This window comes from Haemophilus parainfluenzae (assembly GCF_014931275.1).
Taxonomy (GTDB): Bacteria; Pseudomonadota; Gammaproteobacteria; order Enterobacterales; family Pasteurellaceae; genus Haemophilus_D.
The window spans coordinates 681,730-739,400 of sequence record NZ_CP063110.1 but is presented as its reverse complement, the minus strand read 5'-3'; the positions used below and the strand labels follow the sequence as shown (position 1 = coordinate 739,400).

The window sequence follows — 57,671 nt, the reverse complement described above, 5'->3', positions numbered from 1 at the left end:
TTTATTACGCAAAAAGGCCTACGCCGTTTTGTGATTATGCCAATTTTACTTAACGTCGTTCTACTTACAGGCTTATTCTGGCTATTCGTTTCACAAATCTCCACGATGATTGACTGGGTGATGAGCTTTATTCCAGATTGGCTAAGCTTTTTAAGCGTGATTTTGCTTGTGTTGTCTATTGGCTCAATTCTCTTATTTTTCTATTTTGCCTTTACAACACTTTCAGGCTTTATTGCCGCACCGTTTAATGGATTGTTAGCAGAAAAAGTTGAAAAAATGCTGACTGGAGAAGCCGTTAACGATGATGGTTTTGCCGAAATTATGAAAGATGTGCCACGTATGCTAAATCGTGAATGGCAAAAACTATGGTACAGCTTACCGAAATTTGTAGGCTTGTTCTTATTAAGTTTTATCCCTGTTATCGGACAAACCATTATTCCTGTGCTGACATTCTTATTTACCTGTTGGATGATGGCAATTCAATATTGTGACTATCCGTTTGATAACCACAAGATTTCCTTTGGCATCATGAAAAATGCATTAGGCGAAAGACGCACACAAAGCCTGACATTTGGAGCATTAATCACCCTTTGTACCGCATTACCGATTGTGAATTTAGTCGTTATTCCCGTTGCAGTCTGTGGTGCGACCGTAATGTGGGTGGAAAATTATCGCTCACAATTAAAATTTGATATGAATTTTGACCGCACTTCAGGTTCAACACAAATTGTGACACGCTCCACAAGTACGGAAATTAAGCCTTCGGGAAACAGCATCGTGAATAAATAGCATTTAGTTATAAAATATAGCTATTAACTATTTTTTGAATTTAAAAGCTGGTGTTATAACTATTGCATCAAATAATTCCCAAATATAAAAGGACAGTAAGATGACAATTTATGCAGATAACTCATACTCAATCGGTAATACGCCATTAGTTCGTTTAAAACATTTCGGACACAATGGTAACGTTGTTGTAAAAATTGAAGGTCGTAACCCAAGCTTTAGCGTGAAATGCCGTATTGGTGCCAACATGATTTGGCAAGCGGAAAAAGACGGTATTTTAACAGCGGGTAAAGAAATTGTAGATGCAACCAGCGGTAACACCGGTATTGCTTTAGCTTATGTAGCAGCTGCGCGCGGTTACAAAATCACCTTAACCATGCCTGAAACCATGAGTCTTGAACGTAAACGTTTATTACGTGGTTTAGGCGTGAATCTTGTGCTCACTGAAGGCTCAAAAGGGATGAAAGGTGCGATCGCTAAAGCAGAAGAAATTGTGGCGTCTAATCCAAATCATTATGTGATGCTAAAACAATTTGAAAACCCGGCTAACCCAGACATCCACCGTCAAACTACCGGTGAAGAAATCTGGAAAGATACGGAAGGTAAAGTCGATGTGGTGGTTGCAGGTGTGGGTACCGGCGGTACAATTACCGGTATTTCTCGTGCAATCAAATTAGATCACGGTAAAAAAATTACTTCTGTAGCGGTTGAACCCACAGAATCGCCTGTTATCAGTCAAACCCTTGCTGGCCAAGAAGTGAAACCAGGTCCACACAAAATTCAAGGTATCGGTGCTGGCTTCATTCCGAAAAACTTAGATTTATCATTAATTGATCGCGTGGAAACTGTAGATAGCGATACTGCAATTGCGACCGCTCGTCGCTTAATGGCTGAAGAAGGTATTCTTGCGGGTATTTCTTCTGGTGCGGCTGTGGCAGCGGCTGACCGCTTAGCAAAACTACCAGAATTCCAAGATAAATTAATCGTCGTGATCTTACCTTCTGCATCAGAACGTTATTTAAGTACGGCGTTATTTGAAGGAATTGAGGCTTAGTGATTAAGCCTCGCTATTTCACTTTTAGATGTAAATAAAGGAACACTTATGAAAAAATCATTTTTTAGTACCGCACTTTTAGCAGCAGGATTAGCCCTTTCTACTTTTGCTAACGCCGGTGAAATTGCTGATCGCGTTGAACAAACTAAAACCTTATTAGTCGGTACTGAGGGCACTTACGCACCATTTACTTTCCACGACAAAGATGGCAAGTTAACTGGTTTTGATGTGGAAATTATCGAAAAAGTTGCGCAAAAATTAGGTTGGAAAGTCGAATTTAAAGAAACCGCTTGGGATGGCATGTATGCAGGTTTGAACGCTAAACGCTTTGATGTTATTGCGAACCAAACTAATCCAAGCCCAGAACGTTTAAAAAAATATGATTACAGTGCACCTTATAACTACTCTGCTGGCGTAATCGTGACTAAAGCCGATAACGATAGCATTAAATCATTCCCAGATTTAAAAGGTAAAAAATCAGCACAATCTGCAACTAGTAACTGGAGCAAAGATGCGCGTGATAATGGTGCAATCATCGTGACTGTAGATAGCTTGGCTCAAAACCTTGAGGCGGTAAAACAAGGTCGTGTTGATGCAACAGTAAACGATAAGCTTGCAGTATTAGATTACTTCAAAAAACAACCTAACTCAGGCTTAAAAATTGCTGTAGAAAGTGATAAAAAAATCCCAACTGGTTTTGCTTTCTTGAAAGGTGAAGAACCGCTTATTGCAAAAGTGAACCAAGCACTTGAAGAACTACGCAAAGACGGAACTTTAAAACAAATTTCAATCAAATGGTTTGGTGATGACATTACTCAATAATTGGTTAGCAAGCCTTCCATTTATGACCACAGAACGAGCTGATTATGTAATCAGCTCGTTTTGGCCTATGATGGAAGGGGCAATTTTATATACGATTCCCCTGGCGGTCATTTCCTTCTTTTGCGGTTTATTCATTGCGGTTATCGTGGCTGTGATTTGCACACTACCGCATCCCAATTTAATGACCAAAATTCTGCAGGGCATTTGCCGCACTTATATTTCAATTATTCGTGGCACGCCAATGTTGGTGCAGATCTTCATTATTTTCTACGGTTTACCTGAAGTTGGCATCAAACTGGAGCCTTTCCCAACTGCAATTATTGCATTCTCCATTAATATTGGTGCTTATGCAGCAGAAACAGTGAGAGCCTCTATTCTTGCTATTCCTAAAGGTCAATGGGAAGCCTCTTATGCAATAGGCATGAATTACACACAAGCTTTCGTGCGTACCATTATGCCGCAAGCTTTACGTATTTCCGTCCCTTCGCTATCAAACACATTCATTAGCACAGTGAAAGATACGTCTCTTGCTTCACTCGTTTGGATCGCTGAATTATTCCGTGTGGCGCAAAACATCACAGCTGAAAACTACGAATTTATTTTAATTTATAGTGAAGCGGCTCTCATTTATTGGGTATTCTGTTTTGTGCTGTCGATGGGACAAACCCGTCTAGAAAAACACCTTTCTCGCCATTTATAAGGACTGGTTATGTTAAAAGTCACGAATATTCAGAAAAGTTTTAATGGCCACCATGTATTAAAAGGCATTGATTTTGAAATTAATAAAGGTGAAGTTGTTGCCATTCTAGGTCCGTCAGGTTCAGGCAAAACGACCTTTTTACGCTGTTTAAATTTACTCGAACGCCCGGAAAAAGGGGTATTAGCATTTACTGATGGAAGCTTAACTATTGATTTCGGCAAAAAGATCAGTAAATCCGATGAACTAAAATTGCGTCGACGTTCCTCAATGGTGTTCCAACAATACAATCTATTTCCCCATCGCACTGCACTCGAAAATGTGATGGAGGGCATGGTGGTTGTGCAAAAACAACCGAAAGAGACTGCACGTGAAAAAGCCTTAGCATTATTGGAAAAAGTTGGTTTAAAAGCAAAAGCGGATTTATATCCCTCTCAACTGTCTGGTGGTCAACAGCAACGTGTCGGGATCGCCCGAGCTTTAGCTGTTAAACCCGATATTATCTTGTTAGATGAGCCCACTTCTGCTCTCGACCCAGAACTTGTTGGTGAAGTGTTACAGGCACTCAAAATGCTCGCACAAGAAGGTTGGACTATGATTATCGTCACCCATGAGTTGAACTTTGCCAAAGACGTAGCAGATCGCGTGATTCTTATGGAAAATGGTCAAGTTGTTGAACAAAATACAGCGGCAAACTTCTTCAGCCGCCCTCAACAAGAACGTACAAAGCAGTTCTTATTGCAAGCTAAAATGCCTGCAGGATTAAACGATTATTGTATTTAATCCCGGATTAAATATAAAAAGAGCAGTCAAAAAATATCATGAATTTTGACTGCTCTTTCTATTTGAATAAATTACATAATAGCATTATAGAATACTGCTGCTAAAGCCGCACCGATGAATGGCCCCACAACTGGAACCCAACTGTATCCCCAGTCAGCTTTAGTTTTTAATGTACCACCAAGGAAGAGACCTAAGGTTAAGCGTGGACCAAGATCTCGAGCTGGGTTGATCGCATAACCGGTTGTGCCACCTAAGCTCAAACCAATTGCCCAAACTAGAATCGCTACTGGTAATGCTCCGATAGAGCCTAAACCAATTGGCGTGCTCTCTGCCGTGCCAGGTAAAGTGATGTTTGCCCCTGCAAGATAGAAAATTACGAAGACAAGTACGAAGGTGCCAACGATTTCGTTCACTAAGTTGATTGGATAGTTACGAATTGCTGGTTCAGTACAGAAACAAGCGCGTTTTAAGCCCTCTTCTTCGGTCGCTGCAAAGTGATCTTTATACATAATGTAAACCAACAACGCACCTACCATGCCGCCCACTACTTGTGCCGCGATGTAGCCTGGTACCAATTCCCAAGCAAATGCGCCTTTCATTGCCACACCAAGTGTTACCGCAGGATTTAAGTGTGCCCCACTGTAAGGACCTGTCACAACAACGGCCACATACACCGCAAATGCCCACGCGGTAGTAATCACAATCCAACCAGAACTTTGCCCTTTCGTTTTATTTAAACATACGTTGGCTACCACACCGTTACCTAACAGGATTAAGAGTGCTGTGCCAAAAAATTCTGCAAAATAGACATTCATAAGAGAATCTCCAAATAATGATTAACTTAATGATTTCATTAAAGAAATCTTGATTTGCAATTCGTTTCGTTGTTTGATCAAATATTGAGATACTCAAAGTGAGTGGCGCCATTATCTAGTTTTAACCAATTAATTCAATAGATAAAATCGATCTATTTTCTAAAAATGCGACAAAGATCACATTATTTTGTGCGTTAACGCAATCGTTTACATATTTTAATAAAAAAATCTGTGACCCCCATCACAAAACCAAACATTGCTTATTCCAATTAAGTTCGAATTCAATTAAGTTAGGCTCGCAATTTGTTCGTTTAAGCTCAAAATTTCTTCATTCATTTAATGAGAGTGCCAAGCACTCTAAGGAATAGAACCATGACAGACAAAAAATACATCATCGCTTTGGACCAAGGTACCACAAGTTCTCGTGCAGTATTATTAGATCACAATGCGAATGTTGTCGAAATCGCCCAACGTGAATTTACACAAATTTATCCACGCGCAGGCTGGGTGGAACATAATCCAATGGAAATTTGGGCAACACAAAGTTCAACATTAAACGAAGTCGTTGCAAAAGCAGGCATTACCTCTGACGAAATCGCGGCAATTGGTATTACTAACCAACGTGAAACCACCATTGTGTGGGAAAAAGAAACCGGCACACCGGTTTATAACGCGATTGTGTGGCAATGTCGTCGTACTGCAGATATTACAGACAAACTTAAAGCGGATGGTCATGAAGACTATATCCGCAACACCACAGGTTTAGTGGTGGACCCCTATTTCTCGGGTACAAAAGTGAAATGGATTTTAGACAATGTAGAAGGCGCGCGTGAAAAAGCGGAACGCGGTGAACTTCTATTTGGTACCGTAGATACCTGGCTTGTATGGAAATTAACCCAAGGCCGTGTGCACGTAACGGATTACACCAACGCATCCCGTACCATGTTATTTAACATCCATACGAAAAAATGGGATGACAAAATGTTGGAATTATTAAATATTCCACGCTCTATGCTACCTGAAGTACGCAATTCGTCCGAAGTGTATGGTCAAACCAACATCGGGGGTAAAGGCGGCGTACGTATTCCTGTTGCGGGTATTGCGGGTGACCAACAAGCGGCACTTTACGGCCATCTATGCACACGCGCAGGCCAAGCGAAAAATACCTATGGTACAGGTTGCTTTATGTTGCTTCACACCGGTGATAAAGCCATTACCTCTAAAAATGGTCTATTAACCACCATCGCTTGTAACGCTAAAGGCGAACCTGAATATGCCCTTGAAGGTTCTGTATTTATTGCTGGCGCTTCAATCCAATGGTTACGTGATGAACTCAAAATCGTTCATGATAGCCACGACTCTGAATACTTCGCACAAAAAGTCTCTGATAGCAACGGGGTATATGTTGTTCCTGCCTTTACCGGTTTAGGTGCTCCATATTGGGATCCGTATGCACGCGGTGCAATTTTCGGTCTTTCCCGTGGCTCTAACCGTAACCACATCGTACGTGCAACCCTTGAATCCATTGCTTACCAAACTCGTGATGTATTAGAAGCAATGCAATCTGACTCAGGTCAACGTTTACAATATTTACGTGTCGATGGTGGCGCAACCAACAATAACTTCTTAATGCAATTCCAAGCAGATATTTTAGATGTGAACGTAGAACGTCCAGTGGTGAAAGAAGTGACTGCACTTGGTGCGGCTTATCTTGCTGGTCTTGCCGTTGGTTTCTGGAAAGATTTAGATGAGCTTCACGACAAAGCCCGTGTAGAACGTACCTTCACACCAGATAATGATGAAGAAAAACGTGAACGTCGTTATAAAGGTTGGAAAAAAGCGGTTAAACGCTCATTAGAATGGGCAAAAGAAGACGCGGAATAATCCCTTCTAGCCAATAATAAAGTGCGGTCAAAATCGCTTGTGTTTTTGACTGCACTTTAATGCTTATTCCCGACTTATCTACCAAACAGCGAAGCCCAAAATCCTTTTTTATTTTTAACTTTCTTTTGCTTCGCTTCTTCCATTCTTTGTTTGACATAATTTACCCAAACTTGATGGGGCGCATCAAAATCAAATGATTTCATAAAATCATAAGGAATTTTATATTCTGCTAATGGATTTATATCAATCAATTCTTTTGGCGCTATAGGACTATCAATACCCAAATCAAAACCGTGGATTGCTGCGATTTTGGCATACATTAAAACTTGCGGTTGCAAGTAAAAATCAAAATGTAAAAGTGTGTCTTTTGCTGCTCGTTTAGCAAGCTTAAGTTCGAGTAATTTATCTAAAGCCTCTTTCATTCCTTTTATATTTTTATCTGCTAATGCCACATAAAATTCATGATCAGGAATGCGCTTTAAATCGCTACGGGCTTTTTTCTCATCATTTAAGAACGTGAGTGCGCGCTCTTTTAATAATTGCCAATCGCCACTTAACGCCAATAAAGTGTTCGCATTAAAAAAAGGTCTGGTATCTGTTCGTTTATAGGGAACTGAAATATCGACAATTTCATCACGATGTTTAATTAAATAATCAATTAACTTTTGATTATCTGAAAGCAAACTCATAAAAAAGAAATTTGTATTAATTCCGTTGTACGCCCATTGAAAATCATATTTAGACAGAATCCCCAAGAAACCAGCAATAGAAGCATTTTCTTTAAATCCTGAAATATTATTTTCTAATAAATACTTAGAGGCTAATGCACGATGGAAATCATTTAAATAATGAATTAAAGAAAAAACATTACCTGTAAAATTATCTATAGGAGCTAACGTTGAAAACAATTCTTTATGATTAAATTCAGTATATTCATCTACTCTAGCCAGAGTAAAATTCTTAGCTTCATCATAGGTTTTAGCAATCTCACTACCTAAAAACACTTTATATTTTTCCATCAAAACCTACTTAATTTTTATAGCTAATGCAGAAGGAACAACAGGTCCACACGCATAAATAAAAATATAAAAACATGTGTGGATTTTCAAATCTGTATACGCCGATCTTGCTTAAATATCAACCGCACTTTTATTTTATCAATTAGCTATACTGCTGCCGATACTTCTCTAAATTATCTTGAAAATGCTGAATGTAGTATTCGATATCTTTTTCTCGGTAGCCAAGAATTCGTCCGATTTCACGTTCCACTTTTGGATCAAAACCATTAACAGTGCTTGCAGGAAGTAACACTTCCATTTGTTCAGCGAGTGCAAGAGATTGAGGTAAATAGACAATAAAATCAGTTAAGCAGACATCATTAATATGACGTTGCACTGTTTTTGAATGAAGCATTCCTTGCTCAAGATAAGGGAGAAAGGCGTCAGGAATACCAAGCTCCTGATTGAATAATGCCACTTGCTTTTCGCCCCTTAACATTAATTCCAGCTCCTTGCCTTCATGCGGCCCAAGAATACCTTTTTCCATAAGAATATTCCTTTCGTTGAAATAAAAAAGGGGATTGGATGATTGACCAAATCCCCTTCATTGTACGCCTATTTGGCCACAATGTTCATCTAAATGACGAAATTATTTTTTCCAATTTTTCAACGCATCGGCAAAGGCATTACCCATCGCACTATTTCCTTTTGGATGACGATCTTGGCGAGGTGCATTACTTCTTGGTTTTGCACTTAAAGTGCGGTCAGATTTGCCGTCATTTTTGACCGCACTTTCATCTAATCGCATCGTCAACGCAATACGTTTACGCGGCACATCCACTTCCAACACTTTCACTTTCACGATATCGCCGGTTTTCACTACTTGATGTGGATCTTCTACGAATTTATCGCTTAATGATGAAATATGTACTAAACCATCTTGGTGAACACCAATATCCACAAATGCACCGAAGTTAGTCACATTGGTGACGGTACCTTCTAAAATCATACCTGGTTTTAAATCGGTAATTTCTTCCACGCCTTCTGCGAATACTGCAGTTTTAAACTCACCACGCGGATCGCGCCCTGGTTTTTCCAACTCTTTGAAAATATCTTGAACGGTTGGTAAACCAAATTGCTCATCAATAAATTGCTTAGCATCAAGTTGGCGCACCACACCCGCATTCCCCATTAAATCTTGGATAGATTGCGCGGTAGCTTGCAAGATTTTTTCGACCACAGGATAAGCTTCTGGGTGAACACCTGAAGCATCAAGTGGATTTTTCCCATCTGCAATACGCATAAAGCCTGCACATTGCTCAAAGGCTTTTGGCCCTAAACGAGGCACTTTTTTCAATTCGCTGCGGCTTTCAAAACGACCATTTTCATCACGATATTCCACAATGTTTTGCGCTAAAGTTTTCGTCATTCCAGCCACACGAGCTAATAATGGTGCAGATGCGGTATTTAAATCTACGCCTACCGCGTTTACGCAGTCTTCCACCACCGCATCAAGTTTACGCGCAAGTTGGGTTTGGTTTACATCGTGTTGATATTGCCCAACACCAATGGCTTTCGGTTCAATTTTCACTAATTCCGCCAATGGATCTTGTAAACGACGGGCGATAGAGACTGCACCACGTAAAGACACATCTAAATTCGGGAATTCATTTGCCGCAAATTCAGAAGCAGAATAAACCGATGCGCCCGCTTCACTCACCACAACAGTTTGTGGTTTATTTTCTTTGATTTCTTTAATCACCTCTTTCGCAAAACGTTCGGTTTCACGAGAAGCCGTACCGTTACCAATGGCAATTAACTCTACGTTATGTTTGCGGATTAAGCTGAAAATCGCCACTTGCGCTTCAGCTTCACGCCCCGTGTGTGGATAAATGGTGGTGGTATCTAATAATTTACCTGTGTTATCTACCACCGCGACTTTAACCCCCGTACGCAAGCCAGGGTCCAAGCCCATGGTACTTTTCGCACCAGCGGGTGCTGCCATTAAAAGTGCGGTCAGATTTCGGGCAAAAACATCAATGGCCTCTTCTTCCGCTTTTTCACGTAAACTTGCCATTAATTCCGTTTCTAAATGCAACGAAACTTTGATTTTCCATGTCCACGCAATCACTTGCTCACGCCATTTATCCGCAGGCTGACCAGTAAAACGTACATCCAAATAATCACGAATAATTTCTTCGCAATAACTTTGGCGACTTCCCTCTTCCGCATCAGGATCAGCATTTAAGTTTAATTGTAAAATACCCTCATTACGTCCGCGGAACATGGCCAATGCACGGTGAGAAGGCACATTTTTCAATAATTCTTGATGGTCGAAATAATCTTGGAATTTTGCCCCTTCCGTTTCTTTACCTTCGATCACTTTAGATACAATAACGGCATTTTTTGCTAAATAATCACGGACTTTCGCTAATAAACCCGCATCTTCAGCAAAACGCTCCATTAAAATATAGCGTGCGCCATCAAGGGCTACCTTAGTATCTGTTACGCCTTTATCAGCGTTCACAAATTCCGCGGCAGCCGTTTCAGGATCATTTTTCGGCTCATTCCAAAGTAAATCAGCCAATGGCTCAAGACCAGCTTCAATCGCAATTTGCCCTTTTGTACGACGTTTTGGTTTGTATGGCAAATACAAATCTTCTAATTCGGTTTTACTTTGTGTCGCATGGATTTTATCACGCAATTCGTCGGTCAATTTCCCTTGCTCTTCAATAGATTTCAAAATGGTTTGACGACGATCTTCTAATTCACGTAAATAAATTAAACGGGTTTCAAAATGACGAAGTTGGGTGTCATCTAAACCACCTGTGGCTTCTTTACGATAACGAGCAATAAATGGAATGGTGTTGCCATCGTCTAATAATTGAATGGCGGCGAGGATTTGTTGGGGTTGAACGGTTAATTCTGCCGCAATAATTTGGCTAATTTGTTGATTTAACATTGTCATACTTCTTTGTTATTAAAGGATTCAATAAAAACGGGAATAGAATACTGGTTTTAGACAACAGGCTCAAATATAATTCAAAAAAATTTCTTTTATTTTTATTATGGCAAAATCAAATTACATTACCCGTCAAGGCTGGCTTGCGCTTGACCAAGAACTTAAGTTTTTATGGAAAGAAGAACGCCCCAAAATTACCCAAGCGGTTTCAGATGCCGCGGCGCTTGGTGACCGCAGTGAAAACGCGGAATATATTTACGGCAAACGTCGCTTACGTGAAATTGATCGCCGCGTGCGTTTTCTTTCCAAACGATTAGAAGTGCTACAAATCGTGGATTACCATCCGAAACAAGAAGGTAAAGTATTTTTCGGTGCATGGGTTGAGCTAGAAGATGAAGAGGGAGAGGTGAAGCAATATCGCCTTGTCGGCTGCGATGAATTCGATCCTGCTAAAAACTGGATCTCCATTGATTCTCCCGTCGCGCGCGCTTTAATCGGGAAAGGCGTTGATGATGAAATCCATGTGGAAACACCCTCTGGCAAAGTGGTGCTCTATGTAAACCGAATTTGGTATGAGAAATAGTTAATCTCAAAAACAAAAGAGCGGTCAAATTGACCGCTCTTTTTATTCTATCAATCAGACAGATTATGCTTTATCACCAATTAATACAGACTCTAACGCAATTTCAATCATATCATTGAAGGTTAATTGACGTTCTTCTGCTGTAGTTTGTTCGTGTGTACGAATATGGTCTGAAACGGTACAGATACAAAGTGCTTTTGCACCATATTCTGCTGCTACACCATAGATACCCGCAGCTTCCATTTCTACGCCTAAGATGCCGTATTTTTCCATCACATCAAACATTTCGAAATCTGGCGTGTAGAATAGGTCTGCAGAGAAAATATTCCCTACGCGAACTTGCTTACCTTTTTCTTTCGCAGCTTGAACCGCTGCTTGTGCCATATCAAAATCAGCAATTGCAGCAAAATCGTTATCTTTGAAACGGATACGGTTTACTTTTGAATCAGTACATGCGCCAAGACCGATGATAACATCACGTACTTTAACGTCCATACGTACGGCACCACAAGAACCAACACGGATGATTTTTTTCACGCCGTATTCAGTAATTAATTCTTTCGCATAAATTGAGCAAGATGGGATACCCATACCGTGACCCATAATAGAGATACGACGACCTTTATAAGTACCGGTATAACCCAACATATTGCGAACATTGGTCACTTCTTTCGCATCTTCTAAGAATGTCTCTGCAATGTATTTTGCACGAAGCGGATCGCCTGGCATTAATACAACATCTGCAAATGCGCCTTCAGGAGCGTTAATATGTGGAGTCATTGTTTTTTCCTCTTGTTGATAAATAAAAAGTCATTTAAGCAAACGTTTTCGCTTGCTTTAAAGTACAACACCACGAATGATTCGTGGTGTTGAGAGATAAAGTGCGGTCAAAATTCACCACATTTTAATTACATTGCTACGCCGCTTAACTCGATGAATAAACCTGCGATAGTCGCACTCATTAAGTTAGCTAATGTACCCGCTACAACTGCTTTTAAACCTAAACGAGCCACATCACCACGACGATTTGGTGCCATACCACCGATACCGCCGATTAAGATTGCGATAGAGCTGAAGTTAGCAAAACCACATAATGCGAAAGTAATGATGGCTTTAGTTTTTTCACTTAATACAACTGCTGTATCTGGTTGTAAGTATTTCGCGAACTCTAAGTAACCTACGAATTCATTTACGGCTAATTTCATACCAATCATTTGACCGGCGATGGCAGATTCATCCCAAGATACACCGATTAAGTACGCTAATGGTTTGAAGATCCAACCAAAGATTGATTGTAATGTTAAATCACCGTAACCGAACCAGCCGCCTACACCACCTAAAATACCATTAACTAAAGCAATTAAACCCACGAAAGCGAGTAACATCGCACCTACGTTTAACGCTAATTGCATACCTGCACTCGCACCACCTGCCATTGCTTCAAGCACGTTGGTTGGTTTTTCGCTATCATCCGTTTCAGGTTGTTTATCGTTAAATTGTTCAGTTTGTGGGAATAAAATTTTCGCAAATAATAAACCTGCTGGTGCAGCCATGAAAGATGCTGCGATTAAGTAAGTCAACGGCACGCCCATTCCTGCATAACCTGCCATGACTGAGCCCGCGATAGAAGCTGTACCACCCGCCATAATAGCGAACAATTCAGATTGGGTCATATTTTTAATGTAAGGACGAACTACTAAAGGTGCTTCAGTTTGACCAACGAAGATATTCGCTGCCGCAGACATTGATTCTGCTTTAGATGTACCTAATGCCGCTTGCAATGCACCACCGATCACTTTGATGACCACTTGCATGATGCCTAAATAGTAAAGCACCGAAATTAAACCAGAGAAAAAGACGATGATTGGTAACACTTTCACCGCAAAGATAAAGCCGGCATTTGAAGGATCTGCTAAGCCACCAAAGACGAAGTTAATCCCTTCATTACCATAAGCGATAACATTTGATACACCATTTGCTGTCGCTTGCAATGCATCACGACCAAACGGCACATACAAAATAAGGGCCGCAAATCCGATTTGGATCGCCAAAGCCCCTAATACAGTACGTAAATTAATCGCCTTACGATTATTTGAAAATAATACGGCAATGATCAGTAATACGACAATGCCTAAAACGCTACCTAAAATACCCATTTTTTTCCCCTAGGTTGGTTAGATAAGTAAGTGAATAAAATTGTCCTATTCTACTTGTTTTTCGGTAAAAAGTCGGAATATTTTTGCTACTTTTCGGTATGTTTGCTTATAAAATGGTCACAATTTTGGTCAGACCACAAGATTTCGCATAGTTTTCAAGCGCTTGAGTCTGCTCAACGGTTGGAACATAAGGGGTGAGTCCTTCGGTATCTCGTGCACCTTTTGTGTGCATTCGAATAATTTTCAACAACACATCCGGATAGTCTTTCAATAAGGACGCAACCTTTTCCACCAACTTTTCTGCATCAAAAAAATTTGCCACATAAACTAACCGCACTTCTTCCACTTTATTTAATGGTAATAATTTCGCCAAGTTCTTCAAATTGCGATCTAAGTTTTCTTGCTTGATATGTTGGTGAGTGGGGATGATGTTTTTCGGGACAATGCCTTGGCGATTTTGTCTATCAAAGCACAAACTCTGTAAGCCAACTCCTTCTCCTTTCAAATCAAAGAGAAATTTGTCCGTGACATCAATTAAAGGACGAATTACTTCAAATTCAAAGAAACCACTGCTATCTAAATAGCAAGTTAGCCCTTCCTCACGTAGTTTTTGAAACAATGGAACGAGCTTTTTATGATGAATGGTGGGTTCACCGCCAGAAACTGTTACACCACGAATGAAAGGTACTGCATCCATTACTTGCTCATACAAATACTGCAGACTGACTTGATGAGCCCCTTCTGCATAACGAGGAATGGTTTCTGGATTATGGCAATAAAGGCAGTTTAACTTACAACCTTGTAAGAAAATACTGGTACGATTCCCCTGCCCTTCTACATTAGAAAAAGGAATAATACGATGCAGGGGAACATAGATATCAGAAAGTGCGGTCACAAAAACGCTGTTTTCTAGAGTAAGTTATCACTTACACAAGCTTCATTTGGAAAATCACTAATTCCGCTTGGCAGCAAAATGTGAAAACCGCTTTAAGTACATATCCCTCTTCAACCTGTTGAATTTCAGACTGAATTTGACAAGGTTCACTTTCTACATCACGTGCTTTTAACGTGAAATATTCCAATGCGCCTTCTGCATCTTGACGAGTGGCGTAAAACTGCTCGATAGGTAAACTACAATCGCTGTTATCAAACAATGATTTCATATCGAAAGTATTACAACCTACACATTCAATTGGTTTTTCAGTTTGAATGGCCATCTTTTTCTCCTTATCTAAAAAAGCCGTGATATAACACGGCTTATTAAGTTTAAAATTATTTTGCAACGACAAAGCCGACGGCTTCGTACACTTTGGCAAGGGTTTCTTTCGCTCTTGCGCGGGCTTTTTCTGCACCTTGACGTAAAATCTCGTCTAAAAGTGCTTCATCATTACGATATTGATAGAAACGTTCTTGTAAACCAGCAAGTAAGTTTGACACTTCATCTGCAACGGCTGTTTTTAAGTGGCCGTACATTTTGCCTTCAAATTCTTTTTCAAGTTCTGCCACAGATTTATCGGTTACTGCAGAAAGGATATCTAATAAGTTAGACACACCCGCTTTGTTTTTTACGTCATAACGTACAACAGGTGGTTCATCAGAATCTGTTACCGCACGTTTAATTTTTTTCGCCACCGATTTAGGATCTTCAAGCAAAGTCACCACGTTATTACGGTTATCATCTGATTTTGACATTTTTTTATCAGGATCTTGTAAAGACATAATACGCGCGCCTGCTTTGCCTAAGAAAATTTCAGGAATCGTGAAAATATCACCATAAAGAGCATTAAAACGAGCGGCAATATCGCGAGTGATTTCTAAATGTTGTTTTTGGTCATCCCCTACCGGCACGCTTTTCGCTTGGTAAAGTAAGATATCTGCTGCCATTAAAACCGGGTAATCAAATAAACCCACATTAATATTTTCGGCATAACGTGCTGATTTATCTTTAAATTGAGTCATACGGCTCATTTCACCAAAATAAGTGTAGCAGTTTAATACCCAGCTTAGTTGAGTATGCTCTGGTACATGAGATTGCACGAAGATCGTGCTTTTATTCGGATCAATGCCACAAGCCAAGTAAAGGGCAAGTACATCAAGCGTTGCCTTGCGAAGTGCTACAGGATCTTGGCGTACAGTGATGGCATGTAAATCCACCACACAGAAAATACACTCATAATCTTCTTGCATTTTCACCCAGTTGCGAAGTGCACCTAAATAATTCCCGATAGTTAATTCGCCGGAAGGCTGCACGCCACTGAATACAATTGGTTTTGTCATTGGTTATCCTTTCATTCTGTAAACTGAATTGGCGCTATGATAACAAAAGATAGGGCGTTTTTTAATGATTGAGTTCAAAACAATGTGTAAAAATGCTATATTACGCCCAAAATTTCTACAGCTTACAATCTATAGTCCCAATGAAAAATTATAATGATATGGCTCTGGCACTTGCCGGTGTTTGTCAATCTGTCTTATTAATCAGTCAATTAGCACAAAAAGGCGACGTTGATCATCAAGATGCATTCCAAACCACCATTCATTCTCTTCTCATTACTCAACCCGAAGATACATTAGCCGTATTTGGCGGTGATGTTCAACATCTTAAAGTTGGATTAAACACACTTATTGAGCAACTCACTCAATTAAATGACAAAAATTTATTGAATTATTGGGGCAGCCTGTTAGCGTTAGAGAGTAAATTAAACAAGCAACCTGAAATAAAACAAGAACTTGGTCGCCGTATTGCTCGTTTACCAGAACAACTTTCTTATCACGACAATCAATTTGATGATGAGATGTTTTCTATCATGGCAAATATTTATGTCGATACAATTAGCCCTTTAGGCAAACGCATTCATATTATTGGTTCGGCATATCATTTACAGCAACAAAATGTACAAGACAAAATTCGTGCGTGTTTGCTAGCCGGCATTCGCTCTGCCGTCTTGTGGCGTCAGGTCGGTGGCAGCAAATGGCAACTGTTGTTTCATCGTAAAAAATTAGTGCAAGCGGCACGACAACTCTACTCAACTTTAAATTAATCCTTGGAGAACTCTTATGCAACTTTCCGCATTAACCGCTCTTTCCCCGATTGACGGTCGTTATCAAGATAAAGCCACTGCATTGCGTGGTATTTTTAGTGAATTTGGCTTGCTCAAATTCCGTGTCACCGTGGAAGTACGTTGGTTACAAAAATTGGCGGCGACCGCTGAAATCCAAGAAGTTTCTTCTTTGTCTAAAGAAGCAAACGATTACCTTAATAAAATTGTGGAAGAATTCAGTCTTCAAGATGCTGAACGTATCAAAGAAATTGAGCGCACCACGAATCATGACGTCAAAGCGGTTGAATATTTCTTAAAAGAAAAAAGTGAAGCTTTACCAGAATTAGCCAAAGTCTCTGAATTTATTCACTTTGCTTGTACCTCTGAAGATATTAACAACCTTTCTCATGCCTTGATGTTAAAAACGGCGCGTGAAGAAGTGATCTTACCTGAATGGCAAAAACTGATTGATGAAATTACCCGTTTAGCGAACGAATATAAAACCATTCCATTACTTTCTCGTACACACGGCCAACCTGCCTCACCAAGTACTGTGGGTAAAGAAATGGCAAACGTAGTTTACCGCTTAAAACGCCAATTCAAACAACTCCAACAAAATGAAATCTTAGGTAAAATCAATGGTGCTGTGGGTAACTACAATGCACATTTATCTGCCTATCCAAATATCAACTGGCACAAATTTAGCGAAGAGTTTGTCACCTCATTAGGTTTAGATTGGAACCCATACACCACGCAAATTGAACCTCACGATTACATTGCGGAATACTTTGATGCCGTGGTACGTTTTAATACTATCATCATCGACTTCGACCGTGATTTATGGGGCTACATTGCATTAAATCACTTTAAACAACGCACTATCGCGGGTGAAATTGGTTCATCCACCATGCCGCATAAAGTGAATCCTATCGACTTCGAAAACTCAGAAGGTAACTTAGGTTTAGCCAATGCTGTGATGACTCACCTTGGTCAAAAATTACCAATTTCTCGCTGGCAGCGAGACTTAACCGACTCTACTGTATTACGTAACTTAGGTGTGGGTTTAGGTTATTGTTTAATTGCGTATGCTGCAACGCGTAAAGGTATCAGCAAATTAGAAGTGAACGAACAACATCTCCGTGATGAACTCAACCAAAACTGGGAAGTTTTAGCTGAGCCAATTCAAACGGTGATGCGTCGCTATGGTATTGAGAAACCATACGAAAAATTAAAAGAACTCACTCGTGGTAAACGTGTTGATGAAAAAGCAATGCGTGAATTCATCGAAAAACTGGATATTCCGGCTGATGAAAAAGCCCGTTTACAACAACTTACCCCTGCCACCTACATCGGTGCAGCCATTGAGTTAGTAGAAAAACTTTAAGAAATAAAAGGGCTTTATAATGCTCTTAAAAAATTAAAGTGCGGTCAAAAACACCAGAGATTTTGACTGCACTTTTTATTCTTTTTTACTATTTCCCGTTTCATCATTCACGCTTAATAAATAGCAATCGTGCGTGATCATACACCCAATTAAAAATAAAGGTATAAACTGTCACCATCACCGTTAAACTGAAATCCATCATAAAAGCTGTAATCCAATCCACTTTTAAAAAGTAAGCAATGATCGGCACAGTGAAAATAAGCAAACCACCTTCAAATGAAATGGCATGTAAAGTACGAAATATGACGCCTCGCTTTTCTCGCGGCCCCGTAAAGACTTTATCAAGGAAATAATTAAAGATGAGATTCCATAGCATGGCTGTTAAGGAAACCAGCACCATGGAACCAAAGAGAATAGACACACTTTCTTCTGTAAAGAAATACAAAGCGAAAACGGAAAGCAACACAACCGTGGTTTCAAACAAGATTGCGTGAAAAAGTCGCTCAAGAAAACTCATTTGTCATCCTTTACAAAGAAAAAGTGCGGTCAAATTCGCCGCACTTTTCATCAATATTTGATTAATTGGTTTTTAATTTATTCCAATATTTTTCGTAAATATCCACTGCTTCACCCACATCGCCTTGCATAATGCCTTTTTCAATATTTTCAGCTGATGGGAACAAGGTTGGGTTATTCGCCATTTCTGGTGAAAGTAACGCTTTCACGCCTTCATTTGGCATAGAGAAACCCATTTTTTCAACCACTAATTTCGCATTTTCTGGGCGAAGTAAGAAGTCGATAAATTTATAAGCACCCTCTGTATTTTTCGCACCTTTTGGAATCGCGTAATTATCCATCCAGAAAATCGCCCCTTCTTTTGGATACACAAATTGGATACTTGGATTTTCTTTGTGGGCTAAATAAGCCGAACCATTCCATAACATACCAATAGAGGCTTCACCTTGAACAAACGGAACTTCTGGCGAGTCAGAGTTAAAAGTCACCACATTTGGTAACAATTTCACTAAACGCTCATAAGCCGCTTTAATATCTTCTTCATTCGTGGTGTTTGGTGATTTACCATCTAAAAGTAATGCAATGTGGAACACTTCACGCGCATCACTGGTTAATAACACTTTGCCTTTAAATTCTGGATTCCATAAGTCAGCCCAGCTTGTAATTTTGCTTGGGTCAATATCATCCGCATTCACGCCAATACCGGTTAAGCCATAAACGTAAGGTAAAGAATATTTGTTATTTGGATCAAATTCCTTGTTTAATAAATTTGCTGGAATTTGTTTAAAATTACTTAATTTGCTGTGATCAAGCTCTTGTAACATGTCTTCTTTCGCCATTTTATTGACGTAATAGCTTGATGGGAAAACTAAATCGTAGCCACTACCTGTACTAGAGGTCAGCTTCAATTTAGCATACATTTCTTCATTACTTTCAAAGGTAGAATAAATCACTTCAATGCCCGTTTCTTTGGTGAATTCCGCAACCAAATTAGATGGCACATAGTCAGTCCAGTTATAAACATACAATTTTTCAGCAGCAAGAGCAGCAGAAGTTGCAGCAAATGCAACGGCAGAAAGACAAAGTGATTTGATGTATTGAACAGCATTTTTTTTCAATTTATTGACCTCCTCAGGACAATCAAAATAAACCTTAAGTAATCGTTTACTTGTATAAACTTGGGGGAGTATAGCACCTTTTTAGCAAAAGGTTTGACATATTTTCCCATCAGGGTAAGATTCCCTCAATTTCAATTTTATGTTAATAAATTAGACACCAATCATGCTCGAATTCGCTCATCAAGAACATATCAAATCTTATTATTTCGACAGCCGAAACCAAGCCTTCGAATTGCCGCCTCTCACTCAGCAAGAAGAAGCGGATGTTTGTGTTATTGGTGCGGGTTTCTTCGGTTTATCCGCAGCCCTTGAATTAGCAGAAAAAGGCAAGAAAGTCATTGTGTTAGAAGGCGCAAGAGTAGGATTTGGTGCTTCCGGCAGAAGTGGCGGTCAAGCTATCAATGGTTTTGAAGAAGGCATTGACGAATATATTGGTCAAGTGGGCTTCGATAAAGCGAAAAAACTTTGGGATATGTCGCTAGAAGCCATTGATATTATTGATGAACGCATTGCGAAATATGGTATTCAATGTGATTGGAAAAAAGGCTATGCCACATTGGCGCTGAATGAACGTCGAATGGACGATCTCATTGAAATGGAAAAAGCCAGCCACGCGACTTTTGGCTATGACAAGATGCAACTTTGGGATAAAGCCAAACTTAAACAACATTTAGGCAGTGATATTTATGTAGGCGGCTTATACGATAGTAATTCTGGCCACTTACACCCATTAAACTATTGCTTAGGCTTAGCAAAAGCTTGTTTAGATTTAGGCGTGCAGATTTACGAACAATCCCCTGTTGTGGATTTAGTAGAAAAATCAGGTTGTATTGAAGTCAAAACCGATAAAAGTGCGGTCATTTCTCAAGATGTTATTTTAGCGACCAATGCCTATATCGATGCACTACCAAAATCCATTCATCGCGGCATTAATCGTAAAATTTTGCCGGTAGAAAGCTTTATTATTGCGACTGAACCTTTAGATCAAGCCACGGCTGATTCCGTGATCAATAATGGCATGTCTGTTTGCGATAACAATATCTTGCTCGATTACTATCGCTTGAGTGCGGATAACCGTTTGTTATTTGGTAGTGACTCAAGCTCAGAAAAAGATATGGTGCAAATTATGCGTGGCAATATGTTGCATGTTTTCCCACAGTTAGAAAATGTCAAAATTGACTATGGCTGGGCAGGGCCAATTGATATGACAATGAACGCAAGCCCGCATTTTGGTCGTATTTCACCGCATATTTACTTTGCACAAGGTTATTCTGGACACGGTGTCGCACTCACTGGACTTGCAGGACGCATTATTGCAGAAGCAATTTTAGGTAATGACGAACGTTTGAGAATTTTTGAAGGGTTGAAAGTCCCTTCGTTTTACGGTGGAAAATATCTTAAAAACTTAGCCACCAAGATCGGCGTACTCTATTACAAATTCCTCGATCGTTATCGTTAATTAAAAAACAAAAGGCGTGTTAAATACACGCCTTTATTGTTTCGATGACATTTAAGGTTTAATGTCTCGTAAAATAGGATTTTGCATGGAAATCAAGGTTTCCGTCGATTGAATTTCATCAATTAGCTGAATTTTAGTCGCCAGCACGGAATGTAATTCAGCAATCGTATGTGTCATCACTTTAATAAAAATCGAATAGTTACCCGTGGTGTAATAGGCTTCCACCACTTCATCAAAGGTGTCTAACTTTTTAATCACTTTTTCATAATCTTTTGCACTTTTCAAAATAATGCCAATAAAGCAACACACATCGTAACCCAACTTACGCTCATCAATAATCGCTTTTGTCCCTTCAATCAGGCCAGACTGACGCATTTTCTCTACGCGAACATGAATTGTACCTGGACTCACCCCAAAGCTCTTTGCCATTTCTGCATAAGGTGTACGAGCATCTTTTGTCAGTACTCGGAGAATTTGTCGATCAAGTGTATCGATATTGTGCATAAAACACCCCCTGTTAGATCTTTTTTAAAATATCTTCTTTATTTTTGATAATATTCAATATTTAAAACAATGTAAAGAAATTACTTGAAATAAATTGCAATTTTATTGAATAATGCACAACAAATCTTACCAATTATTATAAAAAGAAGGATAAATATGAAAAAGACGTTTATTTTACAACAACAAGAAATTAGCTTTGTGAAGAACACCTTTACTCAAAACTTGATTGAACAACTTGGCATTATCGAAGTACAAGGTCCAATCCTTAGTGAAGTTGGCAACGGTATGCAAGATAACTTATCAGGCATTGAGAAAGCGGTTCAAGTAAACGTGAAATGTATCCCAAACGCCGTTTATGAAGTCGTTCACTCATTGGCTAAATGGAAACGCCATACTCTCGCACGTTTCCACTTTAAAGAAGGTGAAGGCTTATTTGTTCATATGAAAGCATTACGTCCAGATGAAGATTCATTGGATCAAACTCACTCTGTTTATGTGGACCAATGGGACTGGGAAAAAGTGATTCCTGAAGGTCGTCGTAACTTTGCTTATTTAAAAGAAACGGTACGTTCTATCTATCGTGCAATCCGTTTAACTGAATTAGCCGTAGAAGCTCGCTTTGACATCCCATCAAGCTTACCAAAAGAAATCACCTTCGTTCACAGTGAAGATTTAGTGAAACGCTACCCAGATCTTTCAAGCAAAGAGCGTGAAAACGCCATTTGTAAAGAATATGGTGCAGTGTTCTTAATTGGTATCGGTGGCAAATTATCAGACGGTAAACCACATGATGGTCGTGCACCAGACTACGATGACTGGACAACTGAATCAGAAAACGGCTACAAAGGTTTAAACGGCGATATTTTGGTATGGAACGCTGAGTTAGGTAAAGCGTTTGAACTTTCTTCAATGGGTATTCGTGTGGATGAATCTGCATTACGTTTACAAGTTGGTTTAACCGGTGATGAAGATCGCTTAAAAATGGATTGGCACCAAGATTTATTAAACGGCAAATTACCTCTCACCATCGGTGGTGGTATCGGTCAATCTCGTCTGGCAATGCTTTTACTTCACAAAAAACACATTGGTGAAGTGCAATCAAGCGTATGGCCAAAAGAAATGTTAGAACAATATCAACATATTCTTTAATCGAAAGAGAAAATAAAAAGTGCGGTGAAATTTCACCACACTTTTGTTTTTAGGAAATTAATTAATCTTGTAATGCCCCACTGTTAAACATTGGCAATCCCATTGTTTTTAAGCTATCGCGATAAATACCCAGCAAGTCTTTCTCCGTAATTTTTTGTAACTCATCTAACGGTTTATCTAACGCTGCTACGGTTTCAATCACAAGACCTTGTGGACCGGATTCTTGCGTCGCAATTTCAAATAACGCTTGTCCGCGACGAACATGACTACCTGAGCTAATCAACACGGCATGTTTGATTTTGTGTTTCGCTAAAGAGTAACGAGAGAAAAGCGCATTTTCGACTGTTGAACGCGCATAGTTATCCGAATAAATACGGCTTGCATCAATGCCTTTCTCAATCAACCATTGCTTCATTAAATCCCCTTCGGTTTTATTGTTTTGTGGCACTCCGCCTGTCACAATAATTAACGCATCTGGATTTTGATTCGCAATTTCTAAGGTTTTCTCTAAACGTTGTACCAAAATGTCATGCATGCTGCCATCTGGATTTAAAGCGTAACCCAACGTAATAATCGCCGATTGCGCCGGTAACTTGGTTTCGAGTTTATCGGTAATTGGCTGATTAGCCGCTTTATCAATCACAGCAAAGACTTTTTCTAATTTGCTTGCGCTTTCTGGGGAAAGTTGTTTTAAGCGATCTAAATATTTTGTCGCTTCCGCTTGGTTGCCTTTAAAACGATTCCATGCAGCCAAGTAAGTATGTGCTTTCACATCATCTGGCGCTACATCAAGCACTTTTTGGTAAAGCTCAATGGCTTTATCTGTATTGCCGTTATAAATATTGGCATTCGCTGCACCAAACAAAAAATCTACACGATAAGGCTCAAGCTTATACGCTTCTAATAAAAGATCCGCAATACGCTCCATATTGGAAGGAAGTTTCGCGGTAAAACCTGCATTTGAAACACGAGCTGGCGAGTTTTGGATTTTCACCGCTTGTTCAAGCAACTCATCCACAACCTGTCTTTGAGTAAGAAGTTGTTGATAGTTTAATTGAGGCTCAAGCACTTTCACTTCTGCCGTGCTGGCAAAGCTGTTTACGGCAAGAGATGAAAGCACAGCAAGTAAGGAAACCTTGAAAATTTTTTGCATAATAGATTCTCCATATTGGATTGAATAACAAAAAGAGCGGTCACTTTTTTATCAGTTTCCGCTCTTTTCACTAAGCTTGATTCATCGACATACACAATAACGTCAATGGATGGATACAAGTCACGTTAGATGACATATCAATCTGCCATTTACAAGTTTGGCATTCAGAGATCACGTAATCAAATCCGCCTGCATTGATGTTATCGAATAAGTTTTTACCGATAGATTGGGAAACCTCATAGTTTTCTTCTTTGAAACCGTATGTCCCTGCGATACCACAACATTGTGATGGTAACATCACCACTTCTAAGCCTGGAATTTGTTTTAACACTTCCAAGGTGTATGGTGCCCACCCCGCTTTATCCACGTGACATGCGGTGTGATAAGCCACACGCAATTTCAATGGTTTAAGCGGTAAGGTTTTACCTTCTTTAAAGAGTTGATATAAGAATGGTGTCACCATGTGAATATGTGGACGAACTTTCGCATTGTCAATACCTAAAATATGATGATATTCATCACGTAAATTTAAGGCACAACTTGATGCTTCACTGATCACATCTAAGCCATTTTCATCCACCATTTTGCTGATGTAATCGGTGTTAAATTGTGCGATTTTTTTCGCTCGTTCTGGGAATTGGTTCACGCTTAATGGCAAGCCACAGCATTTTTCTTTTTCCAATAACACCACACCAATGTCCATAGCATTGAACACTTGAATAAATTCTTTACCTAATTGTGGATTATTGTAGTTCACATAACAGCCGTGATAATACGCCACTTTGCGTTCGAATTTTTGTTGGCTTTCCAACATTTTTTTCATATACCAGCTGCGGAACGTACCAAAAGAATATTTTGGTAACGTACGATGACGGCTGATTTTTAACGCTTTTTCCAACACAAATTTTGTCGCTTTCAAACCTGTGATGGTATTAACAATCGGCGCAAGCGGTGTGTTAAGTGATCCCATAATATCGGTGTTACTTAAAATCGCATCACGTAATTTTTGCACTGCTGGCTTGTGTTGTTGGGCAAGGTATTTATTTCTTGCACGAACAATAATGTCACCAATTTTTACATCAGACGGACACGCAATTTCACAACGTTTACAGTTAGTGCAGTATTTCAATGCTTCATCGTAAAGCTCGGCTGATTTTAAGCGTAAACGCTCACCATCTGGTCCTGATTGTTTTGGACCTGGATAGTTTGGATTTTGACGCGAAACCGGGCATACCGCTGTACAAGCCGTACATTTAATACAGCTCTCAAAGCTTTCATCAAAGGCATGATGATGATGTGGTGCATTAAGGGATTGTTTTGCATTTTCAATTAATTGTTGAATGTTCATAACGCCTCCTTAATGTGTGTTGTGAAGAATTTCATCAGCAACAGCAAGCGCTGTTACCACTGCCACGCCTGAACCACAACCGAGTTCTAGTGCATTGAAACCACCAATCACATTACCCACCGCATATAAATTCGTTAAAAATTGACCGCTCTTTTTCACTTGGCATTGCGCGTTAATCGCCACACCTGCAGATTGGTACGGTTGTGGATTTGAGAAACGGTGATCTGTCCAAGTAAAACGATCGGTATCGTTAAAGCCTTCCACACCAATGATGTCAGAATGGAATACGGGTTCGTAGATTTTATCGAATTCAGAAACTAAACCTTTACTGAAGAAGCTGCCTGACGCTAAGACGAAATGCTCAGCCGTGATTTCTTCCTCTTCGTGCAAACGCGTTTGAATAGCACGAACTTTGTTGCCATGAAAATGTGCTTTTAATGCGCTATCACCATTCATCATGAGTCCGCCTAATTTCTCAAAACGATGACGTAATTGAATACGTTGACGCATACCTAATAAAGACGGTGGTAAAGTTGGCAATTCAAATAATGGTAACCCAGTTGCTTTACGAAGTGACTCCATAAACTCTTGATTTTCTAAACCGAAACAAGCCGGTAAGAAAATCGCTTCTGTACCTTTCGCGGCTTCTTTCATTTCAGCCACAAGATCATCAAATTTCAGTTTATATTCTAAAACTTGCGCAATGTTCACACTGCGGAATTCGCGCGAATTTGCACGTAACTGATCCAATTCAGGAATATTTAAAAAGCCCGTTTTCACGTCACAATGTGCAAATTGTGGATTCAGCGTGAGGTTATCTGCCAATAATTCTGGTTGGAAATCGTGGTAGCCTTCAATGCCTAAAACCGCAATTTTTTTATACGGGAATGGCGTTTCGCCTTGTACAGTTGGCACGCTATTTGGTGAAAGCCATGCACCACGTAAGCTACCTAAACCCGTTACGCGAAGATGATTTTCTGCAGTTGAACCAATTAAATCTAAATTTAATGATTCCGCTAATTTTTCGAAATCTTGTGCTTTCGCTAATACACGTTCAGCACCCATAATGCTATAAGGGTGTTGTGGTAATTGAGCTGCAAGTGCGGTCAAATTTTCAGGAATATTTTTAACAAACGCACCATTTGGTAAACGGCTTAATAAATCCAATGAGCCAGATGCAAAATCAATCGCTGCTTGGCCGTTATTGATAATGACACAACGTTTGCCTTGTTCTTGTAGGGCGATTCCGCAAGTTAAACCTGCAAGGCCGCCACCAATAATCACTACATCAAAATTCATTGTTATCCGTCCCTTGCTGTTTGTCAGTTTCAAGCGGTTGAACATCGTTTAAGCCCAACACACTGCCATACATCCATGAAGTAAATTCCGCTTCACGAATCGCTTCACCCCATGCAATAGGCTCAATACCGCGCCAACGCTCTTCCATGAAAGAGGTTAATTGTATGGTAGATTGGCGAGGTGTTGCCACTTCAAAACGGTTCATTAAACCCGCCGCACGGCATGCGCAAAGCTCAGCTTGGCAAGTCCCCATACCCACACGAGTACGACGACGTAAATCCACTAAGTTATTCACATTTAATTCATCAACGGCATAACGTACTTCACCTGCTGTCACGGCTTCACATTCGCACACCATTGAACGATCGAGACGTTCTTTATCTAATAAACGAGTTGCACGTGAGCCATGACGATACACCGCTGAATAACGAATCGGACTTGGAAGTGAAATGACTTTCTGATTGGTTTCTGCACGGCTTTCACTTGAACCTGGTAATGGACGCTCTGCAGTCGTACAACGTGCTGTTTTGTTGAGTTTTTTACAAACAAGATCCGTTGCCCATTCAGCCATTAAGCGATAAGTCATTAATTTACCGCCAGTGATAGTGATAAAGCCGTCTAAGCCGTCACGTTCTGCGTGGTCAAGTAACACGATACCACGGCTTACGTTACGACCAGATGGGTCATCATCTGTCGCCACCAATGGACGCACGCCTGCATAAGCACGTAATACGCGAGTATGACGCAAGCTTGGTGCGAGTTTTTCCCCTTCACGGAAAAGAATATCCACTTCTTCTGGAGTCACTTCCATATTGTCGATTTGATCGTAAGGAATACGGCTAGAGGTTGTACCGATAACGCAAATAGTATCGCCCGGCACAAGAATGTCCGCATCCGCCGGTTTACGACAGCGGTTAATCACCATTTTGTTGATACGGTGCCCCATAACAAGTAATGCACCTTTTGCTGGGAACATTTTGATTTTGAGATCCGCATATTCTGCAATGCCTTGTCCCCAAATACCGCCTGCATTAACAACTAATGGCGCAAAGAATTTGCGATTTACGCGATTTTTGTGATCGTAAACATCTACACCGATTACTTTGCCACCTTCGCGAATTAAGTTTTTCACTTCGCAATAAGTGAACATTTTTGCACCGTTTTCAGTCGCATCCATCACGTTGGAGGCGGTTAAACGGAAAGGATCGATTGAACCATCAGGCACAACAACGGCACCGACTAAATCTGGGTTTACCGATGGTTCCATAATTTGAGCAAGTTTAGGATCAATGGCGACAGCTTCAATACCAGATTTGGTACAACTTTCGATGAAGGTTTTTTGATAATCAAGGGAATCTTCAGGTAAGGTGATAAATAAACCTTCCGTTTCATCCACACAATGACGAGCGATATTGCGCAGAATTTTATTTTCTTTAATACATTCTTCTGCTGATTCCTGATCGTTCACGGCATAACGCGCACCACTATGTAACAAACCGTGGTTACGACCTGTTGCGCCTGTCGCAATATCACGACGCTCTAATAAAATACAGTTAATTCCACGCAATGCACAGTCACGAGCAATCCCCGCACCTGTTGCACCGCCACCAATGATAATCACATCCGTCGAGATAGGTGAAAAATCACCCACATCACGATACATATTAGGCGATAATCCCATTGTTACCCCCAAAGCCAAAATATTAATAAAAAGAAACGTAAAAACTGTTACAAATTCCATGGCTATTGTATGGGAGAGCGGTTAAATTCACAACATTTTGAGCGAAAAAGAAAGCCATTTTGTGAAGTAGATCACATAATTTTCGTATTCGCTCATTTGTTAAAAATTTTTTTGTGAAATACATCACATTTTTGAATTATTTCTCTTTTTAATTTCTATTTTTATTTTATCATGCACGCTATCCCCGTTGTCGGGGTGGACTCATAATTAAAATGATTTTGGAGAGAAATTATGTTTGGACCATTTAAACCCGCTCCGCATATTGCGGAACTTCCAGCGGAGAAAATTGATTCCACGTATAAACGCTTACGTTGGCAAGTGTTTGCAGGGATCTTCTTTGGTTATGCCGCTTACTATTTTGTACGTGCAAACTTTGACTTAGCACAACCCGGTTTAATTCAACAGGGCTTGTACACAAAAGCGCAACTAGGTGTTATCGGCTCGGCGGCTGGTCTTGCCTACGGTTTATCTAAGTTCGTAATGGCAGGTATGTCTGACCGTTCGAACCCTCGCGTATTCTTACCATTTGGTTTATTGCTTTCTGGTCTCTGTATGACCATGATGGGTTTATTCCCATGGGCAACCTCTGGCGTAGCCATCATGTGGGTAATGATCTTCTTAAATGGTTGGTTCCAAGGTATGGGTTGGCCTCCATGTGGTCGTACAATGGTACACTGGTGGTCTAAATCAGAACGCGGTACTATCGTATCTATCTGGAATACCGCGCACAACATCGGTGGTATGATGCCGGGTGCAATGGTGCTATTGGCAAGTGCCGTGTTCTTCAGCACTCACGGCGTTGAAGCACAAGCAAAAGACATTTGGCAACAATCCCTCTACTATCCGGGTATTGCAGCAATGATCTGTGCAATTCCAGTTTACTTCGTCATGCGTGATACTCCGCAATCTTGTGGTTTACCATCAATCGAAAAATGGCGTAATGACTACCCAGATGACTATAACGAAAAAACTTACGAAAACGATTTAAGTACAAAAGAAATCTTCGTAACTTATGTATTGAAAAACAAATTGTTATGGTACATCGCGATTGCTAACGTATTCGTATACTTAATCCGCTACGGCGTATTGAAATGGTCTCCGGTTTACTTAAGTGAAGTAAAACACTTCAACATCAAAGGTACCGCATGGGCATACACCATTTATGAATTAGCAGCGGTTCCAGGTACATTACTTTGTGGTTGGGTATCTGACCATGTATTCAAAGGTAAACGTGGTTTAACCGGTTTCATCTTCATGATCTTAACTACTTTAGCAGTAGTAGCATACTGGATGAACCCAGCTACACCTGAAGCAGAGCTTGCAAACTACGCAGCTTGGTATGAAAACCCATATCAATTAACTGACTTCATCTTAATGACCTTAATCGGTTTCTTAATCTACGGTCCTGTAATGTTAATCGGCTTACACGCGCTTGAGCTTGCACCGAAAAAAGCAGCAGGTACAGCAGCAGGTTTCACCGGTTTATTCGGTTACTTAGGTGGTACTGTGTCAGCTTCAGCTGTTATCGGTTGGGCAGCACAACACTACGGCTGGGACGGCGGTTTCTACGTCATGATCGGTGGTGGTGTCTTAGCGGTGTTATTACTCTTCATCGTAATGGTTGAAGAAGGTAAACACAAAGCAAGATTAGGCGATACCTACGGTACTAAATAATCTATAAATTAAAGGCGACAGGCGAAGGCTTGCCGCCTTTTTTATTACAAAAAAACAACTGAATTTTTAACCGCACTTTAAAAGGAGATAATGTGATGAAATTGAATAAATTAACCATTATGTTAGGCGCGGCAGTTATGGCAAATGCAGCATTCGCAAATCAAACTTGTGAAGCGCCCTATCGTTCAGCACTCCCCGCTTATACTTATAAATTAGACAAAGTGCTCGAAGTCAACGGACGTCAAGGCATTACCACTGATGGTAAATATTTATATGTATCAGGCAGTAAAACTCTATCTAAATATGATATGGATGGAAAACTGATTAAAGAAAATAAAGATCCTTTTGTCGGCTACCAAAAGGAAGCCAATCACATTGGCGACATTGATATCTACAACAATGAACTTTATGTTTCTTCTGAATGGTTTGATGCTGGCGTAGGGAAAAACATTCAAATTGCTATCCATGACCCTGACACACTCGCATTAAAAAGATCAGTTGATTTTAATCCTGAGTCAGGTCAAGTCGAAGTTTCCGGCATCACCGTAGATACCGTTCACAATTCTGTTTGGATGGCATCTTGGGTTGGTGAGGAAAGTGGTCGTTATTTATATGAATATGATCTTTCAACAGGTAAATATAAACGTAAAGTGCATTTACAACCTGTTCCACAATGGATTCAAGGTGTTTATGCCTATAACGGTGATCTCTACGTCACATCTGATGATGGTACGGCAGATGAAAAAGAACCTGATCATATTTATCGTGTAGAAATTTCAGATAAAAATAATGAAGCTCGCGTTGTTTTAGAAAAAACATTGAATGACATTCGAGATGTCGGCGAAGTCGAAGGATTGAATGTGAATCCAAAAACGAAACAACTACTTGTCCATGCAAACCGAGGCAAACAAATTGTGTTAGGGATGCCAAAAGGATTTTATCCAGGATATGACCGTGAAATTAGTGAAATCTATTTTTACGACATGAAACCAAGATGTAATAAGTAAATCAAGGAGAACACACAATGAAACTCAAAACTTTAGCGCTTTCTTTATTAGCTGCAGGCGTACTTGCAGGATGTAGCGCACACTCTTCTGTGGACACTATGAAATCAGACAAAATTATCATTGCTCACCGTGGTGCAAGTGGTTACTTACCAGAGCATACACTTGAGTCTAAAGCGCTCGCATTTGCACAACATGCAGACTACTTAGAACAAGACTTAGCGATGACAAAAGATGGTCGTTTAGTGGTTATCCATGACCACTTCTTAGATGGCTTAACTGACGTGGCGAAAAAATTCCCAAATCGTCATCGTAAAGATGGTCGTTACTATGTAATCGACTTCACCTTAAAAGAAATTCAAAGTTTAAATATGACTGAAAACTTTGAAACTAAAGATGGTAAACAAGTTGCAGTATATCCAGGTCGTTTCCCACTTTGGAAATCACACTTCAAAATCCATACTTTTGAAGATGAATTGGAATTTATCCAAGGTTTAGAAAAATCGACTGGTAAAAAAGTGGGTATCTATCCTGAAATTAAAGCACCTTGGTTCCACCACCAAAATGGCAAAGACATTGCAGTTGAGACCCTTAAAGTGTTGAAAAAATACGGTTACGACAAGAAATCTGACATGGTTTACTTACAAACCTTCGACTTCAATGAGTTAAAACGTATCAAAAACGAATTGCTACCAAAAATGGGCATGGATTTAAAACTTGTTCAATTAGTGGCGTACACCGACTGGCATGAAACTGAAGAAAAAGATGCGAAAGGTAAATGGGTAAACTACGATTACGATTGGATGTTCAAACCAGGCGCAATGGCAGAAGTGGTGAAATATGCTGACGGCGTTGGTCCAGGCTGGTATATGTTAGTGGATAAAGAAAAATCTAAACCAGGCAACATCGTGTACACCCCATTAGTGAAAGAACTCGCACAATACAAAGTGGAATTACACCCATACACCGTGCGTAAAGATGCGTTACCTGAATTCTTCACTGACGTAAATCAAATGTACGATGCATTATTAAATAAATCTGGTGCAACCGGTGTATTCACCGACTTCCCAGATACTGGCGTTGAGTTTTTGAAAAAACAAAAATAATACGTAAGTAAAACTAATAAAAAGAGCGGTCAAAATTCGTTGTAATTTTTGACCGCTAGCCATCCTGGAAAATTAAAAATAGTTAAAGTAAATAAGCATTATCTATTCAACACTAGATATAAACATACTAGTAAGATTATTTTTCTCATGAAAATATATATTAAATCCATACACAATAAATGCTCCAGGAACAATTTTCAATAAATCACTAGCTGCTAAATGAGCCATTTTTCTTGCAGAAAATTTATTTTTTCTGCGAGTTTTATTTTTATTATATTGTGTAGCGAGTTTTGAGAAAAATATCATATCCATTGCAGTCCCATCTATCCAATCAATTGTAGAATTATAGCCAGCAACCCATTCTAAGTTTGTGGTTTTATCCTCCAATAAATAACGGGCAATATCTTCATTGCCTGTTTCACATGTACCTAAAAATAGACCTTTTATGGTTTTTCTTGTATTTACTTTTGAAATAATATTTCTTAATTCTCTTCTTGAAATATCTACCTCATCAGGTCCTATAACTTTAGAATTGCCATGGGTTGCTAGATATATAACTTCAGTTTTTTTATCCTTGCTGCAATTTTCAAACGCAATCTTTAAAGAATTTTTCTCGCTAAATGAATGATGAAGAAAAGCATCTGAATTATTACAATGTATCGAGGCGATAGACTCAAAAACAGATTTAACTGTATCATTTCCTTCATCAAACCATCTGCTCTCAATAACTGAGAATGGCAAGTATTTCATGGCCATATTAATATCCCTTATTTTTCAATTTTATTGAAATTCACTCTATTGTCTCTAAAATAAACATACAAACAACATTTTCAGATCAATCTTTAGATACTATAAGTTTTAGTCAACTAGTAGCCTACATATTCTAAACATCGAATTATTGCAATAATCAATATTTGAGTATTATTAACTACTACTTTTTTATATCTTAGTAAAAAAGCTTGCCGTTCATCCCAGCAAGCCTTTCAAAATCTAGCTATTACGCAAATTGCTTTTTATTCTCTAAATAGCGTTTCGCACATTCTGCTGCAGCAACTAAGCCACCCGCCATCATAATAATATCTTTAATAACGAGTCGGCCAGCACCTGAGAGATACGGGAAGCCATAATTAGGTGTTGGGAAGTCCCCACCTAAATTAGGCACCCAGGTTTCTGGCGTAAATATCAGGAACGACAGCGTGACTATCGACATACCAAAGGTGAGTAAGCCTCCGAATAAACCTAATGTTGGAGACCAAATCCCCGCTAATACTAAAATACCAATTGTTACAATGATTGCGCCAATAATATAAGAAGCGGTATAGGTGCCGTTGGCTTTATGCCATTCAATATTTTTTGCAACCATTTTGCCTTCAGGGTTTTTATATAAGGTATATTCTTTCACTAAAACACCCTTATCATTTGTCACTTCATTTGCACCGTTTTTGTAAAGGAAGCTTAAGAAAGGGCTATTTGACACAAAGTGTGCGATACCATCTGCCTCATATTGGCAAACTTTTAAACCTCCAATCCAAACCATCACAACACAAATCGCAATGCGGATAAAGTTAATAAATTGACGTTGCAATGGCGCAACGATATTAGCTAGCAATGTAACTAATGCACTCATTTAGAACTCCTCATATAGTTCGATTGATATTACGGACATAATGTCCAAGAATTTTTATATAAATCATTTACAATATTACTCTCTAATATTGTTGGCATTTTTTATTACTAAAATTTATGCAATAAAAAAGAGATACCAATTTCTTAGTATCTCTTATTTTTGATTAATTTTCTGTGAGCAATCTCACATTATTTAAAATTCACTCTCGCATTTCTAAAAATTCGCATCCAAGCGCCATCTTCAGACCAATCATCTGGATACCATGAGTTGCTCACGGCACGGAATACACGTTCTGGGTGTGGCATCATCGCAGCGATACGACCGTCCACGTTAGAAATGGCAGTAATCCCTAATGCCGAACCATTCGGGTTGGCAGGATAGGTTTCCGTCACGTTTAAATGGCTGTCGATATATTGCGCCACAATTAAGTTTTGCGCTTGAAGTGCGGTCAAGTTTTCTGGTGTTTTGAATTCTACGCGTCCTTCACCGTGAGAAACCGCAATCGGCATATGTGAGCCAGCCATGCCTTTAAACCACAATGAGTTGGTGTCGTTGATTTTCACCATCGCAGCACGCGCTTCAAAACGTTCTGATTTATTACGCACGAAACGTGGCCAATTTTCTGCACCAGGAATGATTTCCGCAAGGGTGGAGATAAATTGACAGCCGTTACATACGCCTAATGAAAGGGTGTTTTCATTCGCGAAGAATTGGCTGAATTGATCGCGTAATTGTGGGTTAAATAAAATGGATTTCGCCCAGCCACCACCTGCGCCCAATACGTCACCGTAAGAGAAGCCACCACAGGCCACCATCGCGTTGAAGTCGTTTAAGTTGTAACGACCAGTCATTAAATCACTCATGTGAACATCAATCGCCGCAAAGCCTGCACGGTCAAAAGCCGCCGCCATTTCAACATGGCTGTTTACGCCTTGTTCACGCAATACCGCTACTTTTGGTTTCACGCCTTTGCTGATGTAAGGCGCAGCAATATCTTCATTCACATCATAAGTTAAGTGAGCAGATAAACCTTTGTTGTCTGTTGCTTTTTTCGCTTCAAATTCTTGGTCGGCACATTCTGGGTTATCACGTAAGCGTTGCATTTGGTGAGTGAGTTCTGCCCAAATACCGCGTAATTCAGAACGTTTTTCGCTTAATAGTTTTTTGCTGCCACGCGTGATTTCAAAACGATCTTCTAAGCTGACAGAACCGAGTTCATAAGTTAAGCCAAGCAAGTCATGGGCTTTTAATACCTCACGCACAGTGCTTAATTCACTTTCTGATACTTGGATCACTGCGCCTAATTCTTCATTGAATAACACGGCTAAATCATTGTCGCCTAATGCAGAAATATCCACATCCACGCCGCAGTTACCCGCAAATGCCATTTCTGCAAGCGTGGTAATTAAACCACCGTCTGAACGGTCGTGGTAAGCCAATAATTTACGCTCTGCCACCAATGCTTGCATTGCATCGAAGAAGTTTTTCAGTTTGGCTACGTTCACCACATCGGCTGGTTTGTCACCTAATTGTTTATACACTTGTGCAAGTGCGGTCGCGCCTAAGCGATTTTTTCTTTCGCCTAAATCAATTAACAATAGACGGCTTGCGCCTTTGTCGGTGCGTAATTGAGGTGTCACGGTTTTGCGGACATCTTCCACGCGCGCAAAAGATGAAATCACTAAAGAAAGCGGAGCTGTTACTGATTTTTTCTCACCATTTTCTTCCCAAGTGGTTTTCATCGACATAGAGTCTTTACCCACTGGAATGGTGATGCCTAATGCTGGGCAAAGTTCTTCACCAACTGCTTTCACCGCTTCATATAACCCAGCATCTTCACCACCATGACCCGCTGCAGACATCCAGTTTGCAGACAGTTTGATGCGTTTAATATCGCCAATGTTGGTGCCCGCAATGTTAGTGATAGATTCAGCCACCGCTAAACGTGCAGAAGCCCCGAAGTCTAATAATGCTACTGGTGCACGTTCGCCCATTGCCATCGCCTCGCCGTGATAGCTGTCTAATGATGCAGTTGTAACGGCCACATCTGACACCGGAATTTGCCATGGTCCCACCATTTGATCACGCGCCACCATACCGGTTACCGAACGGTCGCCAATAGTGATTAAGAAGGTTTTTTCTGCCACCACCGGTAAACGTAATACACGATGGAAGGCTTCTTTTAATTGAATATTTTCCGTTGCAAGCGGTCGATTTTCGACAGTTTTTGACGAAACCTCACGCGTCATTTTCGGGGTTTTGCCTAATAACACATTCATTGGCAAATCAATTGGGTTATTGTCGAAATGGCTATCATGCAAGGTTAAATGTTTCTCTTCCGTTGCCTCACCAATGACAGCAAATGGCGCACGCTCACGTTCACAAAGTGCGGTAAATAATTCGAGTTTTTCTGGCGCAACCGCTAAGACATAACGTTCTTGCGATTCGTTACACCAAATTTCCAATGGTGACATGCCTTTTTCATCGCAAAGAATAGAACGTAGATCAAACTTACCGCCACGTTCGCCATCGTGCACCAATTCAGGCATCGCGTTGGATAAACCGCCTGCGCCCACATCGTGAATAAAGAGAATTGGGTTTTCATCACCTAATTGCCAGCAGCGGTCAATCACCTCTTGGCAGCGGCGTTCCATTTCTGGGTTTTCACGTTGAACAGAGGCAAAATCTAAATCCTCTTTTGATTTACCACTGTCCATGGAAGAAGCGGCTCCACCGCCTAAACCGATGTTCATGGCTGGGCCGCCTAATACGATCAATTTCGCACCGACTGGAATTTCGCCTTTTTGAACGTGTTCGCCACGAATGTTACCGATACCGCCCGCTAACATAATCGGCTTGTGATAACCACGCACTTCTTCACCGTTGAAGCTATTGACTTTCTCTTCATAGGTACGGAAATAACCCAATAATGCAGGACGACCAAATTCGTTGTTGAATGCTGCACCACCTAATGGGCCTTCAATCATAATATCTAAGGCTGAAGCAATGCGGTTTGGTTTGGAAAGTGGATTTTCCCAAGGTTGTTCGAAGTTTGGAATGACGAGGTTTGATACAGAGAAACCAGTTAAACCTGCTTTTGGTTTTGCACCACGACCCGTTGCCCCCTCATCACGAATCTCACCGCCCGAACCCGTTGCGGCACCCGGGAATGGCGAAATTGCGGTCGGATGATTATGGGTTTCCACTTTCATTAAGATATGCGCATCTTCATTGTGGTAACGATATTGCCCATCTTGATCCGCAAAGAAACGGCCGACTTTTGAGCCTTCCATTACCGCAGCATTATCTTTATAGGCTGAAAGCACGAAATCAGGGGTTTTCTCAAAGGTATTTTTAATCATCTTAAACAGGGATTTATCCTGTTTTTTGCCATCAATAATCCAATCCGCATTAAAGATTTTATGGCGGCAGTGCTCAGAGTTGGCTTGCGCGAACATATAAAGTTCAATATCGTGCGGATTGCGCCCTAATTGGGTGAAATTTTCCACCAAATAATCAATTTCATCTTCTGCCAGTGCCAAACCTAATTCTACGTTGGCTGTGACCAAGGCTTCACGTCCACCTTTTAAAATATCCACAGTTTTGAACGGTTTCGGCTCTTGATGACGGAATAAAATCTCCGCATCTTGCGGATTGCGCACCACCGTTTCCATCATTCGGTCATGTAAAAGTACGGTCAATTTTTCAGTTGTTTTTTCATCAAGCGGTTGGCTTAACTCAAAATAATACGCCAAACCACGCTCAATACGCTCTACTTCACTTAAACCACAGTTATGCGCAATATCGGTCGCTTTAGAAGACCAAGAAGAAATGGTGCCGACGCGTGGAATCACGATAAAAGTTTCGCCTTTGGCATCGTGTTCTGCCAAAGTTGGGCCGTAATGTAACAATGCTTTTAGTTTTGCTTCCTGCTCGCTAACAAGCGGTCGATTTAATTCCACAAAATGCAAATATTCCGCATAAACCGATTTCACCGGTAATTGATTTTGTTGGAATTTTTGCATTAAGCCTTGGATACGGAATTCAGAAAGGGCGGGTGAGCCACGAAAAGTTTGAAACATACGGGTACCTTTGAGTTGTGTTTGAGGTAAAAATCGCGGGCTATTATAAAGGAAAAACACTAAAACGAAAACGTTTGCGTCAATCATTTTCAAATGATTTTAAATGGGAGAAAGCATATAATCATCAAGCAATTTAAAACAATCCTAAAACTAACCGCACTTTGGGGCGTTACTATGATCATCAATGACATCAATTTCAACGATCTCTACCAACAACATCTAAAAGCCTGTAATCACTATAATCTTCCACCAACAAAATGGGATAAAAAAGCCCCTAAAATGGCTGAGAATTTAGTGGGCAAGCCAAGCCGCTATAACGAAACCTTGCTTAAAGCCATGAATGTGCAACCCAATGAAACAGTGTTAGATATCGGCTGTGGCCCCGGCACCTTTGTGATTCCTTTAGCCCAACAATGCCAAGCTGTGTATGCCCTCGATTACAGCCAAGGGATGTTGGATATGGTGCAGCAATATAAAGAAAAGCATCAACTGAATAATATTACGCTTCTACATAAATCATGGTCGGATAACTGGGACGATGTGCCTCAAGCGGATGTAATACTCGCCTCTCGGTCGACGCTTGTGGATGATTTGGATGACATGATTGAAAAGCTGCAAAGTAAGGCAAAAAAACGCGTCTTTTTAACCTCAGTGACACAACGCCATTTTCTCGATGAAGGTGTATTTGAAGCCATTGGTCGTGATGATGTGGGCTTTCCAACTTATATCTATTTAGTCAATCGCCTTTACCAAAAAGGCATTCTCGCTAATGTAAGTTTTATTGAAACTGAATCAGGCCATTTCCAAGGTGAAACCTTTGAGGATTTATTAAATTCTGTGGAGTTTTCTCTCGGCAATCTCACCGAAAAAGAAAAACAAGATTTGGCTCAATTCTATCAACAAAAACAAATAAACAATGAACCGATAAAACACGGACAACGCAAATGGGCGTTGATTTGGTGGGAAGTTCAATAAAACAAAATATTTAACCTTAAAAAGTTCACTAACTTTATAGACGGGATAGTACTGAAATGATAGTCTCTCTGATAATTTTAAGGGTATTTTCGTCTATTTTTTAAATAAGGAATATTATTATGCTCTCTTTTAATCATGTTTTTAAATTTGGTGCCACTGCATTAGCCGCTTTCGTATTATCTGCTTGTGGTAGCAGCGGTGGTGGCGGTGATAATCAAGATAGTTCCCCCGTAAATAACCATGAATTAAATCAATCAAATACTCTTGTGAATAACAATGTAGTTCAACAACAAGCCAATAAGAAAACAGGTACTGCATTTATTGATGATAATGGTTCCTTTCGTCGTGCACCAATCAATGGCTATAATACAACGAGCATCAATGTTGAGGGAATCAATCTAGAAATTGGATTTCCAGACATTTCAGCGGGGGGGTGGGCTAAGACTACTGCCAATGACAGACGTATAGATGTATGCTGTGGACGTTATTCTGATATTCGTTTCGGTATTAACGATAGCTTAGATGACAATGGCAAATTTTATTTATTCTATAACGGTAACCCAACTCTTAATATGCCAACAAGCGGTAGCGCTTCTTATTCTGGTCAATCTATCCTTGCAATAGATATCACTGAATCGGATGAGGACGACTACCATATTGGTAACTCTCAATTTAGTGTTGATTTTGGTAATAAATCATTAAGTGGTTCATTAGGGATCAACAACATTCAATATGTAAATATTAATGCATCTATTTCAGGTAACAATTTTAGTGGATATGCAAATACCTCTTTATTACCATCGTCAGTAGCGAATGTAGAGGGTAAATTTTATGGAGAACAAGCAAAACAACTTGCTGGCTTAGCAGAGGCTAATGATAACAGCTGGGCTGCTGCATTCGGTGCTCAAAAACAATAATTAGTGTTATTTTAGGTATAGTAAAGCAAGCCTTGGGCTTGCTTTATTTCTCTTTTGACATAAATAATAAACTTACAAAAGTATAATATAAACACTGTAATTTATTTTCAAATTAAAATACTTAATCTTATAAAATCAACTAGCTTTATAGACAAACTGAAGTTGAAATGATAGTCTTGGGGAGATACTTTTTAAAGGTATTTTACTTCTACTTTTTAAATAAGGAATATTAGTATGTCTTCTTTAAATCATATTTTTAAATTTGGTACAACAGTATTAGCAGCTTTAGTATTATCTGCATGTGGTAGCAGCGGTGGTGGTGATAGTAACAATAACGAAGCTACACCAACGAATAATCAAGGACAACAGAATCAATCCAATACGTCTGTAAATAACAATGTAGTTAAACCTATTCAGCAGGTTAGTGGTAATGGGACTGGTGCTACACTTGTAATTTCGGGTGATGATCACAATGCTTCTGTTCGTCGTTCAGCAATTAATGGCTATAACACAACAAATATTAATGTTGATGGTACTAATGTGACGATTGGATTTCCAGGAATTTCAGCTGGCAATTGGTCAAAAATTAGAGCTAATGGTAGAGATCTAGAAGTGTGCTGTGGCCGCTACTCTGATATTCGTTTCGGTGTGAGTGGTAGTTCAAATGATAGAGACAACACTTATTTATTCTATAATGGAAACCCTACTAACAGCATGCCAACAAGTGGCACTGCATCTTATGTAGGACAATCTATTATTACTGCAGATATTACAACTGACATTCCAGTATTAGATGATAAAGATTACTACACTGGTAGTTCACAATTTAACGTAGATTTTGGCAACAAGACACTAAATGGTTCATTAGGAATTAACAATATTCAACCTGTGAATATTAATGCCTCTATTTCAGGTAATAGCTTTAGTGGATCAGCAAGCTCATCTTCATTGCCATCTGCAGCACGTGTAGAAGGTAAATTCTATGGTGTTCAAGCAAAAGAACTTGCTGGCTTAGCACAAGCAAATGACAACAGCTGGGCCGCAGCATTCGGTGCACAAAAGCAATAATTGGTTTTAATCCTGACATAATAAAGCAAGCCTAGTGCTTGCTTTATTTCTCTTTTGATAACAAATGAAATTTACAAAAACTTTTTTATATACAGTATTAAGCATAACATGTGCTCAGTGGGCAAATGCCGAAGTGGCACAATCTAAAAATGACACGTTAGACAAAAATATTCAGGTTGCATCGCCAAAGCTTCAAGCACCTGCGATCCAGCCGAAGACAAATAATGAAGGCTCAGTCTCAATGACTAAAGAAGAGCTAGCTCGTCATCCTGATTTAATCGTACGTGGGATGATTCCTTCAGTGTTACAAAATAACGAAGAAGCTGTTTCGCTTTTATTGCCTTTATATCGAGAACTCCCTAAAAAGGATCCTGTGTTATTGAGCTGGGCTGAAGCTATTGATGCGCGTCATAAAGGCAATTATAGTGAAGCAGCACAACGCTATCGTACGCTATTCACCCAACATTCTGATAGCCTTCCATTACGTTATCAGCTTGCTCAAGCACTCTTTTTAAATAATGATAACGAAGCAGCAAAAGATCAGTTCCAAAAATTACGTGCAGAGCAAATGACGCCAGAAATGACTGCCGTTATTGATCAATATTTATCTGCATTAAATCAACGCGATCAATGGAAATTTTATGGTGGAGTAAGTTACCTCAATGAAAGCAATATCAACAATGCGCCTAAAGCAGGTACTCATATTGGTAACTGGAAAGCTTGGAGTAAAGAAAGTGCACAAGGGCTTTCTTATTCATTAGGTGTTGAGAAAAAATGGTCTCTTGCACATAACTTTTTCACTAAATTAGGCTTAGATGGAAATGGTAAATACTACTGGAATAACAAAAAATATAACGAATTAAATACGCGCTTAGGTTGGGGATTAGGTTATCAAACTTCCCATTTAGAATTGGCTTTAACACCATTTACCGAAAAACGTTGGTATAGTGGTGGCTCAAACGGTAGCGATGCACTCAAACAATACTCTAAAAACTCTGGCGTACGTTTTGATATTAGCTACTGGCTTAATCCTCGTTGGCAAATTTCATCTGCTTTGGAATATGGCGAACAACGCTATGATTGGCGAAAACATTTAAACGGCAACAATTATTTATTTTCCAACACATTACTCTATGTTCCGAAAAGCGGACAACATTGGTTTGCTGGGGTAGATTATTCTCGTGAAAATACTCGAGACAAAGATAACGCCTACCAACGAGTAGGTGGACGCCTTGGTTGGGGACAAGAATGGCCATGGGGAATATCAAGCCGAGTGACACTTTCATATGCTAAACGTCATTATCAATCGGCTGATTTCTTTAACATTCGTCAGAAAAATAGAGAATATGCTTCAACGTTAACATTATGGCATCGTGATCTCTATTTCTGGGGTATTACGCCTAAGATTACATGGTCTTATCAAAAAGTGAAAAGTAATCATCCTTTCTATGGTTACGACAAAAACCGTGTATTCTTAGAAATGAGTAAAACATTTTAACCACAAAAAACGGTTGCTGAGACAAACTCAACAACCGTTTTGTTTATTATAAATTAAATACATCCTTGGCATAGCAACTAAAGCTATGCCATGAACTTTAGCTCTCAATTAAGCTTTAATTTGTCCTTTCAAGAAATCTAACAACTGATCTTTGGCAATCATTTGTTTTTCACCGGTGCGGCGATTTTTGTATTCGATTTCGCCATTTGCGAGATTTTTCTCACCAATCACCACCATATGTGGCACGCCGATAAGTTCCATATCTGCAAACATCACACCTGGGCGTTCTTTGCGATCATCAAAGATCACTTCTACACCTTGAGCCTGTAAAGTGCGGTACAATTCTTCAGCATATTCTTGAACGCTTTCAGATTTATGCATATTCATAGGCACGACAGCTACGGTGAATGGCGCAATTTCATCTGTTGGCCATACAATACCGCGATCATCAAAATGTTGTTCAATCGCCGCAGCGACCACACGCGTTACACCAATACCGTAACATCCCATGGTTACGACCATTGGACGACCATCTTCACCTTGAACAGTCGCATTCATCGCTTCTGAGTATTTTTTACCTAATTGGAAAATGTGGCCTACTTCGATACCACGTTTAATCAATAAGGTACCTTTACCATCTGGGCTTGGGTCACCTTCAACCACGTTACGAATATCCGCCACTTTTGGTAACGCTACATCACGTTCCCAGTTGATATTGAAGTAATGTTTACCATCAATGTTTGCACCCGCACTGAAATCAGACACTAATACCACTGAACGGTCAATAATCACTGGAATATTGAGATTAACAGGGCCTAATGAACCCACACCTGCACCAATTTTGGCTTTGATAACAGCTTCGTCTGCAAACTCAAATGGTGAAGCCACTTCAGGTAATTTTTCCGCTTTAATTTCGTTTAATTCATGGTCACCACGAATGACTAATGCCACTAACGGTTGCTCTTCGCTTGCCCCTTTTACGATTAAGGTTTTAACCGTTTTCTCAATTGGCAAATTAAATTGTTCCACCAACTCAGCAATCGTTTTTGCATTTGGTGTATCAATTAATTCCATGGCTTTCGTTGGTGCTGCGCGCTCACCAATTGCCACCGCTTCCGCTAATTCAATGTTTGCAGCGTAGTCAGATTCAGTAGAGAAAATCACATCATCTTCGCCACTGTTTGCTAGCACTTGGAATTCATGTGACGCACTACCACCGATAGAACCGGTATCCGCTTGTACTGCACGGAAATCTAAACCTAAGCGATTAAAAATATTGCTGTAAGTTTGGTACATCACATCATAAGTTTGTTGCAAGCTAGCATGATCTGCATGGAAAGAATACGCATCTTTCATGATAAATTCACGCGAACGCATTACACCGAAACGAGGACGCACTTCATCACGGAATTTGGTTTGAATTTGGTATAAATTGATCGGAAGTTGTTTGTATGATGACACTTCGCGACGAACTAAATCGGTAATCACTTCTTCATGTGTTGGACCTAATACAAAGTTACGGTTTCCGCGATCCACAAAACGTAGTAATTCTGGGCCATATTGTTCCCAACGACCTGATTCTTCCCATAATTCTGCTGGTTGCACTACTGGCATTTTGATTTCAAGTGCGCCACTTTTATCCATTTCTTCACGAATGATTTTTTCTACTTTACGAAGCACACGCCAGCCGGTTGGCATCCAGTTATAAAGACCTGAAGCAAGAGGACGAATCATTCCCGCACGAAGCATTAATTGATGGCTCACAATAGCCGCTTCAGCTGGGGTTTCTTTTAATGTTGAGAATAAATATTGACTTGTACGCATTGAATTAACCTTAGATTCTAAGCATTGAGAAAAAATTGGTGAGAGTATAACAAAAAGTGCGGTCATTTTTAACCGCACTTTTTCTGTGAAAAGATTATCTTCTCGGTAAGTATCTGACAGGATCCACAGATTTACCTTTATAACGGATCTCGAAGTGAAGTTTCACAGCATTGGTTCCTGTGCTACCCATTTTTGCAATCTCTTGACCCGCTTTCACTTCTTGTTGATCGCTCACAAGGATCTTGTCGTTGTGTGCATAAGCACTTAAGAAATCATCGTTATGTTTGATGATAATTAAGTTACCATAGCCACGTAATGCGTTACCCGCATACACAACACGACCATTCGCAGCAGCTTTAACTGCTTGGCCGCGAGAACCACTGATATCAACCCCTTTGTTACCACCATCGGTATTAGAGAAACCTTGGATCACGTTACCTTGGGTTGGCCATTGCCATGCAATATTCGACGCAACTGGTGCCACAACATTCGCATTAACTGGTGTATTGTTTGTGGTTTCTACTTGTGTTGTCGTCGTCGCTGGTGTGCTAGGCGTATTGTTTGTGAAAACTGGTTTTGAAGGTTCACCATTACCCACACCTGATTTAATAGGGCCAATTACTGTACCATCAGAACCAATTTGTGTGCCATTTGCACCTGGTGTATAAGTCACTTCTGGCTCAGCAGGTGCCGCTGGTGCGGTAGTTTTCACTGGAACTGTTGTAGTGATTGTTTTGGTTGAACAATTTGAAATTTTTAATGTTTGACCCACACTTAAGCTGTAAGGCTCTTTCATATTGTTCATGCTCGCTAAATCTTTTACGTCCATACCCGTCAAGTAAGCGATTAAGAACATGGTATCGCCTTTGTTTACTTTATAGGTGTTTCCTTTGTATGAACCTTTTTGAATTTGGCTGTAATCTGGTGCATTGGTATTTGGATTACGCGGCACGTTGATTGCACCTGAGCTGGTACAATCAGAAACTGTTTTAGTTACCGTTTTAGTTTGCGGTTGAACCGGTGCTGGAGCAGGCTGTGGTTGAGTTGCTGCTGGCTGTTGTACCGGTTGGTAAGTTGGTTGGAAACTTGGCTGTGGTGTTTGAGTTCCCGTTGGCACGCTGCTGCCCATTGTACTTGGCATGGTATTTTGTTGGATTTCTGGCTGCCATGTACCGCTAGAGTTATTATCAACAGGTTGCATTACACCTGGAGAAAGTGTGCCATCCACATTTTCGATTGGTGCAGGGCTATTTGAACTACAAGCCGCTAAAATAGCGATACTCACAGGGAGCAATAAAAACGATTTTTTCATTTATTCTTCCTTTAAAATTAAATTTATTTCATTTGATTTGGCATTGAATTCTTTTCAATTTCCGGCATAAAGCTACCACCGGCAACCGCTCCCGTTCCTTCTACTGGTTGCATAATACCATCTGGCAATGCATCGGGATCTTGTTTTTTCGGTTCTCCCGTACAAGCTGAAATCAGCAATGCACTCGAGATAATAAAGAGTAATTTATTCATAAAAAAGGTCATCCTGTTATTTTAAAATAATATAAATAATCACGGCTAAAGCAACGACACTCCAACCAATGACTTCAATGGATTTACGTAATTTCGCGGCGAATTTCTCTCCGCCCCATGCAGCAAGTTTTGCCACTAAAATAAAACGAGCAAAACGCGACACAAACGCGGTAATCACAAAGGGGATAAACGCCATTTGCATCACGCCCGCGCAAATGGTGAAAACTTTGTAAGGAATTGGGCTAAAACCAGCAACAAAGACCACTAACACGCCCCATTCTTTAAACCATGCCATAGCTTGTTCCCAAGCGGCTTGGTAACCCCATTGTTGAATATAACCTTGAACCCAATCAAAGGCATAATAGCCGATAGCATAACCAATCATTCCCCCCACAACAGAAGCGACCGCCGTATAAAGCGCAAAACGAAACGCACTTTTCGGCTTTGACATTGACATTGGAATCAACATCACATCGGGTGGAATGGGAAAGAAAATGGCCTCAATAAAACTCACAAAGGATAACCAAAACACGGCAAAGCGATGTTTTGACCATTGCATCGTTTTATCGTACATCGCACCAAAAATATTCATTCACTTATCCTTCATGTGTTCAATGGGGAAAAATTCGTTTCAAAATGGCACATTATTCACTTTCCAGCCAATCTTGTAAAGCAGCAATTGACTGATGAGCCGTAAGATCTGCCTGAATTGGCGTAATGGAAACATAACCATTTTTTACTGCATGGAAATCGGTGCCTTCACCATCATATTCCGGCAAGCCTGACGGACCAATCCAATAGATATTTTCGCCACGAGGATCTTCTTGTTTAATCACTTCAGCTGCAGATGTGCGATAGCCTAAATGACAGACTTTGATGCCTTTAAGTTCTTCATAAGGCAAGTCTGGCACATTGATATTGATGACTTCGCGTTTATTCAATAATTGAGGATGTAATTTCGGAATTAAATCACACACCACACGAGCGGCTGTTTCATAATGCAGACGACCATCTAAAGAGACGGCAATGGCTGGCAATCCTAAATGACGCCCTTCCAATGCTGCGGCCAAGGTACCGGAATAAATCGTATCATCCCCCATATTGCAACCCGCATTAATGCCAGATACCACAAGATCCACTTGGCCAGATAAAAAACCATTTAAAGCCAAATGCACGCAATCTGCAGGGGTGCCATTCACGCAGTAATCACCGCAATCTAAATGACGAGGGCGAAGCGGCTCAACAAGCGTTAATGAGCTTGATGCCGCGCTACGATTACGGTCGGGCGCAACAATCACCACATCGGCAATTTTTCGTAATTCTTTTGCTAAAACTTGAATCCCTTCGGCGTGAAAACCGTCATCATTGCTGACTAAAATTCGCATTATTCTTCTTCCTTAATATTCACTAACTCTCGCACCAATGCAGTGGCATAACTCCCTGCCGGCAAATAAAATGAGAGCTTCAATCCTTCTTCAACAAACGACCAATGGAAATCTTTTGCCTGCATTAATAAAGGGCGGCGAGCGGCTTTCATTCGTTCTTGTTTCATTAATTCTTGGAAAACCTGGTGTTCTAAAACCACTTGATTTTCGACCGCACTTGCAGATAAATTTTCTTCGCCAATTAAAGGTGCAGTGAGCAAAATATCTTGTTCGTTCAAACGTTGCTGTAAAACCGCTAAATCTTCATTGTCATCGGCCTTAAACCAACTGTGCGATCCGTTTAATTGCACAATATCGTCTCTTAGAACCTGATCTGCCACATTTTGTTCAATTCGTTCTGCAACAACCAAATTAAAAATTACACTGCGAGCCGCTGAAAGGTAAAAACTGCGTTTTTTACGATCTTTGACCTTAATCTCCCCTTTCGCCCAACGAATCGCTTGAGTCAGATTATGGCCATCTCGACCAAAACGTTGCTCTGTGAAGTAGTTAGGGAAACCATATTTCGCTACAAAATTCAAGCGCTCATTTAATTCGTCACTTTCTTTTGCACCACGCAATAAAATCTCAAAAGCATTCCCCTGAAGACTGCCTGTACGAATTTTACGATTGTGGCGAGTGACGTCTAAAATCTCGACACTTTCCAATTGAAATTGACTAAAATCTGGCGTTTCCTTACCTGGCATTTGTAAACAAAACCATTGTTCTGTAATACCATGACGATCTTTCAAACCAGCATACCCCATATTTCGATCAGAAATACCCGCAAACTTGGCAAGTTTTTCGCCCACAAACAATGTATTGCAATCCGTTTTACGGATTTTTACCGCCACAAATTCGCCTTCCCCTGACATTTCATAGCCAAGATCTTCTTTAACAATAAAATCAGCAAATTCTTGCTTTAAAAGTGCGGTTGTTTTTGGCGGTGTTTTTAAGGTGAAATAAGGGAGATGTTTGACCATTTTTTTCGTTCTAAAATAAGAAAGCCCAACTTTTTTCGCTGCAATAAATAGCGTGATCAGCTGGGCATGTTAAGCACAATTTATTCGCGCAGAATTTTAACCTTTCCGCCCCCTCAAGGCAAACTGAAATGAGCATAAATTTTTAGCGACATTTTCATCTTTATCCCCTACAATGACCGCACTTTTTCTGACAAAAGGAATGCCTTATGACGAACTTTAATGAACTTCAAGAAGAAACCCGTGAAATCATTACGGATTTATTAAATGACGGCAGCGATCCGGATGCGCTTTATATTATCGAACATCACATCGCCCATTATGATTTTGATACCTTAGAAAAAATTGCCGTGGATGCTTTCAAAGCAGGCTATGAAGTGTCAGAAGCAGAAGAATTTGAAGATGAAAATGGCAAGGTCATTTTCTGTTTTGACATCATCAGTGAAGTGGAATTAAAGCCTGAAATTATCGATGCACAACAAAAAGAAATTTTACCATTAGTCGAAAAATACAAAGGTATTTATGATGGCTGGGGCACGTATTTTGAAGATCCAAATGCGGAAGATGATGAATACGGCGATGACGGCGAATTTTTTGACGATGAAGATGTCGAAGACGACAACGAACGTTTACATTAATAATGTGGGGGGAATTAATCGCCCTTAATTTTTATCTTACCAAAATAGGAATGAAAAAATGAAACTCAAAGCACTTTCTCTTGCATTACTTGCCTTACCTATCGCTTCTTTTGCAGAAGAACCCGTACCGAATTATCCAGCTGATGTAACCTTTACTGTTGAAGCAGAAAAAGCAGTAGAACGTGATTTATTGCAAGTCTCCCTTTTTTACCAAGCGGAAGGCAATGATTTATCCGCGCTCAATAAAACCATGGCAGAAAAAATGAATAAAGCCATTGAATTAGCGAAAGCACAGAGCTCGGTCGAAATTACTGATAATTCTCGTAATACTATGGTTCGTTACGATAATAAAGGCAAACAGCAAGGTTGGATTGCGCATGCAGGATTAACCTTAGAAAGTAAAGACTCTCAAGCATTATCAACATTAGTAAATGAACTAGATGGCGTATTGGCCATTGCTCAGGTCAATGCCTCTGTTTCTCGTGAAAAATTAAGTAGTTTAGAAAATGAATTAACCAAAGAAGCTTTAGCAAAACTTAAAGATAAAGCACTCTTAGTTCAAGAATCCTTGCAGGTGAAAGGTTATCGCATACAGAACCTTGAAATTTCCTCAGCTAATGATTCAGTCGCTGATTTCCGCCCTTATGCTGCAGCCGAACTAAGCTCTAAAAGTTTATACTCGAGTGGGAAAGATGAAACTTACACTCAAAGTGGCAAAGAGAAAATTAAAGTCAGTGTGAATGCGCGAATTACATTGCTTAAAGAATAATTTTCTATACAATGAACGACGATTTTTTTAATAAGGAAAACAATATGAAAGTAGCAAAAAATACGGTTGTGAGTATCGCTTACCAAGTACGTACTCAAGACGGTGTATTAGTTGATGAAGCACCAGCAAATCAACCATTAGAATATTTACAAGGCCACAATAACTTAATCATTGGTCTTGAAAATGCCTTAGAAGGTAAAGAAGTTGGCGACAAATTTGAAGTACGTGTTCAACCAGAAGAAGGCTACGGCGAATACAATGAAAACATGGTTCAACGTGTACCAAAAGATGTATTCCAAGGCGTTGATGAAGTGGTGGTTGGTATGCGTTTCTTAGCAGATACAGATATCGGCCCTGTTCCTGTTGTGATCACTGAAGTGGACGGCGATGAAGTGGTGGTTGATGGTAACCACATGTTAGCAGGTCAAGAATTACACTTCACTGTTGAAGTTGTTGGTACTCGTGAAGCAACATTAGAAGAAATTGCTCACGGTCACGTGCATGGTGAACACGATCATCACCATCATCACGATGATGAAGGTGGTCACGGCTGCGGTTGTGGCGGTCACGGTCATCACCACCATGATCACGATCATGGACACGGTGGTTGCTGTGGCGGTGGTCATAAACACGATCATGATCACGGACACGGTCATGGCAGCTGTGGTTGTGGCGGTCACTAATCTTAATCTAGAGATAAAACTAGAGACAAAAAAAGTGCGGTTAAAAATAACCGCACTTTTTTCTTTATCTAAACTTTCATTACAGAATAAATCGGCTTAAATCTTCATTCTCAATCACTTCGCCTAATGCATCAATCACATAAGCGGCATCGATATTCACGGTTTGACCGTCCATTTCGCTCGCATCAAATGAGATTTTATCCATTAAACGTTCCATAACAGTATGTAAACGTCTTGCACCGATATTCTCCGTTTTCTCATTCACACGGAAAGCGGCTTCGGCAATTTTCTTGATTGCATCTTGTGTAAACTCAATGCTCACGCCTTCTGTCGCCATAAGCGCTTTATATTGCTCTGTTAAAGACGCATTTGGCTCAGTTAGAATACGCTCAAAGTCTTCTGCCGTTAATGCAGACAATTCAACACGAATCGGCAAACGACCTTGCAATTCAGGGATTAAATCTGATGGACGCGCCACTTGGAATGCACCCGATGCAATAAAGAGAATATGATCGGTTTTCACCATCCCGTGTTTAGTATTAACGGTAGAACCTTCCACTAATGGTAATAAGTCACGTTGCACACCTTCACGTGATACATCTGCACCACTGTATTCGCCTTTTTTACAGATCTTATCGATCTCATCAATAAACACGATACCGTTTTGCTCAACTGCATCGATAGCTTTTTGTTTCAATTCCTCTGGATTGATCAATTTGGCCGCTTCATCATCAATTAAGGTTTTTAATGCATCCTTAATTTTCATTTTGCGTTTTTTAGTTTTATCCGAACCTAAACTTTGGAACATGGATTGCAACTGATTGGTCATTTCTTCCATGCCTGGAGGTGCCATGATTTCCACACCCATTGACACGCCCGCCGACACATCAATTTCAATTTCTTTATCATCTAACTGCCCTTCACGTAATTTTTTACGGAACGCTTGACGAGTGCTGCTGTTGGTATCGTGGTTTTCCACTTCACCCCATTGATTTTTTGGTGGTGGTAGCAACGCATCTAAAATACGATCTTCAGCCGCATCTTCTGCTTTCGCACGATTTTTCGCAATTTCTTGTTGGCGAACCAATTTCATCGCACTGTCCGTTAAATCACGGATAATGGAGTCCACTTCTTTCCCCACATAGCCCACTTCGGTGAACTTCGTCGCTTCCACTTTAATGAAAGGTGCATTGGCTAATTTTGCAAGACGACGGGCAATCTCGGTTTTACCCACACCCGTTGGCCCAATCATTAAAATATTTTTAGGGGTCACTTCATGACGAAGTGGCTCTTGCAACTGCATTCTTCTCCAACGGTTACGCAACGCGATCGCCACCGCTCTTTTCGCCTCTTTTTGACCGATAATATGTTGATCTAATTCGGAAACAATTTCACGAGGGGTCATTTCAGACATAATTCTTCCTTATTTATTCGGTAATTCTTCGATAGTGAAATTCGTATTGGTGAACACGCAAATATCACCCGCAATTTTTAAAGATTTTTCTACAATTTCACGAGCTGATAAATCGGTATTTTCTACCAACGCACGGGCTGCCGATAATGCATAATTACCGCCTGAACCAATGGCTAAAATCTGATCAGCTTCTGGTTGAACAACATCACCAATACCGGTAATGATTAAACTTTCTTTTTCATCCGCCACAATCAGCATCGCTTCTAACTTGCGTAACGCACGATCGGTTCGCCAATCTTTGGCTAATTCCACGGCGGCTTTTAACAAATGCCCTTGATGCATTTCTAATTTACGCTCAAATAATTCAAATAAGGTGAACGCATCGGCTGTACCACCTGCGAAACCGGCTAAAACTTTGCCATTATATAAACGGCGTACTTTACGGGCATTCCCTTTCATGACGGTGTTGCCTAATGAAACCTGTCCATCGCCCCCAACAACCACTTGGCCATTACGACGTACGCTTACAATTGTTGTCATTCTTTTAATCCTTCTTTTAAGAAAAGTTACTCGTTATATGGCGATCGATTCCACCAAATTCAAGGGAAAATTTTTCTTTGATGCTTTATTAGACAATCAGTTTAAAAAAATGTGACAAAGATCACTTTTTTAAATAGCAAACGATTGCTATTATTTCACACCTTTATTTTAAAGGAATATGATTTGTTACAAATAAAACAAACTACTTAATGAGGAAAACATGAAAAATTTACTTAAACTTTCTGCCATTGCAATTTTAGCGGCAAGCGCAGCCTCTACTTTTGCATCAAACAAAGAACCTTACACTGAACAAGGTACGAATGCTCGTGAAATGACAGAGCAAAAACCGATTCACTGGATCTCTGTTGAGCAGTTGAAAAAAGAATTAGAAGGCAAAGCACCAATTAATGTGAGCTTCGACATTGATGATACTGTACTTTTCAGTAGCCCTTGTTTCTACCACGGCCAAGAAAAATACTCACCAGGTAAAAATGATTACTTAAAAAATCAAGATTTCTGGAATGAAGTGAATGCAGGTTGTGACCAATATTCCATTCCAAAACAAATTGCGGTGGATTTAATTAATATGCACCAAGCACGTGGTGACCAAATTTATTTTATTACTGGTCGTACAGCTGGCGATAAAGATGGAGTGACACCTGTGCTACAAAAAGCCTTTAATATTAAAGATATGCACCCTGTAGAATTCATGGGCGGTCGCAAACTTCCAACTAAATATAACAAAACACCGGGTATTATTGAGCACAAAGTGAGTATTCACTATGGTGACAGCGATGACGATATCCTAGCCGCAAAAGAAGCAGGTATTCGCGGCATCCGCTTAATGCGTGCAGCAAACTCAACTTACCAACCGATGCCAACCCTTGGTGGCTACGGTGAAGAAGTATTGATTAACTCAAACTACTAATCTTCCTAAAAAAGTGCGGTTATTTTTGACCGCACTTTTCTTATCTAATTAACAATCTTAATTTTTAAAAAGTTTCTGGGAATATGATAAAATTTTTCTGTTTCCAGGAGCCTATTTATGTCAGAACTCACGCCTAATCAATATTTAATCATCATTGCCGTGCTGGTTTTTATTAGCATTGTGATGCTTTTTCTATTAAGCCGCAGCAAACGAGATACGCAAGAATTACAACAAGATCTCAATAAAACCATCGGTGATTACAACCAATTAGCAGAGCGTTTTGATGCTTTAAGTGCAGTCAAAAATCAATTAGAACAACAAGCCGTTAAAGCGCAAACTCATGCGGAAGGCTTACAAACTCGTCTTAATGAACGTGATGAAAAAATCCAATATTTAGAAAAAGAATTGGATGAGGAACAGCTCCGCCACGATCAAATTGGCGGGCAAATCACCGCATTAAAAGAACGCTTTGGGATCGCATCCGCACAAGCCGAAAGCTTGCAAGGTCAATTACAACAAGCGCAAGAAAATGTACTACGAAAAGAACAAGAGCAGCAAAAAACACAGGAAAAATTGACCGCACTTTCACAAGAATTAACGGAGCTCAAAACCACCCTTTCCGAAAAAGAAAAGCATTTTGCCGAACAGCAACAGCATATTGAGCAATCCAAACAACAGCTAGGCGTAGAGTTCCAAAATCTGGCCAACCGCATTTTGGAAGAAAAAAGCCAATCCTTTAATCAGACCAATCAAACCGCATTGGAAACCTTATTGAAGCCTTTCCGGGAACAAATCGAAGGGTTTCAAAAACGAGTCAATGAAATCCATTCCGAATCTGTAAAAGGCAATGCAGGCTTAGAAGCGGAAATCAAAAAGGTGTTGGAAATTGGTTTAAATATGTCGCAAGAGGCCAATAATTTAACTTCAGCCTTAAAAGGTGAAAAGAAAACCTTAGGCAACTGGGGAGAAGTGCAACTTGAACGCGCACTTCAGTTGGCAGGTTTGATTGAAAACGTGCATTACAGTGCGCAGGCCCATTTTAAAGATGAACAAGGCGGTCGAAACTATCCTGATTTTGTGCTCAATTTACCTGATGAGAAAAATATTATCATCGATAGCAAAATGTCATTGAATGCTTACGAAAGTGCGGTTAATTCTGAGGATGAATTTGAACGTGAGCGTTTACTAAGGGAGCATATTAAAGCCCTGAAAAACCACATTGATGACTTGCACCGCAAGGATTATAGCAATTTAATTGGCATGCGCAGTCCTAATTTTGTCTTGATGTTCATCGCTGTGGAACCTGCTTATATTGAAGCCTTAAAATTAGACCCAAGTCTGTTTAATTATGGCTATGAGAAAAATGTGATTATGGTTTCGCACACGACCCTTATGCCAATTTTACGTACTGTGGCGAATTTATGGCGTATCGAACGAGGCAACGCCGAAGCCAAAGAAATCGCGGAAAAAGCAGGTGAAATTTACAACCAGATTTGCTTGGTGGCAGAACGTTTAAACAAACTGGGCAATACCCTTTCTACTGTGAGCAATCAATACAACAGCACCGTCACCGCCCTTGTGGGACAACAAGGTTTAGTGGGGAAAGTGGAACGCTTTAAAGACTTGTCAGCGAAAGCTAACAAGAGCATGCCAAACGTTGAATTACTCAATAATGACGTGGATTTAACGCGCCTATCCCTTATCACTACCGAGAATGAGGTAAAATAAAAAACACCGGTTGAATTTTTCTTTAAAAGCGGCTATTTTCTTGCCGCTTTTTTATTTGAATTTTTATTTATGAGGAATTTTATGGCAACGGAACAAAAAGAAATCTCGGATCCATGTGCAAAATATAATGAACAGACTAACTTTCTAAGCAAAACGATTTTTGCAAGTCGTTGGTTACAAGTGCCTATTTATTTAGGTTTAATTGTTGTACAAGGCATCTATGCCTACAAGTTTATGAAAAACTTGTGGTATCTCATCACCAATGTTAATGAAATGGATGCGGACACCATTATGCTCGCCGTACTCAATCTCATTGATGTGGTAATGATTGCTAACTTATTAGTAATGGTAACATTAGGCGGTTATGAGATTTTTGTTTCAAAACTGCGCACGAAAAACCACCCTGATCAACCTGAATGGATGAGCCATGTGAATGCGACTGTACTGAAAGTTAAACTTTCCATGTCAATTATCAGTATTTCGTCTATTCACTTATTGCAAACCTTTGTGAATGCCTCAAAAATTCCTGAAAAAACGATTATGTGGGAAGTGATTATTCATTTTTCTTTCTTGATTTCAGCGATTGCCATGGCTTATACCGATAAAATCTTATACAGTACAAGTCATAAAAATCATTAATACGCAAAGTGCGGTCAAAATTGACTGCACTTTTATTTTCTAGAACTCATCTTGGTGTTTAAATTTCAATAAATCTCGACGTTCTTTTTTGTTTGGACGACGATCAGGATGTGGCATCGAAAGTGCATTATTTTTTCTTGCCCATGCCATTTCTTCGCGTTTTTTCACACTCTGAGTCGTTTCTCGGTAAAGCAGTTGGGCTTCAGGGGCGCCACGGCGTTGGTCACTCAACGCAATCACTTCAATTTCTTTTTCATCGCTACCTTGACGAAGCTTAATCATAGCGCCGACTTCTACATTTTTGCTTACTTTAGCTCGTTGACCGTTGTAATGGACTTTGCCCCCTTCAATCATCGCTTTTGCAATGCTACGGGTTTTATAAAAACGCGCCGCCCAAAGCCATTTATCTAATCGTACTTCGTTATTTTCAGTCATAACTCTTCCTATTTCTCTCACTTTGCGTATGATGAGCCAATAACAAGATAATAGGGCTAATATCATGAAAAAACAACTTCCACACATTCTCTCCCTTTCCACGGTGGCAAAATCCCGCTTGTTTGAAATTCAAGCTGTCGATCTCAAATTCTCTAATGGCATTGACCGCACTTATGAACGTTTCCGCCCTTTTAATCGCGATTCCGTCATGGTGATTGCAATTGATGGAGAGGAGCTCCTCCTGGTTCGCGAATATGCCGTTGGAACAGAACAATATGAGTTAGGCTTTGTAAAAGGTGGCATGGATACGGGAGAAACGCCCGAACAAAGTGCGAATCGCGAATTGCAGGAAGAAATTGGCTTTGGGGCAAAAAAATGGACGTTTTTACGCACAATGAAGATCAATCCACAAATCATGGGTCATAAAATGCACGTTTTACTAGGTGAAGATCTATACCCAAATCAACTGGAAGGGGATGAACCCGAACCATTAGAAATCGTGCGTTACCCTTTATCTCAACTTGATGCCCTGTTGATAAGTGACGAATTTAATGAGGCAAGAAACTTAACCGCACTTTATACCTTACGAGATTATTTAAAAAAACGTAAATAAATCGAAAAAATTTAGATAAATTCTAATTGTAAGCGATTAACTTTAAATAAAACTTGAATAATTATTCTTTTTTTGAGAATGTATAGTCATTTATCAAAAATAAATAGGAAAATTTATGTCTCATGATAATTTAAAAGAATTGACCTTCCGAGGAATGTTCCTTGGGGCGTTAATTACAGTGATCTTCACTGCATCTAACGTTTATTTGGGTCTTAAAGTGGGGATGACTTTCGCCTCCTCCATTCCAGCTGCCGTAATTTCTATGGCAATTTTAAAATTCTTCAAGGATTCCAGTATCTTAGAAAATAACATGGTGCAAACCCAAGCTTCATCAGCGGGGACACTGTCTTCTGTTATTTTCGTTCTTCCAGGTCTATTAATGATGGGTTACTGGCAGGAATTCCCATTCTGGCAAACTGTGCTTATCTGTGCCTCTGGCGGTACGTTGGGCGTACTATTCACTATTCCATTACGTCGTGCGATGGTGGTAAACAGCGACTTACCTTACCCTGAGGGTGTGGCTGCAGCCGAAATCTTAAAAGCGGGTAATAATGACGAAAGTGACAGTGGTGTAAAAGATATCGCTTATGGCGGTATTTTCGCGGGAACCGTTGCGTTCTTAACTAACGCATTACGTGTCATGTCTGACAGCGCTAGTGCATGGTTCTCTAACGGCAAAGCCGTTTTCCAATTACCGATGGGCTTCTCTCTTGCATTAGTCGGTGCGGGCTACTTAATTGGTATCGTAGGCGGTCTTGCGATGTTATTCGGGACATTCCTCGCTTGGGGTGTGGCTGTACCTTATTTCACCGCAACAGGTGATATGCCAACCGATGCTTCCATCGTGAGCTATGCCATGACTGAATGGAAAACCAAAGTGCGCTTTATTGGTGTGGGCACTATCGGTATTGCAGCGATTTGGACATTATTAATCCTTCTCAAACCAATGATTGAAGGGATGGTTCATTCTTTCCGTATGTTAAAAGGTTCACAAGCTGAATCAGAAAATCGTATTGATATCGACTTATCGCCAAAAACCATTATTTATATTTTATTGGCGACTGTCGTATTAATCGTGATTTCCTTATATCACTTCGTTGCAGCCGCACCAATTTCTGCTGAACTTGCCGTGTTATTAGTCGTGGTTTGTACTCTGCTTGCGGTGTTAATTGGCTTCTTCGTTGCAGCAGCATCTGGTTATATGGCGGGATTAGTTGGTTCATCTTCCAGCCCAATTTCAGGCATCGGGATTATTTCCGTGATCGTGATTTCACTTGTTTTAGTGACCATTGGTAAAAGCAGTGGCTTATTTGAAACGGCAGACGGTCA

The 57,671-nt window shown here is 40.0% G+C and carries 54 protein-coding genes (2 of these 54 only partly in view); 26 read left to right on the top strand and 28 right to left on the bottom strand.

The features are described 5' to 3' along the window. From cysZ to INQ00_RS03645, 5 genes are all read left to right on the top strand, one after another. Positions 1-789, top strand: the 3' portion of a protein-coding gene (cysZ, locus tag INQ00_RS03665; RefSeq protein WP_054420344.1) for a sulfate transporter CysZ. The gene continues 57 nt to the left of window position 1, outside the view; the window shows 789 of its 846 coding nt (coding positions 58-846); the start codon falls outside the window, past its left edge; it ends in the stop codon at positions 787-789. Between the two features lie 100 nt (positions 790-889). Then, a complete protein-coding gene (gene cysK / locus INQ00_RS03660; RefSeq protein ID WP_197547330.1) occupies positions 890-1,840 on the top strand; it encodes a cysteine synthase A in 951 nt (316 codons plus the stop codon). Positions 1,841-1,888: 48 nt separating this feature from the next. Further along, positions 1,889-2,662, top strand: a complete 774-nt coding sequence (locus INQ00_RS03655) for an amino acid ABC transporter substrate-binding protein (protein WP_049362446.1) — start codon at positions 1,889-1,891, stop codon at positions 2,660-2,662. After that, on the top strand, positions 2,646-3,362 hold the full coding sequence (locus INQ00_RS03650) for an amino acid ABC transporter permease (protein ID WP_197547329.1): 717 nt from the start codon (positions 2,646-2,648) through the stop codon (positions 3,360-3,362). The genes INQ00_RS03655 and INQ00_RS03650 overlap by 17 nt, the downstream gene beginning before the upstream one ends. A 9-nt stretch (positions 3,363-3,371) precedes the next feature. Beyond that, positions 3,372-4,142, top strand: a complete 771-nt coding sequence (locus tag INQ00_RS03645) for an amino acid ABC transporter ATP-binding protein (protein WP_197547328.1) — start codon at positions 3,372-3,374, stop codon at positions 4,140-4,142. A gap of 71 nt (positions 4,143-4,213) precedes the next feature. On the opposite strand, the gene INQ00_RS03640 is transcribed toward INQ00_RS03645, so the two are convergent. Beyond that, positions 4,214-4,957: an MIP/aquaporin family protein gene (locus INQ00_RS03640; RefSeq protein ID WP_197547327.1), complete on the bottom strand. Its 744-nt coding sequence runs from the start codon at positions 4,955-4,957 to the stop codon at positions 4,214-4,216. Between the two features lie 372 nt (positions 4,958-5,329). On the opposite strand from INQ00_RS03640, the gene glpK reads away from it, so the two are divergent. Then, the gene (gene glpK / locus INQ00_RS03635; protein ID WP_197547326.1) at positions 5,330-6,841 is read left to right on the top strand and encodes a glycerol kinase GlpK; all 1,512 of its coding nucleotides are present in this window, start codon (positions 5,330-5,332) and stop codon (positions 6,839-6,841) included. A gap of 74 nt (positions 6,842-6,915) precedes the next feature. Here glpK and INQ00_RS03630 read toward each other — a convergent pair whose 3' ends face one another. The 3 genes from INQ00_RS03630 to INQ00_RS03620 all read right to left on the bottom strand — a co-directional run bounded on the left by INQ00_RS03630 (position 6,916) and on the right by INQ00_RS03620 (position 10,801). Continuing rightward, positions 6,916-7,860: an Imm49 family immunity protein gene (locus INQ00_RS03630; protein ID WP_197547325.1), complete on the bottom strand. Its 945-nt coding sequence runs from the start codon at positions 7,858-7,860 to the stop codon at positions 6,916-6,918. 142 nt (positions 7,861-8,002) lie between these two features. Further along, positions 8,003-8,386: a hypothetical protein gene (locus INQ00_RS03625; RefSeq protein WP_005697445.1), complete on the bottom strand. Its 384-nt coding sequence runs from the start codon at positions 8,384-8,386 to the stop codon at positions 8,003-8,005. Between the two features lie 102 nt (positions 8,387-8,488). After that, a complete protein-coding gene (locus INQ00_RS03620; RefSeq protein ID WP_197547324.1) occupies positions 8,489-10,801 on the bottom strand; it encodes a Tex family protein in 2,313 nt (770 codons plus the stop codon). A 106-nt stretch (positions 10,802-10,907) separates the two neighbouring features. Between INQ00_RS03620 and greB the strand changes: the two genes are divergently transcribed. Next, positions 10,908-11,384 carry a transcription elongation factor GreB gene (gene greB, locus INQ00_RS03615; RefSeq protein ID WP_197547323.1) on the top strand — a complete coding sequence of 159 codons (477 nt, stop codon included), beginning with the start codon at positions 10,908-10,910 and terminating at the stop codon, positions 11,382-11,384. A 63-nt stretch (positions 11,385-11,447) separates the two neighbouring features. Here greB and deoD read toward each other — a convergent pair whose 3' ends face one another. The 5 genes from deoD to trpS form a co-directional block, all read right to left on the bottom strand. Then, entirely contained in the window at positions 11,448-12,164 is a 717-nt protein-coding gene (gene deoD, locus INQ00_RS03610; protein ID WP_070592560.1) for a purine-nucleoside phosphorylase, read from the bottom strand. A gap of 128 nt (positions 12,165-12,292) precedes the next feature. After that, the gene (locus INQ00_RS03605) at positions 12,293-13,540 is read right to left on the bottom strand and encodes a NupC/NupG family nucleoside CNT transporter (RefSeq protein ID WP_197547322.1); all 1,248 of its coding nucleotides are present in this window, start codon (positions 13,538-13,540) and stop codon (positions 12,293-12,295) included. A gap of 106 nt (positions 13,541-13,646) precedes the next feature. Next, complete coding sequence (locus INQ00_RS03600; protein WP_160222709.1) at positions 13,647-14,435, bottom strand: 4Fe-4S cluster-binding domain-containing protein; 789 nt, start codon at positions 14,433-14,435, stop codon at positions 13,647-13,649. A 31-nt stretch (positions 14,436-14,466) separates the two neighbouring features. Then, positions 14,467-14,757, bottom strand: a complete 291-nt coding sequence (locus tag INQ00_RS03595) for a YfcZ/YiiS family protein (protein ID WP_005697358.1) — start codon at positions 14,755-14,757, stop codon at positions 14,467-14,469. A gap of 55 nt (positions 14,758-14,812) precedes the next feature. Beyond that, positions 14,813-15,817: a tryptophan--tRNA ligase gene (gene trpS, locus INQ00_RS03590; RefSeq protein ID WP_197547321.1), complete on the bottom strand. Its 1,005-nt coding sequence runs from the start codon at positions 15,815-15,817 to the stop codon at positions 14,813-14,815. Positions 15,818-15,957: 140 nt separating this feature from the next. Between trpS and hflD the strand changes: the two genes are divergently transcribed. Together hflD and purB are read left to right on the top strand one after the other, a co-directional pair. Continuing rightward, positions 15,958-16,581 (top strand): high frequency lysogenization protein HflD, encoded by a 624-nt coding sequence (hflD, locus tag INQ00_RS03585; protein WP_197547320.1) that lies wholly within the window; start codon positions 15,958-15,960, stop codon positions 16,579-16,581. Between the two features lie 16 nt (positions 16,582-16,597). Continuing rightward, the gene (gene purB, locus INQ00_RS03580) at positions 16,598-17,965 is read left to right on the top strand and encodes an adenylosuccinate lyase (protein WP_054420333.1); all 1,368 of its coding nucleotides are present in this window, start codon (positions 16,598-16,600) and stop codon (positions 17,963-17,965) included. Positions 17,966-18,068: 103 nt separating this feature from the next. Here the strand turns inward: purB and INQ00_RS03575 are convergent, their stop codons facing one another. Together INQ00_RS03575 and INQ00_RS03570 are read right to left on the bottom strand one after the other, a co-directional pair. Continuing rightward, positions 18,069-18,482 carry a PACE efflux transporter gene (locus INQ00_RS03575; protein WP_014064625.1) on the bottom strand — a complete coding sequence of 138 codons (414 nt, stop codon included), beginning with the start codon at positions 18,480-18,482 and terminating at the stop codon, positions 18,069-18,071. Positions 18,483-18,543: 61 nt separating this feature from the next. Then, complete coding sequence (locus INQ00_RS03570) at positions 18,544-19,575, bottom strand: extracellular solute-binding protein (protein ID WP_419185119.1); 1,032 nt, start codon at positions 19,573-19,575, stop codon at positions 18,544-18,546. Positions 19,576-19,762: 187 nt separating this feature from the next. On the opposite strand from INQ00_RS03570, the gene INQ00_RS03565 reads away from it, so the two are divergent. Continuing rightward, a complete protein-coding gene (locus INQ00_RS03565) occupies positions 19,763-21,058 on the top strand; it encodes an NAD(P)/FAD-dependent oxidoreductase (RefSeq protein ID WP_197547319.1) in 1,296 nt (431 codons plus the stop codon). A gap of 51 nt (positions 21,059-21,109) precedes the next feature. Here the strand turns inward: INQ00_RS03565 and asnC are convergent, their stop codons facing one another. Beyond that, entirely contained in the window at positions 21,110-21,562 is a 453-nt protein-coding gene (gene asnC / locus INQ00_RS03560; RefSeq protein ID WP_049357122.1) for a transcriptional regulator AsnC, read from the bottom strand. 156 nt (positions 21,563-21,718) lie between these two features. Here asnC and asnA point away from each other — a divergent pair, with 156 nt between their 5' ends. Then, positions 21,719-22,711 (top strand): aspartate--ammonia ligase, encoded by a 993-nt coding sequence (asnA, locus tag INQ00_RS03555; protein WP_049371941.1) that lies wholly within the window; start codon positions 21,719-21,721, stop codon positions 22,709-22,711. Between the two features lie 61 nt (positions 22,712-22,772). Here asnA and INQ00_RS03550 read toward each other — a convergent pair whose 3' ends face one another. The 4 genes from INQ00_RS03550 to glpA form a co-directional block, all read right to left on the bottom strand. After that, on the bottom strand, positions 22,773-23,864 hold the full coding sequence (locus INQ00_RS03550; protein ID WP_197547318.1) for an ElyC/SanA/YdcF family protein: 1,092 nt from the start codon (positions 23,862-23,864) through the stop codon (positions 22,773-22,775). A gap of 70 nt (positions 23,865-23,934) precedes the next feature. Continuing rightward, positions 23,935-25,212: an anaerobic glycerol-3-phosphate dehydrogenase subunit GlpC gene (glpC, locus tag INQ00_RS03545; protein ID WP_197547317.1), complete on the bottom strand. Its 1,278-nt coding sequence runs from the start codon at positions 25,210-25,212 to the stop codon at positions 23,935-23,937. A gap of 9 nt (positions 25,213-25,221) precedes the next feature. Next, positions 25,222-26,511 carry a glycerol-3-phosphate dehydrogenase subunit GlpB gene (gene glpB / locus INQ00_RS03540; protein WP_197547316.1) on the bottom strand — a complete coding sequence of 430 codons (1,290 nt, stop codon included), beginning with the start codon at positions 26,509-26,511 and terminating at the stop codon, positions 25,222-25,224. Further along, positions 26,501-28,192, bottom strand: a complete 1,692-nt coding sequence (glpA, locus tag INQ00_RS03535; RefSeq protein WP_054420326.1) for an anaerobic glycerol-3-phosphate dehydrogenase subunit A — start codon at positions 28,190-28,192, stop codon at positions 26,501-26,503. Before glpA ends, glpB begins: the two co-directional genes overlap by 11 nt. A 291-nt stretch (positions 28,193-28,483) precedes the next feature. Here glpA and glpT point away from each other — a divergent pair, with 291 nt between their 5' ends. The 3 genes from glpT to glpQ all read left to right on the top strand — a co-directional run bounded on the left by glpT (position 28,484) and on the right by glpQ (position 32,036). Continuing rightward, a complete protein-coding gene (glpT, locus tag INQ00_RS03530; protein WP_197547315.1) occupies positions 28,484-29,926 on the top strand; it encodes a glycerol-3-phosphate transporter in 1,443 nt (480 codons plus the stop codon). A gap of 95 nt (positions 29,927-30,021) precedes the next feature. Then, a complete protein-coding gene (locus tag INQ00_RS03525) occupies positions 30,022-30,933 on the top strand; it encodes a YncE family protein (RefSeq protein WP_111394230.1) in 912 nt (303 codons plus the stop codon). A 17-nt stretch (positions 30,934-30,950) separates the two neighbouring features. Further along, positions 30,951-32,036 (top strand): glycerophosphodiester phosphodiesterase, encoded by a 1,086-nt coding sequence (gene glpQ / locus INQ00_RS03520; RefSeq protein WP_005697412.1) that lies wholly within the window; start codon positions 30,951-30,953, stop codon positions 32,034-32,036. Positions 32,037-32,138: 102 nt separating this feature from the next. On the opposite strand, the gene INQ00_RS03515 is transcribed toward glpQ, so the two are convergent. From INQ00_RS03515 to purL, 3 genes are all read right to left on the bottom strand, one after another. After that, positions 32,139-32,792: a hypothetical protein gene (locus INQ00_RS03515; RefSeq protein ID WP_197547314.1), complete on the bottom strand. Its 654-nt coding sequence runs from the start codon at positions 32,790-32,792 to the stop codon at positions 32,139-32,141. A gap of 241 nt (positions 32,793-33,033) precedes the next feature. Beyond that, entirely contained in the window at positions 33,034-33,663 is a 630-nt protein-coding gene (locus tag INQ00_RS03510) for a YkgB family protein (RefSeq protein WP_005697450.1), read from the bottom strand. 188 nt (positions 33,664-33,851) lie between these two features. Continuing rightward, positions 33,852-37,745, bottom strand: a complete 3,894-nt coding sequence (purL, locus tag INQ00_RS03505) for a phosphoribosylformylglycinamidine synthase (RefSeq protein ID WP_197547313.1) — start codon at positions 37,743-37,745, stop codon at positions 33,852-33,854. 174 nt (positions 37,746-37,919) lie between these two features. On the opposite strand from purL, the gene INQ00_RS03500 reads away from it, so the two are divergent. The 4 genes from INQ00_RS03500 (at position 37,920) to INQ00_RS03485 (ending at position 42,203) form a co-directional block, all read left to right on the top strand. After that, a complete protein-coding gene (locus tag INQ00_RS03500; RefSeq protein WP_054418523.1) occupies positions 37,920-38,720 on the top strand; it encodes a class I SAM-dependent methyltransferase in 801 nt (266 codons plus the stop codon). Between the two features lie 119 nt (positions 38,721-38,839). Beyond that, positions 38,840-39,637: a Slam-dependent surface lipoprotein gene (locus INQ00_RS03495; protein WP_197547312.1), complete on the top strand. Its 798-nt coding sequence runs from the start codon at positions 38,840-38,842 to the stop codon at positions 39,635-39,637. A gap of 234 nt (positions 39,638-39,871) precedes the next feature. Then, positions 39,872-40,705, top strand: a complete 834-nt coding sequence (locus tag INQ00_RS03490) for a Slam-dependent surface lipoprotein (protein ID WP_197547311.1) — start codon at positions 39,872-39,874, stop codon at positions 40,703-40,705. 64 nt (positions 40,706-40,769) lie between these two features. Beyond that, entirely contained in the window at positions 40,770-42,203 is a 1,434-nt protein-coding gene (locus tag INQ00_RS03485; protein WP_197547310.1) for a surface lipoprotein assembly modifier, read from the top strand. Between the two features lie 108 nt (positions 42,204-42,311). Here the strand turns inward: INQ00_RS03485 and proS are convergent, their stop codons facing one another. The 6 genes from proS to truD all read right to left on the bottom strand — a co-directional run bounded on the left by proS (position 42,312) and on the right by truD (position 47,958). Beyond that, a complete protein-coding gene (gene proS, locus INQ00_RS03480; protein ID WP_197547309.1) occupies positions 42,312-44,027 on the bottom strand; it encodes a proline--tRNA ligase in 1,716 nt (571 codons plus the stop codon). A gap of 94 nt (positions 44,028-44,121) precedes the next feature. Next, positions 44,122-45,339 (bottom strand): murein hydrolase activator NlpD, encoded by a 1,218-nt coding sequence (gene nlpD, locus INQ00_RS03475; protein WP_197547308.1) that lies wholly within the window; start codon positions 45,337-45,339, stop codon positions 44,122-44,124. A gap of 23 nt (positions 45,340-45,362) precedes the next feature. Continuing rightward, positions 45,363-45,551, bottom strand: a complete 189-nt coding sequence (locus INQ00_RS03470) for a hypothetical protein (RefSeq protein WP_197547307.1) — start codon at positions 45,549-45,551, stop codon at positions 45,363-45,365. A gap of 16 nt (positions 45,552-45,567) precedes the next feature. Next, positions 45,568-46,143, bottom strand: a complete 576-nt coding sequence (locus INQ00_RS03465) for a YqaA family protein (RefSeq protein WP_014064605.1) — start codon at positions 46,141-46,143, stop codon at positions 45,568-45,570. Between the two features lie 52 nt (positions 46,144-46,195). Next, positions 46,196-46,936 (bottom strand): 5'/3'-nucleotidase SurE, encoded by a 741-nt coding sequence (gene surE, locus INQ00_RS03460; RefSeq protein WP_197547306.1) that lies wholly within the window; start codon positions 46,934-46,936, stop codon positions 46,196-46,198. Continuing rightward, the gene (gene truD, locus INQ00_RS03455; protein WP_197547305.1) at positions 46,936-47,958 is read right to left on the bottom strand and encodes a tRNA pseudouridine(13) synthase TruD; all 1,023 of its coding nucleotides are present in this window, start codon (positions 47,956-47,958) and stop codon (positions 46,936-46,938) included. Before truD ends, surE begins: the two co-directional genes overlap by 1 nt. A 206-nt stretch (positions 47,959-48,164) precedes the next feature. On the opposite strand from truD, the gene rraB reads away from it, so the two are divergent. The 3 genes from rraB to slyD are packed head-to-tail and all read left to right on the top strand — an operon-like array spanning position 48,165 to position 50,045. Then, a complete protein-coding gene (rraB, locus tag INQ00_RS03450; RefSeq protein WP_049363970.1) occupies positions 48,165-48,593 on the top strand; it encodes a ribonuclease E inhibitor RraB in 429 nt (142 codons plus the stop codon). A 58-nt stretch (positions 48,594-48,651) separates the two neighbouring features. Then, positions 48,652-49,362, top strand: a complete 711-nt coding sequence (locus INQ00_RS03445) for an SIMPL domain-containing protein (protein ID WP_197547304.1) — start codon at positions 48,652-48,654, stop codon at positions 49,360-49,362. A gap of 44 nt (positions 49,363-49,406) precedes the next feature. Then, positions 49,407-50,045 (top strand): peptidylprolyl isomerase, encoded by a 639-nt coding sequence (gene slyD, locus INQ00_RS03440; RefSeq protein ID WP_197547303.1) that lies wholly within the window; start codon positions 49,407-49,409, stop codon positions 50,043-50,045. 79 nt (positions 50,046-50,124) lie between these two features. On the opposite strand, the gene hslU is transcribed toward slyD, so the two are convergent. Then, a complete protein-coding gene (gene hslU / locus INQ00_RS03435) occupies positions 50,125-51,459 on the bottom strand; it encodes an ATP-dependent protease ATPase subunit HslU (RefSeq protein WP_049356794.1) in 1,335 nt (444 codons plus the stop codon). Positions 51,460-51,468: 9 nt separating this feature from the next. Then, on the bottom strand, positions 51,469-51,999 hold the full coding sequence (hslV, locus tag INQ00_RS03430) for an ATP-dependent protease subunit HslV (RefSeq protein WP_005695137.1): 531 nt from the start codon (positions 51,997-51,999) through the stop codon (positions 51,469-51,471). Positions 52,000-52,219: 220 nt separating this feature from the next. Here hslV and aphA point away from each other — a divergent pair, with 220 nt between their 5' ends. The 3 genes from aphA (at position 52,220) to INQ00_RS03415 (ending at position 55,294) form a co-directional block, all read left to right on the top strand. Then, a complete protein-coding gene (gene aphA / locus INQ00_RS03425) occupies positions 52,220-52,927 on the top strand; it encodes an acid phosphatase AphA (RefSeq protein WP_054418492.1) in 708 nt (235 codons plus the stop codon). 117 nt (positions 52,928-53,044) lie between these two features. Further along, the gene (locus INQ00_RS03420) at positions 53,045-54,655 is read left to right on the top strand and encodes a DNA recombination protein RmuC (RefSeq protein WP_054418490.1); all 1,611 of its coding nucleotides are present in this window, start codon (positions 53,045-53,047) and stop codon (positions 54,653-54,655) included. Positions 54,656-54,736: 81 nt separating this feature from the next. Next, the gene (locus INQ00_RS03415) at positions 54,737-55,294 is read left to right on the top strand and encodes a TIGR00645 family protein (protein WP_049368085.1); all 558 of its coding nucleotides are present in this window, start codon (positions 54,737-54,739) and stop codon (positions 55,292-55,294) included. Positions 55,295-55,333: 39 nt separating this feature from the next. On the opposite strand, the gene hslR is transcribed toward INQ00_RS03415, so the two are convergent. Continuing rightward, on the bottom strand, positions 55,334-55,729 hold the full coding sequence (hslR, locus tag INQ00_RS03410) for a ribosome-associated heat shock protein Hsp15 (protein WP_197547302.1): 396 nt from the start codon (positions 55,727-55,729) through the stop codon (positions 55,334-55,336). Positions 55,730-55,793: 64 nt separating this feature from the next. Between hslR and nudE the strand changes: the two genes are divergently transcribed. Together nudE and INQ00_RS03400 are read left to right on the top strand one after the other, a co-directional pair. Beyond that, positions 55,794-56,342 (top strand): ADP compounds hydrolase NudE, encoded by a 549-nt coding sequence (gene nudE / locus INQ00_RS03405; protein ID WP_197547301.1) that lies wholly within the window; start codon positions 55,794-55,796, stop codon positions 56,340-56,342. 115 nt (positions 56,343-56,457) lie between these two features. Beyond that, a protein-coding gene (locus tag INQ00_RS03400) for an OPT family oligopeptide transporter (protein ID WP_081000799.1) crosses the window boundary here: on the top strand, positions 56,458-57,671 show its 5' portion. 787 nt of this gene lie beyond the right edge of the window; the window shows 1,214 of its 2,001 coding nt (coding positions 1-1,214); it begins with the start codon at positions 56,458-56,460; the stop codon falls past the right edge of the window.

Coding starts and splice junctions, on each gene's coding strand:
- cysK (WP_197547330.1), top strand. CDS start 890: ATGACAATTTATGCAGATAACTCATACTCAATCGGTAATACGCCATTA.
- INQ00_RS03655 (WP_049362446.1), top strand. CDS start 1,889: ATGAAAAAATCATTTTTTAGTACCGCACTTTTAGCAGCAGGATTAGCC.
- INQ00_RS03650 (WP_197547329.1), top strand. CDS start 2,646: ATGACATTACTCAATAATTGGTTAGCAAGCCTTCCATTTATGACCACA.
- INQ00_RS03645 (WP_197547328.1), top strand. CDS start 3,372: ATGTTAAAAGTCACGAATATTCAGAAAAGTTTTAATGGCCACCATGTA.
- INQ00_RS03640 (WP_197547327.1), bottom strand. CDS start 4,957: ATGAATGTCTATTTTGCAGAATTTTTTGGCACAGCACTCTTAATCCTG.
- glpK (WP_197547326.1), top strand. CDS start 5,330: ATGACAGACAAAAAATACATCATCGCTTTGGACCAAGGTACCACAAGT.
- INQ00_RS03630 (WP_197547325.1), bottom strand. CDS start 7,860: ATGGAAAAATATAAAGTGTTTTTAGGTAGTGAGATTGCTAAAACCTAT.
- INQ00_RS03625 (WP_005697445.1), bottom strand. CDS start 8,386: ATGGAAAAAGGTATTCTTGGGCCGCATGAAGGCAAGGAGCTGGAATTA.
- INQ00_RS03620 (WP_197547324.1), bottom strand. CDS start 10,801: ATGTTAAATCAACAAATTAGCCAAATTATTGCGGCAGAATTAACCGTT.
- greB (WP_197547323.1), top strand. CDS start 10,908: ATGGCAAAATCAAATTACATTACCCGTCAAGGCTGGCTTGCGCTTGAC.
- deoD (WP_070592560.1), bottom strand. CDS start 12,164: ATGACTCCACATATTAACGCTCCTGAAGGCGCATTTGCAGATGTTGTA.
- INQ00_RS03605 (WP_197547322.1), bottom strand. CDS start 13,540: ATGGGTATTTTAGGTAGCGTTTTAGGCATTGTCGTATTACTGATCATT.
- INQ00_RS03595 (WP_005697358.1), bottom strand. CDS start 14,757: ATGGCCATTCAAACTGAAAAACCAATTGAATGTGTAGGTTGTAATACT.
- trpS (WP_197547321.1), bottom strand. CDS start 15,817: ATGACAAAACCAATTGTATTCAGTGGCGTGCAGCCTTCCGGCGAATTA.
- hflD (WP_197547320.1), top strand. CDS start 15,958: ATGAAAAATTATAATGATATGGCTCTGGCACTTGCCGGTGTTTGTCAA.
- purB (WP_054420333.1), top strand. CDS start 16,598: ATGCAACTTTCCGCATTAACCGCTCTTTCCCCGATTGACGGTCGTTAT.
- INQ00_RS03575 (WP_014064625.1), bottom strand. CDS start 18,482: ATGAGTTTTCTTGAGCGACTTTTTCACGCAATCTTGTTTGAAACCACG.
- INQ00_RS03565 (WP_197547319.1), top strand. CDS start 19,763: ATGCTCGAATTCGCTCATCAAGAACATATCAAATCTTATTATTTCGAC.
- asnC (WP_049357122.1), bottom strand. CDS start 21,562: ATGCACAATATCGATACACTTGATCGACAAATTCTCCGAGTACTGACA.
- asnA (WP_049371941.1), top strand. CDS start 21,719: ATGAAAAAGACGTTTATTTTACAACAACAAGAAATTAGCTTTGTGAAG.
- INQ00_RS03550 (WP_197547318.1), bottom strand. CDS start 23,864: ATGCAAAAAATTTTCAAGGTTTCCTTACTTGCTGTGCTTTCATCTCTT.
- glpC (WP_197547317.1), bottom strand. CDS start 25,212: ATGAACATTCAACAATTAATTGAAAATGCAAAACAATCCCTTAATGCA.
- glpB (WP_197547316.1), bottom strand. CDS start 26,511: ATGAATTTTGATGTAGTGATTATTGGTGGCGGCCTTGCAGGTTTAACT.
- glpA (WP_054420326.1), bottom strand. CDS start 28,192: ATGGGATTATCGCCTAATATGTATCGTGATGTGGGTGATTTTTCACCT.
- glpT (WP_197547315.1), top strand. CDS start 28,484: ATGTTTGGACCATTTAAACCCGCTCCGCATATTGCGGAACTTCCAGCG.
- INQ00_RS03525 (WP_111394230.1), top strand. CDS start 30,022: ATGAAATTGAATAAATTAACCATTATGTTAGGCGCGGCAGTTATGGCA.
- glpQ (WP_005697412.1), top strand. CDS start 30,951: ATGAAACTCAAAACTTTAGCGCTTTCTTTATTAGCTGCAGGCGTACTT.
- INQ00_RS03515 (WP_197547314.1), bottom strand. CDS start 32,792: ATGGCCATGAAATACTTGCCATTCTCAGTTATTGAGAGCAGATGGTTT.
- INQ00_RS03510 (WP_005697450.1), bottom strand. CDS start 33,663: ATGAGTGCATTAGTTACATTGCTAGCTAATATCGTTGCGCCATTGCAA.
- purL (WP_197547313.1), bottom strand. CDS start 37,745: ATGTTTCAAACTTTTCGTGGCTCACCCGCCCTTTCTGAATTCCGTATC.
- INQ00_RS03500 (WP_054418523.1), top strand. CDS start 37,920: ATGATCATCAATGACATCAATTTCAACGATCTCTACCAACAACATCTA.
- INQ00_RS03495 (WP_197547312.1), top strand. CDS start 38,840: ATGCTCTCTTTTAATCATGTTTTTAAATTTGGTGCCACTGCATTAGCC.
- INQ00_RS03490 (WP_197547311.1), top strand. CDS start 39,872: ATGTCTTCTTTAAATCATATTTTTAAATTTGGTACAACAGTATTAGCA.
- INQ00_RS03485 (WP_197547310.1), top strand. CDS start 40,770: ATGAAATTTACAAAAACTTTTTTATATACAGTATTAAGCATAACATGT.
- proS (WP_197547309.1), bottom strand. CDS start 44,027: ATGCGTACAAGTCAATATTTATTCTCAACATTAAAAGAAACCCCAGCT.
- nlpD (WP_197547308.1), bottom strand. CDS start 45,339: ATGAAAAAATCGTTTTTATTGCTCCCTGTGAGTATCGCTATTTTAGCG.
- INQ00_RS03470 (WP_197547307.1), bottom strand. CDS start 45,551: ATGAATAAATTACTCTTTATTATCTCGAGTGCATTGCTGATTTCAGCT.
- INQ00_RS03465 (WP_014064605.1), bottom strand. CDS start 46,143: ATGAATATTTTTGGTGCGATGTACGATAAAACGATGCAATGGTCAAAA.
- surE (WP_197547306.1), bottom strand. CDS start 46,936: ATGCGAATTTTAGTCAGCAATGATGACGGTTTTCACGCCGAAGGGATT.
- truD (WP_197547305.1), bottom strand. CDS start 47,958: ATGGTCAAACATCTCCCTTATTTCACCTTAAAAACACCGCCAAAAACA.
- rraB (WP_049363970.1), top strand. CDS start 48,165: ATGACGAACTTTAATGAACTTCAAGAAGAAACCCGTGAAATCATTACG.
- INQ00_RS03445 (WP_197547304.1), top strand. CDS start 48,652: ATGAAACTCAAAGCACTTTCTCTTGCATTACTTGCCTTACCTATCGCT.
- slyD (WP_197547303.1), top strand. CDS start 49,407: ATGAAAGTAGCAAAAAATACGGTTGTGAGTATCGCTTACCAAGTACGT.
- hslU (WP_049356794.1), bottom strand. CDS start 51,459: ATGTCTGAAATGACCCCTCGTGAAATTGTTTCCGAATTAGATCAACAT.
- hslV (WP_005695137.1), bottom strand. CDS start 51,999: ATGACAACAATTGTAAGCGTACGTCGTAATGGCCAAGTGGTTGTTGGG.
- aphA (WP_054418492.1), top strand. CDS start 52,220: ATGAAAAATTTACTTAAACTTTCTGCCATTGCAATTTTAGCGGCAAGC.
- INQ00_RS03420 (WP_054418490.1), top strand. CDS start 53,045: ATGTCAGAACTCACGCCTAATCAATATTTAATCATCATTGCCGTGCTG.
- INQ00_RS03415 (WP_049368085.1), top strand. CDS start 54,737: ATGGCAACGGAACAAAAAGAAATCTCGGATCCATGTGCAAAATATAAT.
- hslR (WP_197547302.1), bottom strand. CDS start 55,729: ATGACTGAAAATAACGAAGTACGATTAGATAAATGGCTTTGGGCGGCG.
- nudE (WP_197547301.1), top strand. CDS start 55,794: ATGAAAAAACAACTTCCACACATTCTCTCCCTTTCCACGGTGGCAAAA.